Source organism: Streptomyces sp. NPDC048172, assembly GCF_043202595.1.
Taxonomy (GTDB): Bacteria; Actinomycetota; Actinomycetes; order Streptomycetales; family Streptomycetaceae; genus Streptomyces.
Genome location: NZ_JBIDAT010000001.1, coordinates 673,443 through 727,989, shown reverse-complemented (window position 1 = coordinate 727,989; position 54,547 = coordinate 673,443). Strand labels below are relative to the sequence as shown.

The window sequence follows — 54,547 nt, the reverse complement described above, 5'->3', positions numbered from 1 at the left end:
ACGACTTCCCTCTCCTGCGAGGCTGGCTCGCGCAGCCGCACGTGGCCCGCTGGTGGAACCACGAGGTCTCCCCCGAGGCCGTCGCCCGGGACTTCGGGCCCGCCGCGCGCGGCGAGGAGCCCTCGGAGGATCTGCTGGCCCACCTGGACGGCGAGCCGGTCGGCCTGCTTCAGCGCTGCCGACTGGCCGACTACCCCGACTACCTGGCGGAGCTGACCGCCGTCACGGACGTGCCGGACGGCACGATGACGATCGACTACCTGATCGGCACCCCCGAGCTGACCGGCCAGGGCCTGGGCCCCCGCCTCATCCGCTCGGCCCTCACCGCCCTCTGGACGGACCACCCCGCCGCCCCCAGCGCCCTGGTCCCCGTACCGACCCCCAACCGGCGCTCCTGGCGCGCCCTGGAGAAGGCGGGCCTGCGCCGGGTCGCCGAAGGCGACCTGGAACCGGACAACCCCCGCGACGGCCGAGCCCACTACATCTACCGAGCGGACCGCCCGTAGTCCACGTAGGCCCGTGCCCCCGCGCGCGGCAGTACGGCCCACATCCGCGTACCGCCACCGGGCGCGAGCGCGTCGCCGTACCCCCACTCGCCCCCGCACGCGTCCACGACGCAGCCGAGCACGCGCAGCGCGTCCTCCCGACGCCCGTCGCAGGCGGACGCGAGCCGCGGGTTGCGGTGCGGCTGATGTCCGTCGTGCAGGATCACCCACAGCTCCTCGTCCCGGTACCGGAGGAAGAGCCTGAGGTCACCGGGCCCGAACCTGCTTCCGCACGCGGCGAGTTCGCCGACGGCCTGCAGCGAGGGCTCAGCCATGTCGCCGAGCCGGTGCGCGTCGAGCACGACCCTGGCCGCGGCCCGCGCGACGGCGGGGCTCGCCAGCGCGCCGGGGAGTGTGAAGCCGTACGAGAGCGTCTCCGGCGCGGGAGCGGACGTATCAGCGCCGGACGAGCAGGCTTGCGCTCCCGCGCCGGAACAGAGGAGTGAGGTGACCAGGGACATGGCGGACTCCCGAATGATGCGATGCGCGTAGCAGTGGCGTTACCCACTGTAGCGACATGATTGGTTAATTTGCCACATCGATATGGCAAGTTGACCCCCGCTCACCGCACTCGTCTCCGGGCACGGCAGACTTCTGCAGACTGACTGCGGGGAGGAACGACCATGGCTCCGAGGACATCTCCGACCGAGCGCCAGCGGAGGCTCGGCAGCGAGGTGCGCAAGATGCGCGTATCAGCGGGCATGAGCGCCGAGACCGCCGCCGGACTGCTCGGGGTGGACCGGGCGAAGATCTCCAACATCGAGAACGGCATCCGCACCATCAGCCCCGAGCGGCTCCGCACCCTGGCCTGCAACTGCGCCCTCGGCGACGACGCGTACCTGGAAGCCCTTACGGCCATGGCCCGTCCCGCCAAGCGCGGCTGGTGGGAGCGTTATCGCGGCAGCCTCTCCGGGGCGCTGCTGGACATCGCGGAACTGGAATCGACCGCGCCCCGGATGCGCAGTGCACACGCCGTACACATCCCGGGGATACTGCAGACGAGCGACCAGGCCGCGGCCGTGTTCCGCGTCGTCGTCCCCAAGCTCTCCGAGCAGGAGACCGGACTTCGGCTCGCCTTCCGTATGGAACGCCAACAGATCCTGGAGGGCGATGACCCGCCCGCGTACGTCGGCCTCGTGCACGAAGCGGCGCTACGCATGCAGTTCGGCGGGCGCGGAACCGCCGCCCGGCAACTTCAGCACCTGCTCGCCCTGTCGGAGCGGCCCAACATCACCCTGCTGGCCATCCCGTTCAGCGCCGGGGCTTTCCCCGGCTCGGGACAGACCGTCAACTACATGGAGGGACCTGTGCGGCAACTCGACACCGTGGAGGTCGACTGCTCGCACGGGGCTGAGTTCCTCTCCGGAGAAGCACAGTTGAGCAAGTACCGCGCACACCTCGACTGGATGGAGGACATCGCACTCTCGCCCCAGGAGTCACGCGACTTCATCCGCCGTATCGCGAACGAACTGTGAGGAGATCACCATGCCCGACATCACCTGGGAATCCCCCTTCTGCGGCGAAGGCGCAAGCTGCTTCAGGCTGGGCACGGACGAGGACGGCAACGCGTACATCTCCGTGGCGGGCAGCGAGGACGTCTACGTGACGGACAGCCGGGACGCCCTGCGTGCCCTGATCCGCGACATCAAGGCAGGCAAGGCGGACCATCTGCTCTGACTCAGTCGCGGACGATGGACTGGATCTCCTTCACGGTCACCGCCGTCTCGCTCTGCGACTCCCCGTCCGGCATCGCCGGGTCCTGCGGCGCTCCGTCCGGGCTCTCGCCCTCGGACCAGGTGACCTTCCAGGTCAGATAGGCCTTGAGGGCATAGGTGCCGTCGCCCGACGAACGGCGGTACGTGATGTTGCAGTCCGCGCCCTTGCTGTCCACCGCGTAACCGGCGCCGCGCTTGCCCAGGTCGTATGTGCACGAGGCGGGCTTCGCGTCCTCGGTCCCCGCCTCCAAGCGCAGCTTGACCGGCGTCGCGACGGTGGTGGCCGCGATGTCGAGGCCCATCCCCTTCAGGCTCGCGGTGACCCAGACGCGGTCCAGCTTCTTCGCGAAGGCGGCATGCGTCTCCAGGTTCACGACCTGCTTGCCGGGTGAGGGGCTGAGCTTCAGGTCGGGCGGCGGCAGCTTCGTCTGGCGGTAGGCGAGCCCGGCCAGGATCTCCGGGTCGATCACGGGCAGATCGGCGGGGGCGGGGTCGTCGGGCCCGATGAACTGGAAGGCGTCGCCCTCGAAGCAGGAGTCGGGCGCCTCGCCCGTACGTTTGTCGTCGTAGACCCGCCAGTACCACTTGCCCTTGTCGCCCTTGTGGAAGTCCCCGTAGTGGTCCCGCATCCCGTTTCCGGTGCCCTCGTCCCCGGTGCCGTGGTCGATGCGGGCGGCGAAGCTCTCGAATTCCCCCGCCGTGAACTTCGGCTCGTACCAGCAGGCGGGCGGCTCCCACGCGGCGCCGGGCGGCGCGGCCATCGCCGCCCCGCCCGCCGGGACGTTGACCTTCTTGTACTGGACCATCGAAGAGACGGAGTCGTTTCCGGGTTCGTCGGGGGCAGGCGTGGCGGGCGGTACCTTCTTGCCCCGGTCCGCCTCGGCGGGCCCGGTACCGGCCGCCAGAAGACCGGCGATCAGTAACCCGCAGACGACCCCGTGGCGCGGTGCTATTCGGCGCATTGCTTGGCCCCCTCCTTCCCTGCTGTCCGAACGATCTGCCACGTACCTCCAGAGCCCCTCTTCATCCGGTCCTGGATGCTGACGAAATCGTCGGGACCTGGCTTGGTGCGCTTCACCTTGTCCGTCTTGATGTCCTTGTCGAACGCGTGACGGTCGCTCTCGCAGTACTGGACTGTTGCCGACTTGCCGCCGCTCAGCAGCGTCACCTTGCGGTTGTAGTAGTGCACGGTGCCGGTACTGGTGACGCCGCCCTCCCGGTAATCCGTGATGCTGCTGCGCCACTGCACATCGGCGTCTCCGATGACGTACTTCTTCATGATCGACAGGTCGGGCTTCTCATGGACGAAACCCATCTCGATCGCCTGCAGCGCGTACCCGTGATCGCGCAGCACCGTGTCCTTGGTCTTGTCGCCGGTCGTGTCGGCATCGATCTTCACGCGGAAATCCTTCGGGAAGTCGAACTCCGGCGCACCCGGCGCCTCCGCCCCCGCCGACTCACTCGCACTCGGCGAAGCATCGCTCTTCGAGCCCGCCTTCTTCCCCGCGCCCTCGATGTCGTCGGAGGACTTCCCGTCTCCCCCGTCGCTGCCGCACGCCCCGAGCAGCAGCGAGGCGCTGAGGACCACGGCCCCGACAATGAACTGACGGCTGGATCGCTTGCTCATGGTGCGGAACTCCCGGGAGTGGAATCGGTCACGAGCGACGGGCGCTTACGTGTACATGACCGCCGCGCAGCGTTCGTCAGCGTAGCGAACCCGTCACTCTCGCAACACCGGAATCCGTCCCTCTCCTCGCCCCAAGGCGCCACGCACAGTGATCCCGTACCGCGTCCGCAGCCGCCACAGCTCCCACACGGACAGCGCCGTCACCGAGAGCGGCGGTACGACGAGGAACACCCCGCGTACGACGGCGGGGGCGACCACCGGTGCGTCGTCGAAGAGCTGGAAGACGAACATCGCCCAGACCAGGACCGGGGAGACCAGCGGCGGCAGGACCTCGTGCACGTCCGCCGTACGGAAGACGTAGTGCACGGCGAGGAGCGCCCCCGCGATGCCGAACGGGATCGTGAAGAGGAACACGGGCACGACGAGGATCGACGCCGCACCGAAGCCGCTCACGCCACCGGAGATCATGAACACGAAGACGGCTCCGGTCCCGAAGAACGTCCCCATCGCGCGGAGCGGTTCGTGGACCCGCCCCCGGTAGACGCGCCGCAACGGCGGCCGCGCGCACAGCACGAACACCGTCATCGCGACCGGCCCCGCCACGATCAGCACCCCCGCGCTGAGGATGACCTCCCCCAGCTTGCCGATGAAGACGGCGGACGCCTCCTCCCGCAGCGGGTACGCGTAGAGCAGCCAGAGCGAGGCCAGAACCCCGATGGCCGTACGCGCGATCTGCGCCGTCTCGATGCCCGTATCCACCACGCGGTCCTCCCGCGCGGGCCGGAACATCCGGATCGCCAGGGTGAACGGGAGCGCGAGACAGCCGGTGCACCCGCGCGGGCGCGCCGTACGCGGGCGGGACGGGGTGCTCAAGTTCCCTCCAGGGCAGACGAGTCGGCAACATACCCCGCCGCACGACCCCGCCGCCCTGTGCAGTGGCTCTGTCAGTCTTCCTTCCGGGGGAAGGAGACCTCGACGCGCCTGTTCTTCTCGCGGCCCTCCTCCGTGCGGTTGTCCGCCACGGGGTAGTCCTCGCTGTAGCCGCGGACGTTGAAGCTCACGTCGGAGCCGAGGGCTGTCGCCAGCTCCGACTGGACCGCGGAGGCGCGCTTCTTCGAGAGCGTCTTGCCGTGCGCGTACGACCCGAGGTCGTCCGTGAAGCCGAAGACGTTGACCTGGTTCGCGTCCTGCTTCTTCGCCTCGTCCGCGATCGTCTTGATCCGCGCCTTCGCCCCCGCGTTCAGCTTCGGGCTGTCCTTGGGGAAGAGCACCTCCGCCTGGAGCGTGAACTTCGTCTTCTCCGTGCTGTCCTCGCGCCGCTCCTCACCGCCCAGGTCCTCGGTGACGAACTTGATGTCGAGCACCTTGGGCTCCGCGAGCTTCGCCCCGTCCGCGAGCTTCAGCCCGTCGGCGTCCGGATCCACCTTCGTGGCCGGCTTCGAGTCCCCGATGTTGTCCGGCGGCTCACTGAACCCCTTCTCCCCGGGCCCGGTCTCCCCCGGCAGGGACGGGGCTCCGCCGGTGGGGATGGTCGTCGGGTCGTCGGTGGGGAGGGGGGAGGGCGTGGGCAGCGTGGACGGCCGCGAGAGGGAAGGGCTCGGGGTGGGATCGTCCGCGTACGCGACGTCGGCGGTCACGCCGAGAACGAGCGCGGTCGACGCAGAGGTGTACGCGACGGTGCGCAGGAGACGCATCTCGTCACTCCCCCGAGATCGTGATGCTGGAGGCGGGGAGGTCCGCCATCTGGAAGTCGACCTTGTTGTTCCCCTCGGGGGGCGCCGGGAACTGCGCGTACCAGGTCTTTGTCTTTCCGGGGAAGAGCCCGCCCTTGAACGAGGTGCACAGGCACCGGCCCTCGGTGTCGCGCAGCACGTAGTAGCGCTTCTTCCCCTCCTTGTCGACCAGGCGGGCGGCCGCCATGGACGAGGGGTTGGCCTTGGCGACCTCCGTCTCGTCCGACTTCCACTCGACGCCGCTCCAGGCCCCGGTGCCGGTGTTCTTCACCTCTCCGGAGAGGGTGACGAACCCGCCCTCGTCCCGCTTGGCGGACGTGATCGTCAGCACGACCTTGTCGGCGCCCTTGAGCTCTGCCAGCGGCTCGCCACCGCTCCCGTCGTCGCCGGTCTGTTCGCCGCTGTCCTTGTCCTCGTTCTTCTGGCCGGAGGGTGCCGCGGACTTCTCACCGCCGTCGCCGCCGTCGTCACTGCTACAACCGACGACCGTGAGGACGAGGCCCGCTGTGATCGCCGCAGCGGCTGTTCCCCTGCGGCCCGTCATGGTGCGCCGAATGCTCATGTGTCGCTCGTCCTCTGTCGTCGTTGGCTCATCAGTCGACCAGCACCACGTCGAAGAGATCCGCGGGCTTGAGATCGAGGTCGTCGTCGTCCGGGTCGATCGTGAAGTCCTCGTCTTCACAGGTGATGTGGATCTCGTCCCCGCCGCCCTCGTCCTCATCGGGCTCGCAGAGGGGCTGGACCACGGCGTTGGCCTTCGCCTTGGCCTTCTTGTGGTCCGTGCCGGGAACGATCGTGTCGCCGGTGTCGAAGCGGGTCTCGATCTCCACGGTGTAGCCGTCGTCACCGTTGCGCTCGATCTGGTCGCAGCTCAGTACGTCCGCCCGGTTCTGGCCCGCGAAATGATCGGCCTCGCCGCAGCCGTCGCCCTCCAGGGGCGCGTCGCCCGCCAGCCATTCCTTCCACGCGTCGCCGTCGTCGAGGGCCTCCATGAAGCCGTCGAAGAGCTCGTCCCGGTCGTCCTGAGCGGCGCCGAGGGCTGCCGAATCGGCCGCGGACTGGCCGCCGTTGCGCACCGTGCTGGCCTGGGCAACTGCAAAGAAGGCGAATGCCAGAAAGAGCAGACCCGCCATCACCACGGCGTACATGATGAGGGTCTGCCCCTTGTCGTCGTACGGGGTCCGCCGACTGATCAGCCGCCCAGCACCTGGTTGACGGCGTTGAGGATCGCCGTCGAGATCAGCGCGTCCAGTCCCAGCGCACGGATCGCGATGATGATCCCCGCGACCAGGATCACGATGCCCGCGTACTCCGTCGCGCTCGCGCCCCGGTCGCCGTAACGGCCCCGCATGTGGGTCACCAGTCGGTCGCGCCAGCTCCGCATGCGCCTGGGATTCGGCATCGCGCTCTCCTCCGTACGTGGCTAAGACGGTGTCCCCCACGGGGTCCGCGGCGCGGGGTGCGGTACCGGTCGCCGGTGGGGGGCAGCCGGTACCGCTCTCGCTGCTGACGGGGGGAACGTACTTCTGGGTCGTACGGGCCCGCATGGGTCCACGGGCCCAACGGGAGGCCCAATTCCGGGGAATTCCGCGTCGGGGGTCACGTCGGGGGTCGCGTCGGGGGTCAGCCACGGCTGGTCGCGCCCCCTCCCGGTGCCGTGCCCAGCCAGCGGGCGATGGCCTCGCTCCGGCTGGACGCGTGCAGCTTGGTGAAGATGCGGTTGATGTGGTTCTTGACGGTCTTTTCGCTGATGAAACAGGTGGCGGCGATCTCGGAATTGGTCATGCCGGAGGCGATGAGATCCATGACTTCCACCTCCCTGTCGCTCAGACTGTCCGTCAGACCGTGCGCCACGCGGTGTTGCTGTCCGGATGCAGACTGTGCCACAACTCGTTGCGGCGGCGAAGAGGTACGGGAAATCCCGGACGGAATTACGGGGTTTGACGGCCGGAAATCGTCCGTCGCCGTGCCGAGGGATTCCGGTAGGGGGTACGAGGCCGTACGGGCGCGCGCCAGGTCGAGGACGGCGCGCGAGGCGGTCGCGGAGAAGGGGGCGCGGCCTGCCGCGACGTCGTGGACGGCGGTGGCCAGCTGGTCCGCGTCGAACTCGCCGTGGACGAGGTAGCCGCGGGCCCCCAGTCGTAAGGACTCGTGGACGATCGCGTCCTCGCGGCTGTACGTGAGCATCAGCACCGGTGCGAGTGCGACGAGGCGGGGTAGGGCCGAGATGCCGTCGACCCCCGGCATGCGGACGTCGAGGAGGACGACGTCGGGGCGGTGGGCCCACGTCACGTCGCACGCCCGCGCGCCGTCGGCCGCCTCCGCCACGACCGCGAGGTCGGCGCGCCCCTCCAGGAGGACGCCGAGCCCCGCCCGTACGACGGGGTTGTCGTCCACGACCACGATCCGGAGCGCGGTCGTGCCACGCGTGCTCTTCCGCATGGGCGCCGACTCCTCTCGACACGGCCGGGGTGGTGCGGGAGGGGAACGTGTGACCACGTGGTCACGTACCGTCCCTCACCATAGCGACGGGCGGGACGCCCAGGAACGGCCCGGGAACGGCGCCTTGCCGGGGCGGCGACTCCCGCCCCGTTCACGCACCGTTCCCTCTCGTATCCCGCTCCCACCACAGCCACCCTCTGAAACGCTCCAACCAGCCATTTTCCGTATCAGCTGGCGAGTTCGACGGCTAGACACGAACGTCTGTTCGAGGTTCACTCGATACATGGGGGAACGGCCGAGCAGCTCAGCGGAAGTGCTCGCGTCCGGGTCCGAGCGGCCCGGCATCGGGGAGCAGTGGCACGGATTATCGCGCCGGGTGCGCAGGGTGGTGGGCTGCGCGCTTGCCGTCGTCCTGCTGATGGCGCTCGGGAGTTACGCGTACGCGCAGCGGCCCGACCGGCCTCCGCCCTCGCCACCCGGCCCGCCCAGTCCCGCGAAGGCCGTGGAGATGTGGAGCACGGGCGTCGGGGACCTGACGGCGAAGGGCTCCGGCACCTTCACGCTCGGCTTCGTCGCCAACTCCTCGTCGAAGGTCACCGTCGAGCGCGTCCGGCAGACGTACGGCGGGATCGAGCTCGATCTCTACGGGGACCGCCCCGTCCGCGTCCCGCACGAACGGCGGGTGACCGTCGACGCGCGGATCGTCTCCTGCCAGGGGCTGCCCGCGGACGCGCGGATGCCGGTCGTGGAGTTCACCGTACGGAACGCGCGCGGGCGCCAGACCTTCCGCTTCTCGCCCGGCGAGCGGTACGCGCAGGCGCTCGCCGCCACCGTCCGCTCGGCCTGTGCACGCGAGGGACGGCCGGTTCCGGCGGGCCGCTGAGCGAGCCGTTGCGTTCGTCGTTGACTTCGAGTGCTCTCCAAGTGGTTCAGTCATGGCTCCGCACAAGGCCCGCAAGGCCCGCAAGGGCCGTGCACACTCGGGGAGTTACGCATGAGCACTGCATCGCCCGTCACCCTCATCACCGGAGGCAGCAGCGGGATCGGGGCCGCCGCGGCGCGGTCGCTGCTGGAGCGGGGGCACCGTGTCGCCGTGACCGGGCGGAGCGAGGAGCGGCTCGCGCGGTTCGCGGCGGAGGCGAAGGAGATCGCGGAGCCGGAACGGCTGCTGACGTTCGCGGGGGACGCCGCCGAGAACGGGGACGTGGAGGCGGCCGTCGACGGGACCGTCGAGGCGTTCGGCCGGCTCGACCACGCCGTGGCCAACGCCGGGTTCGCGACGCCCGGCACGCTCGCCGACGGCGACCCGGACAGGTGGCGCGAGATGGTCCTCACCAATGTGCTGGGCCCCGCGCTGCTCGTACGGGCGGCGCTGCCCGCCCTGCGGGAATCGCGGGGGCGGATCGTCCTCGTGGGCAGCGTCGCGGGCATGATCCACACGCCGGGCAACCTCTACGGCGCGACCAAGTGGGCCGTGACCGGGCTCGCCGAGAACATCCGGCTGCTGGTGACCGGCGAGGACATCGGCGTCACGCTCGTCGCGCCCGGGCGGGTGGAGACGCCGTTCTGGGAGCACTCGGGCCGCGTACCGGAGGGCAACCTCCTCACCGCCGACCAGCTCGCGGACGCCCTCGTCTGGTCCCTCACCCAGCCCCCGAACGTCGACGTCAACACCCTCACGATCCGCCCGATCGGCCAGCCGGTCTGAGAGAGCGAGAGCGTTCTAGCCCTCGCCGCCCTCGCCGCGCGTCGAGAGCTGTCGGGTGATGCGGTCGAAGAGGTCCGTCAGGGGGGCGCCGATGTCGCGGCCGAAGTCGGTGAGGCCGTAGGTGACCTGGGGCGGGGTCGTCGGTTCGACCTCGCGCCAGACCAGGCCGTCCTGGACGAGGGCGCGGAGGGTCTGGGCGAGCATCTTCTCGCTGATGCCCTGGATGCTCTCCCGGAGTTCGTAGAACCGGAGATCGTTGCTCCGCAGGGAGATCAGGACCCAGATGCCCCATCTGCTGGTGACGTGGTCGACCATGTCCCGCGCGGGGCAGTCCGTGTGAAACACGTCATACCGTCCGCCCGCCTCGGCCCGTGTGAACTGCGCGCCTCCCGCCATGGGATGAGCTTACCTTCAGGTATGTCCTTACGGAAAGTGAGCCCAGCTCCTAGCGTCGACGGCGCACAGAGAGACACCTGACGAGGAGCTGAATCTCATGATCGTGGTGACCGGAGCTACCGGGAACGTGGGCCGGCCGTTGACGCGGGCGCTGGCCGAGGCGGGCGAGCAGGTGACGGCGGTGTCGCGGCACGCCACGGCCGTACCGGAGGGGGTCCGGCACATCGCGGCCGACCTGACCGAACCGGCCGGGCTCGGAGCCGCGTTGGACGGGGCCAAGGCGATGTTCCTGCTCCTCTCCGGCGACCTGCACGCCCCCGGGGCGCGGCCGGCCGACGTCATCGGCGCGGCCGCGGCGAGCGGCGTCCGCCGGGTCGTCCTGCTCTCCTCGCAGGGCGTGGCGACCCGGCCGTCCGGCACGACCCGGATCGCGGTACGGGCGGTCGAGGACGCCCTGCGGGACTCCGGCCTGGAGTGGGCCGTGCTGCGGCCCGGCGGCTTCGCCTCCAACGCCCTGTGGTGGGCCGAGTCCGTCCGTACGCGGGGAGTCGTCGCCGCCCCCTTCGGCGATGTCGGACTGCCGGTCATCGACCCGGCGGACATCGCGGAGGTCGCGAAGGCCTGCCTGCTGGAGGACCGCCACACCGGGGGCGTCTACGAGCTGACCGGCCCGGAGACGATCTCTCCCCGGCAGCAGACGGCGGCCCTCGCCGCCGCGCTCGGCACGCCCGTACGGTTCGACGAGCTCACCCGCGAGGAGGCCAAGGCCGCCATGGTCCAGACCCTGCCGCCGGAACTCGCCGACGACACCCTGGACATCATCGGCGCCCCGAGCCCCGCGGAGGTCCGCGTCAGCCCGGACGTCGAGCGGGTCCTCGACCGCGCCCCGCGCCCGTTCGCCGACTGGGCGGCACGCAACGTCGCCGCGTTCCGCTAGAGCCGGAGCCGGAAGCTGGGAGCTGGGGCGCGTGCCGCTCAGTCCCTGACGATGGACTGGATCTCCTTGACCGTCACGTCCTGCTCGTACTCCGACTGTCCGTCCGGCAACGCGGGCTGCTGCGCCGGGCCGTCGGGGTCGGCGGAGTCGGTCCAGGTCACCTTCCAGACCAGGGACGCCTTGAAGGGGTGCGTGCCCTTGCCGGAGCTGCGCCGGTAGGTGATGTTGCAGCCCGCGTCCTCGCTGTCGACCTCGTACCCCTTCTCGCCCTTCTTCAGGTCGTACGTGCAGTTCGCGGGGTCGGCGTCGGCGGTGCCCGCCGAGACCTTGAGCGAGGCGGGCGTGGCGACGGTGGTGGCGGCGAGGTCCACGCCCATGTGGTCGATGCTCGCGGTGACCCAGACCCGGTCGAGCGGCGCCTTGAACCCGACGTGCGTCTCCAGGTTCACGACCTGCTTGCCGCTGGCGGGGCGCAGGGTGACGGGCGGCGCGGGCAGCTTGGTCTGCTTGTACGCGAGCTTCGCCAGCATCTCGGGGTCGAGCGCGGCGGGGTCCTCCGGGGGCTCGCCCTTCGGCACCCACAGGTCGGGATCCTTCGCGAGGCAGCCCGCGCCCTCGTAGTCACGGTCGCTGTCGTACTTCAGCGACCACCAGAGGCCGTCCTTGCCGACGTTGTACTTCTGCTTCTTCCGCTTGTCCTTGTAGGCGTAGAACTCCTCCTCGTAATCCCCCAGCACAGCGCCGGGCGGATTCGACTGCTCCATCGCCTTCTTGTATTCCTTCGGCTTCCACATGGGCTCGTACCAGCACGCCGGAGGCTTCCACTCCACTCCCGCGGGCGCCGCCATGGGCGTACCGCCCTTGGGCGCGTTCCCCTTGAAGGTGACCAGCGAGCCGATGGTGTTGGACGGATTTCCGGTGGCCGGGGCCTGTTCGGTCGTGTCCGTGGTGCCGTCCCCGTTCCCGGCCACCGCCGGGGTCTGCCCCAGCGCGAGCAGGCCCGTCGCCATCGAGACGGTCAGGACTGTGCCCACCCGGGCCTTTCCTACTGCGGAACGCATGACTTCTCCCCCTTTGTCGACTTCGCTTGCGTCACCTGCCACTCGCCCTTGCTGTTCTTCGCCAGGCCGGACTCGAACAGGGTGTAGTCCTGCTTGCTGGGCTTGGTCTTCAGCACCTTGCCCGACTTGATCTCCTTGGCGTACGCGCGGTGCTGATCCTCGCAGTACGTGACCCAGGCGCCGTTCTTCTCCACGCTCCGCACCTTGAAGTCGTAGTAGCGGAACTCACCGGTGTTCGTCACCCCGCGCTTACGGAAGCGGGTGATGTCCTTTCCCCATGCGGGGAGGGCCGGGTATTTGAAGTAGCGCACCATGTTGGCCGTCGCGGGCTTGCCCTTGGTGTACGCCTCCAGCCGCGCCTTCGCGGAATTGACGGCATCGCCGAGAACCTGGTCCTTGGTCTCGTCCCCCGTATCCGACTTCTCGACCTTCAGCTTGAGATCGTCCGGCAGGTCGAATTCCGGCGCACCGGCCTCCTTCGAGGGCGAAGCAGACTCGGACGCGGACTTGTCGTCCCCCTTCTTGCCCGCGCCCTCGATCGCGTCGGAGGACTTGCCGCCCCCGCCTCCGTCCTCGCCGCCGCAGGCGCCCAGCAGCAGCGCGGCGGAGACGGCCACCGCCGCGGCCGCCGGTGCGCGGCGGGTCGTGCGCGTGCTCAACGTGCTCATTACGGACAACTCCCGGTGCGTTCGGTCTGATCAACAACGCACCGGCACGTCGTGCCGCCCGTGCGCCACGTTGTGTGAGCGTACTGACGTGGCCACTTCAGTAACAGCCCCACCCTCCCGTCGCGCGGGTCGGGTCAGGAGGGGTCGAGGGGTCCGAGGAGCCAGGTTCCGGTGGAGCGGGGGTCCTCGGAGAAGTAGAACTCGCGGATGGCCTCCAGCATCTGGGAGGCGGTGATCAGGCCGTCCGCGTCCGTGTCGAGGCGGCCGAAGACCTCGCGGGCGTCGGCCTCCGGGAGGTTCATCAGCGCTCCGGTCCACAGGACCTGTTCGTCCCTGGTGAGCCTGCCGTCGCCGTCGCGGTCGGCGATGGCCATGAGGGCGTCGAGGAAGGGGACGTAGCCCTCGGCGAAGGAGTCGGGGGTCACCAGGAGTCCGGCGGCGAAGGCGGACTTGTACTCGGCCTCGGTGATGCGCCCGTCGCCGTCGCGGTCGGCGACGCGCGTGAGCCGCTCCCAGAGGCCGAGGCTCAGGTTCCGTAGCCGCTCCAGCTCCTTGGAGTCCGGTCCGTGCCCGAACGCGTCGCCCAGGCGTGAGACGGCCGTCTCGAAGTCCTCACGGTCGACGAAGCCGTCACCGTCGCTGTCGTACGTGGCGAACCGGCGGGCCAGTTTGCGGTCGAGGAATGCTGAGATCTCCACTGCGGACCTCCAGTAGTGGGTGGGGGCGGGGGCGGAACCGGAACGTGCAGGGGGAGTTCGAGGCGGACCTCCGTCCCGTGCGCGGCCGTGCCGCGCCCGACGCGGAGGCGGGCGCCGATCTCCGCGGCGCGCTCCACCATGCCGAGCAGCCCGAAGTGGCCCCGCTCGCGGAGCGCGGAGAGGGTGAGGGACGGCGGGAGGCCGCGCCCGTCGTCGTAGACGGTGAGGCGGTACGTACGGCCGACGCGGGCCGCCGTCACCTGGACGTGCGTGGGGTCGCCGTGCCGGTGGGCGTTCTCCAGCGCCTCCTCGGCGATGGTGAGGGCCTGGCGGACCACGGGGGCGGGCAGTACGGCCTCCGGCCCGGCCGCCTCGAAGTCGGCGCGGATGCCGGTGCGGCCCTCGAAGTCCTTGACGCGGCGCCTCAGCTCGTCCGCGAGGTCGGTCCCGTCCGTGTGCCGCCAGGTCTCGCCGCGCAGCCCGGAGAGGATGTCGCGGGACTCGCTCGCGGCGCGGCGCGCGGCGGAGGCGACCACGGCGGCCTGCCTGCCCAGCGTTCCGGGGTCCGTGCGGTCGGCGGAGCGGGCCAGGCCCTCGGCGGCCAGCGCGAGGCCGTGCAGGGTCTTGGCGACCGAGTCGTGCATCTCGCGGGCGAGCCGGGTCCGCTCGGCCTCCACGGCGTCCGTCACGGCGAGCCGCGAGCGCGCCTCGGAGAGGGCGTGCGTGGCCGAGCCGAAGCGGAACATCAGGTTGCGCAACGTGACGCCGACGACGCCCGCGACCACGCAGAACCCCGCCAGCAGCAGGGTGCTCGCGGCGAGGGAGAGGTCCTGGCCCCACGCGTGGTACGCCACGCACAGCAGCGCCATCTGGAGCCCCGTGAAGAGACCCGCACGGCGCCACCCGTACAGCAGGCCCGCCAGCAGCGAGGTGCTGACGGTGATGTAGCCGACCGGCGAGTTCGACGTCGCCGTCACCAGCATCGGGGCGAGGCAGGCGGCGTCGGCGGCGAGCAGCGCGGGGTGCCGCAGCAGCAGCGGCCCGAACCGGTCCCAGTCCCGCAGCACGGCGTACGACACGAGCACCGTCAGACAGATAGCCCCGCCCACCAGCCAGACGGGCAGCGAGGCGCCGGAGAGCGCGAAGGGCGTACTGACGGCCGTGATGACGATGCGGAACGTGAAGACCTGACGGCAGAGCGCCTGGAGGGCATTGAGCTGAATCCCGGGCGCAGGCGCCCCGCAGGGGCGCGGGGAACTGCGCGGCCAACCACCGCGCACCCGCAGCCTGCGGAGCACGGCCAGGGGCACCCCCCGCCCAGCCCTCGGAAAGAGGACACGGTCGACAGCCACGGTCAGCCACCGTTCAAGACAGACCCGAAGTCTGTGTCGGACCCGAGGATGAAGGTGGCGACGATCAAGATCAAAGTACCGGGCAGCAGGAAGGCGATCGTGGTCATCGTCGCCTTCGGCACCGTCTTGGCGGCCTTGCGGCGAGCGTTCTGCGCGTCCGTGCGGCGCATGTCCGTGGCGATCTGGATGAGGGTCTCGGCGATCGGGGCGCCCAGCTCCTCGCCCTGCTGGAGCGCGGTGACGAACTGGTCGACCTGGTCGCTGGAGTTCCGCTTGCGCAGTTCGTCGAAGGCCTGGCGGCGGCTGACGCCCATGTCCATCTGGCGCAGGGTGATGCGGAGTTCGTCGGCCCAGGGGCCGGTGTAGCGGTCGGCGACGCGCTCCAGGGCCTGGCGGAAGCCGAGACCGGCGGAGACGACGACCGCGAGGACGTCCAGGAAGTCCGGGAGCGTCCGTTCGATGACGCGCTTGCGGTCGCGGATCGCCTGCCAGATGCCCAGGTCGGCGGCGAACCAGCCGAAGGCGAGGACGAGGACCAGGAAGAAGACGCTCCCGGCGGCGAGCCCGAGCAGGCCCATGACGATGCCGAAGAGGCCGTACGCGGCCCGGCGCGCGGCGTACCGCTGGATGGTGAGGCCGCCGGGGTTGCCCGCCTGGTCGATCTTCTTCCGCTTCTTGTCGACCAGGGACGGGCCCATGAGCTGGAGGACGAGGGGCGCGAAGCGCATGCCTATCCGGTCGATGGCGCGCTGGCGCGGGGTCGCGCGGGTGGCGCCGACCTCCAGCGCGACCTCCAGGTCGGGCGGCAGCTTCGTCTCCGCGCGGTACATCCGTACGCCCGCGAAGGCGCCGTAGACCGCGAAGCCGAAGACCGTGGCGAGCAGCAGGGCGACCATCGGACTACACCTCGATCCTGCCGAGGCGGCGGATGACGAGGAACCCGGCGGCGAAGAGGCCGACCGCGATCAGCATCGCGACCTGCCCGATCGGGGAGCCGGTGACGCGGGCGAGGGCGCCCGGCATCATCGAGTTCATCATCAGCATCGCGCCCAGGCCGAGCAGGGGGATCGTGAACGCCGTGGCGTTGACCTCGGCGAGCATCGTGCGGACCTCGCGCCGGGTCTCCTTGCGCTCCTCCAGCGTGCTGGTGAGGTTGCGCAGCGAGCCGACGATGGTGCCGCCCGCGCGGTTGGAGAGGACGAGCGTGGTGACGAGGACGACGAGCTCGCGGGAGGGCAGCCGCTCGGCGAGCTCGTTGAGCGCGTCGTCGATGGAGCGGCCGACGGCGAGCTGGTTGGTGACGAGCCGCAGCTCGTCGCCCGCGGGGGCCTCCAGCTCCTCGGCGGCCATGCCCAGGGCCGTACGGAGAGCGAGCCCGGCCGAGGTCGCGTTGGCCAGGATCCGGGAGAGCTCGGGGAGCTGGTTGATGAACTGCTCCGTACGCCGCTGCCGCTGGTAGTTGAGGAACGCGTTCGCGGCGAGCGCCCCGAACAGCCCCGCGATCGGCCCGAAGAACGGCGCGAGGACCGAGGCGGCGCCCAGCCACAGCACGGCCACGAGACCGGTCATGTAGACGAAGAACTCGCCCGGCGTCAGGTCGAGCCCGGTCGCGGCCAGCTTGAGATGGAGCTTGCGGCCGACGCCCGTGGCGCGCAGGCGGCGGTCGAGCGCGGCGAAGTGGCGGCGCCTGCCGCCGCTGCCCGGCGGCAGCTCCAGCCCGTGGCCGCCGCTCGCGGTGAGCCGCTCGATCAGCGCGCGGCGCCGGGCACGGCCCGAGGCGTAGGTCAGGATGCCGACGGTGGCGAAGGCGCCCGCGACGAGCGTGGCGCCCAGCGCGAACTGGGCGGTGGCGTCCAGCGCGAGGGGAAGCACGGCGGAACCGGCGGAGGTCGGGGTCGTCAGGGCGGTCGTCATGGCGGGGTCCTCAGACTGCCTCTCTGGTGTCGAGCTGGTCGGCGGAGCGGGCCACGCCGAAGGCCGGGGGGACGGGTTCGCTGGCCATGTAGAGGCGGTCGGCCACGCGCGCCGGGACGGGCAGGTGCTCGAAGGTGCCGTGCACGCGTCCGTCGGCGGACATCGGGCGGGCCGCGAAGCGCGAGACGGTGGCTATCTGGAAGGTCTCGCGGCCGTGCGAGGCGAGGATCGAGATCTCCACGATCTTGCGGGAGCCGTCCGCGAGCCGCGCGAGCTGGATGATCACGTCGACGGCCGAGTTGATCTGGTCCTGGAGCGCCTCGAACGGCACCTCGACCTCCGACATCGAGGCGAGCGTCTGCAGCCGCATCAGCGCGTCCTCGGCGGTGTTCGCGTGCACGGTCGCGAGGGAGCCGTCGTGACCCGTGGACATGGCCTGCAGCATGTCCAGCGTCTCGCCGCCGCGCACCTCGCCGACGATGATCCGGTCGGGCCGCATGCGCAGCGAGTTCCGTACGAGGTCGCGCACGGTGACCTGGCCCTTGCCCTCCACGTTCGCCGGGCGCGTCTCCAGCCGGATGACGTGCTGCTGCTGGAGCTGGAGCTCGGCGGCGTCCTCGACGGTGATGATCCGCTCGTGGTCGGGGATCAGCGCGGACATCGCGTTCAGCAGCGTCGTCTTCCCGCTGCCCGTACCGCCCGAGACGATCAGGTTGAAACGGGCCCTGACGAAGCCGGAGAGCAGGGAGAGGAGGTGCTCGTCGAGGGTGCCGAGCGCGATCAGCTCGTTGAGCGTGTACGCGCGGGGGAAGCGGCGGATCGTGAGCGTGGCGCCCGTGAGGGAGAGCGGCGGAATGATCACGTTGACGCGCTCGCCGGAGGGGAGGCGCGCGTCCACCATCGGGTTCGACTCGTCCACACGCCTGTTGACGGTCGAGACGATGCGCTCGATCGTCTGCATCAGCTGCTCGTTGGAGGCGAAGCGGACGGGCACCTGCTCGACGCGGCCGCCGCGCTCCACGAAGATCTGGTCCGGGCCGTTGACCATGATCTCGGTGATCGAGCCGTCCTCCAGGAGCGGTTCGAGGACACCGAGCCCGAGGGCCTCGTCGACGACCCTCCGAATGAGGAGCGACCGGTCCTGCGTCGCGAGGACGGGGCCCTCGCGGCTGATGATGTGGCCCAGTACGCGTTCGAGGCGGGCGCGGCGCTCGGCGGGCGTGAGCGCCGACATCTCCGCGAGGTCGATCTCCTCCAGCAGCTTGGTGCGGTAGGCCGACACGAGGTGGCTCGTGCTGTCGGCGGCGGGCCGCCGCGCGTTCTGGGACAGCGCGCCTTCGGGAGTGGTGATGCGCGAGCGCAGGCTCACCGTCGGCCTCCTCTTTCTTCTCTGGCTCGGTCTCGGCCTCAGTCGCGGGGCATGGTCGCGGAGCGGCTGGCCTCGCCGAGGTTGCCGAGGCCGGGGATGAGGGAGGGGATGGTCACGGTCGTCGTCACCTTCACCTCCTCGCCACCACCGGCCAGCGCGAAACTCGCCCTGTTCGCCGTCCAGTTGGACATGGCGGCGCGACCGCTGGCCTCGTACGCGCCCTCGGTGTCCTCGTGGGTGGCGGTACGGGCCGCTGCGCGAGCGCCGGTCCCTGCTTGCTGGACGGCGTAGCCGACGAGCCCGAGCTGGATCGCCGCGACGGCGACGAGGAGCAGCAACGGGAGCATCCCGGCGAACTCGATAGAGCTGGACCCTCTGTCGCCGGAGCAGCGCCGCCGTACGTCCCGCCATCGCCGGGTGCCGCTTCGCCTGCGGCGAGCCTGCCCCAGTCCCGCCCCTTCCCGAATTCGCAAGGGGGTGCCCCTGCGCGACTCCCCGCGCGCGCGGGTGCGTAGTGGCTGGCCGCGCAGTTCCCCGCGCCCCTTACGGGGCACGTCTCGCGCTGCGCTTGGGCAGTCTGCGCCAGGGGCGCAGGGTGGGCAAGCGCAGGCCCGCACCCGCGAACGCACCGCACCACGACGTACCGAGGGCGCTAAGCGAAGGGCGCTCATTTCGGTTCGCCCTCCTCCGCCGCTCCGGCCTCGCCGTTCACGGTGAAGGGCATGCCCGCGCCACCCGGGAAGAGGATCGGGGTCTTCAGGTCGACCTTGGCCTTCCAGAGGTGGTCGCCCTTCGAGCAGGAGATGGCCGCGCCCTCAGCCCACTTGGTCGGCAAGTGCTCCTTCGCCGCGGACTCGCACGCGCCCTGCGAGTCCCCGTACGCCGCCGCCGAGGTCGCCGCGCGGGCCGCCTCGTCGGCGGCGTTGCCCGCGAGGGAGAAGGTGTAGCCGATCAGGACGCACTGCCACAGCAGGACGAGCGTGACGAGGACGATCGGGGCCATGCCCGCGAACTCGACGGAGAGCGAGCCCCGGTCGGAGCCGAGGTCGCGGCCGGGCGGCAGGGCGCGCTGCGCCGGGATGCCCTTGCCGCGCGGCAGCCCGGGGACCTGAGGGGTCTTGCGGTCGGAGGAGCGCCCCTTGGGCTTGCGGCGGGAACGGGACCGGGACCCCGGGTCGTCCTCGCGCACGAGGCCCAGCTCCCCCGCCAGGGCCCACAGCGCCTGCTTGACGCTGCTGCGGCTGTCGAGGTCCTGGACGCGGCCCGCGTCGACCGCCGACTGGAGCTCCTTGAAGTTCGAGGGGACCGTGGAGCGGGCCACCGGGGTGCCGGTGATGCGGGCGATCAGCGGGGGCTGGATCTCGGTGTGCCGGGAGGCCCGGTTGACGAGGGTGAGGGTCTCCTCGGCCTTGCGGATCTGGAGGCGTTCCCAGAGCCGGACCATGCGCTTGGCCGCCCGTACGGAGACGACGTCCGGGGTGGTGAGGAGGAGCGCGCTGTCGGCCATTTCGACGGCGGCGGCGTTGGCGGCGTTCATCTGGGTGCCGCAGTCGATGACGACGAGGTCGTAGCGGGAGCGCATCGCGGCGACGATCTGGCGGGCCGCGCGGTCGTCGACGTCCTCGCCGCGCTCGCCCTCGCCGGGGGCGAGGAGGAGGCCGAGCCCGGACTCGTGGGTGTAGACGGCGTCCTGGAGGACGCGGGGCGAGATGTCCTTGATGCCCGCGAGGTCGGCGACGGAGCGGCGGAACTGCACGTCGAGGTAGGAGCCGACGTCGCCCGCCTGGAGGTCCATGTCCACGAGCGCGGCGTTGCGCCCGGAGGCGCCCGCGGCGAGCGCGAGGTGCACGGCGGCGAGGGTGGTGCCGACGCCGCCCTTGGCGCCGGTCACGGTGACGACCGTACCGCCGGAGCCCGGGCCGCCGGGGCCCCCGGCCATCGCCATGCCCTCGGGTCCGGCGCCGAGCCCGAGGTGCCGGCGTACGCCCGTGGCCCAGGCGGAGGCCGCGCCGACGCGGGCCGCCAGCTCGTCGTAGACGAGGGGCAGGCCGAGGACGCCGCGCGCGCCCGCGTCCATGGCGGCCGAGTAGAGACCGGGGCTGGTGTCCTGGGTGATGAGGATGACGCCGACCGCCGGAAACCGGAGGGCCACCTCCCGGATCAGCTCCAGGGCGGGCAGCGGGCCGATCAGCTCGTGGACGAGGACCACTTCGGGCAGGTCGCCGAGCGAGGGCGGCTCGCCGGGACCGGCCTGCTGCGCCAGCGTGTCCAGCAGCTGCGTGGAGTCGATGGCGGGCGGGACGGGCTCGCTGTCCGGGAGCTGGCTGAGCAGGGTGACGACCGAGCGGGCCGCGTCAGGGTCGCTGACCGCGGGCTGGATACGAGTGACCATGGGCTGCCTCACGTCTCCTCACTCACCCTCACTTGTCGCCGGGGAGGGTGTAGGTGCGGTCGTCCTCGGGGACCTCGGCGTCATCGCCGGGAGCGACGAGGGCGAGACGGACGTTCTCGGCGAACGACTCGGCGTAGGCGACGCGCTGCGCGTCGACCGTGCTGAGGGCGAAGGTGATCGGGACGCCCTCGCGCTCGCGCTGCCGGGCGCGCTGGTCGTCGGCGTCGTCGCCGTGCTTCTTCAGCGGGGTCAGCTCGCCCACGTCGATGACCTTGGCCTGGCTGACGATGACCTTGGACTGGGACGGGGACTTGTTCGCCCCGCCCTTGGAGCTGTCGCGCTGCTCGCCCTCGAAGGTGGCGTAGATGTTGACGCGGCTGCCGGGGTTGATCTTCCCGGCGACGCCGGTCTCGGCGTCGATCATGATGGCGATCTCCTGCTCGCCCGCGGCGAGTTCGGGACGCTTGGCCATCATGTCGGACTGGAGCAGGGAGCCCTTCTTCAGCGGGTTGACCGCGATCCGGTGCCGGATGTCGGAGAGATTCGTGACGGCGGTCTCGGGCAGCCACCGCTTGGGCATGCTGACCTTCTTGACGTGCGACTCGTCCAGCGCCTTGTAGGCGGGCACGTCCTCCTTCAGCTCGTACGCCGTCGTCTCGTCCCCGACCTTGGACTCCACGTTCCTGATGACCGCGAGCACCCCGGCGAACGCCGCCAGGGCGCACACGAGCGAGACGGTCAGGAGTATGACGCCGCGGCGCTGGCGTGAGTTCATCGACGGATTCCTCGGGGGTCGGCGACGACGGCCTGGTCGGCCAGATCGGGGGACGTCGGAGCGGTCCCGGCCTCGGGTTGCGGGGCCGGAGCATGGGCCGGAGCGTGGGAGGGGGGCGGGGGCGGCGGGGCGGGGGCCGCGCAGAACGCGCAGCGGTCACCGATGAGTTCGAGCCCGCACCAGTGGCACTCGTCCCTGCGCACCGACGACACGAGCTGGTAGAGCACCGAGACGTCGGCGATGGCGGCCGTGAACTCGACGAGCTTGCCCGTGCCCCACCAGCGCGCCGAGTCCTCCGGCAGCCGCTCCTCGGCCACGTCGCCCACCCGCCACTCGCCCGCGAGCTCGGTGTGCGCCCACTCCGAGACGAGCTGCCCGCGCGCCACGGTGAGCTGCGTGGCGAACTGCGGCCCGGTGAGCGTGGTGCCGCGGCCGATGTCGCCGGTGTCCCCCACCCGTACGAGCTGCGGCTGGGGCGCCGCGAGCACCGCGAACTGGGCGCCGGGCATCCAGGACCTGGTGTGCGAGGTGAGCGTGACCGGCACCCGGTCGAGCTTGGCGACGGAGCCCAGCAGGGCGCCCGCGTAGAGGTAGTGGGTGAGCAGCCGCGCCGCCGCGCCCAGCACGCCGGGGGTGAAGTCGCAGAGGGAGAGCTGCCGCAACTGCCGTACGAGCACGCCCGTGGCGAGCGGCGGAAGGTCGACGGGGAGCAGGGCGACGCGATGACTGTCGAGGAGGGAGCGGAGGGTGTGCAGCCGGTGCACGTACGCGCGGGGCAGGGTGGCCGGGTAGACGGCGATCAGATACCCGTGCTGCTCCAGCAGCGCGTGCGTCTCGGCCAGCGCCTCTTCGAGCGGCTGCTCGCCGGGTGCCGTGAAGACATGGGCGCGGGGGGTGTGCCGATCGGGCGGGGACAGCATGTGGTCCTTGCTGGTGACCGCTAACGCCGTAGACACATCCGCCTCCGCACTCTGCGCCGCCCGGTCTGTCCCGCCTTGCTGATCTCGTTGTGTACCTGACGACATAACACACTATCGGCGGAGCCCCGCGCCGGAGAACACTTCACCTCACACGGTGCTCCGCCGCCAGCACTACCCGCGTAGGTGCCCCACCGAATCCCCAAACGGGAAGAACGGGGTGAGGGCCCGTACTGCTTTTCCGTACGGGCCCTCTCCGTCGCACCGTGCGTCAGCGCGGGGCCCGCAGGGAGCGGAGGACGTCCGCCGCCGCCGATCGTGCCGCGCGTTCCGTCTCCTCCGGGCTCGGGGAGTGGCGGTACTTGTCGCGGTGGAGGGTCTCCGTTCCCGCGACGACCTGGACGGTGATGTCGCGGTGGCGGGCCAGCACGATGGTCCGGTTCTGGCCGCGTGAGCCGCCGGACGAGGCGGACTTCGCCTCCGTGCCGACGCCGCGTACCGGGCGGGCGTCGGCCAGCATCCCGGAGGCCAGCGGCGACTCGGGGGCGCGGTACTCCTTCTTCGCCTCGGCGACGTCGTCGTGCTTCTCGGTCTCGACCTCCAGTTCGCGCTTCACGCCCCTCGGCTCGTACTGCTCCACCCAGTGGCAGCTCTCCGGCGGCGGGCGGTCGTCCGCCAGCTTCATCGTGCGCAGGGTGCGCGGCGTGACCGCGTCGCACGCGGCGCCCAGGGGGTTCTGGACCGGGGTCTGCGTGGCGGGCGGGGTGTAGCGCTTCGCGGTGCCGCGGGGCGGGAGTTCGTAGGCGATCAAGCGCTGGGCCCCGGCGCGTGTCTGGCCCAGGACGTAGAGGCGGCGGGCGTCCGTCGCGAAGGGGCGGGCCGCCGCCTTCAGGCCCGTGAGGCGGCCCAGGGTGCGGGGGGCGCCGGTCCGCAGGTCGTGGGTGACGAGCCACTTCTCCAGGCTGCTGTACTGCCGCGCCGAGAGGAGGGCGCCGTTGCGGATGCCGACGTCGAGCTCGGCCGCCGTGCGCTTCGCGGTCCAGGCGCGTTTGCCGGTGCGCATGTCGTAGGCGTACGTACGGGGGTCGTCGGCGAAGGTCGCCACCAGGATGCCGCGGCCCGTGAGCGGGGCCTCCCGGTTCGTGGTGATCAGCTCCTTGCCGAGCGGCTTTCCGGGCCCGTACGCGCGGTAGTTGCGGTGGCCCTTCTCCTGCGCGTCGAGCACCACGGGGTCGGCGGAGACGAGGCCTTCGAGTCGGGCGCCCTCGCGGGCGACGGGGCGGTGCCAGAGCCGGGTGCCCTTGTCCGCGTCGTACACCGCGAACTCGCTCCTGGTGTGCAGGGCGATGTGCTGGCCGTCGTGGTCGATGACGTCCACGCCGTCCCGGTCCTTGGGGACGTGCGGGAGGGCGGGGAGCTTGCGGCCGTCCTTCTCCAGGCTGAAGCGGGCCAGCCCGTGGAAGCCGACCGTCGCGGTCAGCGTCGTCTCGCCGACGCTCACGCCCGGGGTGTTGTTCGGGGGCTCGCTCGTCTCCCCCAACGGCTTCGACCACAGGACCTTGCCCCGCCGGATGTCGACCGCGGCGGCGACGGAGCAGCGCTCGTCGCCGTCGCCCGCGTCGAGGAGGATCCCGCCGATGCCCTTCGCGTTGACCCCCTTCGAGAGCGCGCACACCCGTTCCGTGCCCTTGGGGAGAGGGAGCTGCCAGCGCTGCTCACCGGAGGACGTGGCGTGGCCGACGAGGTTCTTGCCGTCCTGGCCGGTCCGGAACGCGAGGATGCCCTTGCCGAGCCAGCTGTTCTTCCAGGGCTCGTAGACCCCGTCGCCCGAGGAGGGGACGCTCCAGGCCTGCTTCAGCCGGGGCGGCTTCGCCGGGGCGGGCTTCTCCCCGCCGCCGTCGCCCGTACAGGCGGTGGCGGCCAGGAGCGCGAGGAGCAGCGGGAGCGCGGTACGTACGCGGGTCATGAGGTCCTGTCCTTGAGCGAGCGCAGTACGTCCTCCGCGGCGCCGCGCGCGGCCCGCTCCGTCTGCTCGGGGCTGGGCGAGTCCGCGCGCGCCACGTCGGGGTCGGGGGCCCTCGTGTCGGGGTCGCGGGCCTCCGTGGCCGCCTTGACGACGACGGTGAACCGGCCGTGCCGGGCCAGGGCCCAGGAGGTGTTGTCCTCGCGGCTCTTTCCGCGCGTGAGCACCTTCGCCCCGCCGCCGAGGCCGCGCGCGCCCCGTGCCTGGCTCAGGTCCACGCCCCGCGCGAGGCCCTCGGGGTAGGCGAGTTCCCGCTTCGCCCGGGAGCGGGAGCCGTGGTCCTTCACCTCGACGGCGAGTTCACGCGTCACGCCCTCGGGTTCGTACTCCTCCTTCCATGTGCAGCTCTCGGGCGGCGGGCGGTCGCCCGACAGCTTCATGGCGCGCAGCGAGTCCGGTTTCACCGCCGCGCACGCCGCCTCCGCCTCGGAGGCCACGGACGCGTCGACGGTGTGCGCGGGCGCCTTGTAGGAGCGGGCGCTGCCGCGTGCGGGAAGCTCGTAGGCGCGGAGCAGCTCGGCTCCGCTCCGGTCGGTGCCCCTGACGTAGAGGCGGTGCGCGTCCCAGGCCAGGGGGGTGATCCCGGAGGCCTGGCCCGTGACGCGGCCGAGGGTGCGCGGGGCGCCGCCGCGCAGGTCGCGGGAGAGCAGCCACTTCTCGGCGCTGAACTGGCGGAGGGTCAGGACGGTGCCGCCCCGGATGCCCACGAGGCTCTCCGACGGCGCGAGCTTCCGCGCCCAGGCCCGTTTGCCGGTGCGCATGTCGTAGGCGAAGACGCGGTTGTCCTTCTCGTACGTCGTCACGAGGGTGCCCCGAGCGGTCAGCGGCGCCTCCCTGTTCGTACGGTTCAGCTCCCTGCCCAGCAGGGACTCCTCGCCCTCCCCGCCCAACGGTCCGTACGCGCGGGGGAAGCGGTGGCCCTTCTCCAGCGCGTCCAGGACCACGGGGTCACCGGAGAGCAGGCCCTCCAGATGGGTCCCCCGGCCCTTGGCGGGGCGGTGCCAGAGGCGGGTGCCCTTGTCCGCGTCGTACACCGCGAACCCGCTCTTGTTCTGCACGGCGACGTACCGCCCGTCGTGGTGCACGGGCCCGGAGTTGCTCCCGCCCCCGGAGAAGTGCGGGAGGTCGGGCAGCTTCCGCTTCCCTCCGTCGCCGCCGCCCTCCAGGCGGAACCGGGCCACGTCGTTCCAGCGGGCGGAGGCGGTGAGGGTCTTCTCGCCGACGCTCACGGGGACCTCGTCGCCCGTGGGGACGTCGCCCCGGCCCAGCGGCTCCTTCCACAGCACCTTGCCGCGCCGGACGTCGACGGCGGCGGCGACGGAGCAGCGCTCGTCGCCGTCGCCCGCGTCGAGCAGGACCCCTCCGACGCCCTTGCCGTTGACCCGCTCCGAGAGCGCGCACACGCCCGTGGTGCCCTTGGGGAGGGGCAGCTGCCAGCGCTGCTCGCCGGATCCTGCCGCGTATCCCGTGAGCTGGTCGCCCTGGCTGCCGGTGCGCATCGCGAGGACGCCGTGGGCGAGCCAGATCTTCTCGTGCGCCGACGCCGCGGGCTTCTGCGGGGACGGAATGCTCCACGCCTCCTTGAGCCGCGGCGGCTTCGCGGGGGCCGCCTTCTCCGCTCCGCCCGTGCAGGCCGTCGCCGTCAGCAGGACGAGCAGCAGGGGAACGGCGGTACGCGATCGTGTCATGCGGGGTCGTCCTTGAGTGAGCGCAGCACGTCCTTCGCGGCGCCGAGCGCGGCGCGCTCCGTCCCGCGCGGGGTGGGGCAGCTCCGGCGGATCGAGGGGTCCACGCTGGTGGTCTGCGTGCCGGCCTGCACCGTGAACGTGAGGGGGCCGTGGCGGACGACGACCTGGGCCGCGTTCTCCGCCCGCTCCGTGCCCTGCGTGTAGACCTTCGCCTCGGTGCCGAGTCCGTGCAGCGTGCGGGCCTTCCCCCGCTCGTTCACGGTGATCTGTCCCGCGTCGTGGAAGTCCTCCTCGGCCGCCGCGCGGTCGGTGGACTCCTTGAACGTGATCTTCAACGAGCGCTGCGCTCCGTACGGTTCGTGGTCCTCCCTCCACTCGCACGTCTCGGGCGTCGGGCGGCCCGGCGCGAGTTTCAGGTGGCGCAGCGAGCGGTCGGTGACGGCCTCGCAGTGGCCGCCGAGTTCGGGCGGAGCGCCGGTCTGCTCCGGGGGCCTCTGGTACTCCTGGGTGCTGCCGCGCTCCGGGAGGGTGTAGGCCACCAGGCGCTCGGCGCCCTCGGCCGTGCCGACCCGCGCGTAGAGGCGGTCGGAGTCCCAGGCCATCGCGTCGGCCTCCGAGGCGGTCCCCGTCAGGCGCCCGAGCGTGCGCGGCGCGGCGGTGCGCAGGTCATGGCTCCGCAGCCAGGTCTCCTCGCCGCTGAAGGCGTGGGTGGAGAGCAGGGCGCCGCCGCGGACGCCCACGAACAGGTCGAACGGCGAGAACGTACGCGCCCAGACCTCCTTGCCCGTGCGCATGTCGTACGCCCGTACCCGGGGGTCGTTCACGAACCGCGCCACGAGGACGCCGCGTCCCGTGAAGGGGGCGTCGCGCCCCGAGCGGATCAGCTCCTTGCCGAGCAGCTTCCCCGCCCCGTACGCGCGGTAGTGGCGGTGCCCCTTCTCGGCCGCGTCCAGGACCACGGGGTCGGCGGAGAGGAGGCCGCCGGTGAGGTGCGAGCCCTCGCGGGGGACGCGGTGCTGCCACAGGCGGGTGCCCTTGTCCGCGTCGTACAGCATGAACGCGTGCGCGGTGCGCAGGACGATGTGCCTGCCGTCGTGGTCGGCGCCGATGGGGGCGTTGACGCTCTTGGAGAGAGGGGGAAGCGCGGGGAGTTTCCGGCCCGGCTCGTCGCCGTCGAGACGGAAGCGGACGACCTCCCGCCAGCTCACCGTCGCGGTCAGCGTCCGTTCGCTGACGCTGACGCCGGGGCTGTCGGACGAGGGCTGGCTGGGCTCGCTCAGGGGCTTCGTCCACAGCACCCTGCCCTTGCGTGCGTCCACGGCGGCGGCGAGGGAGCACTCCCCGTCCTCGCCCTTGAGCAGGACCCCGCCGATCCCCTTGTCGTTCACCCGCTCGGAGAGCGCGCAGAGGCCCTCCGAGCCCTTGGGCAGCGGGAGCTGCCAGCGCCGCTCGCCCGAGGAGGCGCTGAGGCCGACGAGGTTGCGGCCGTCCGCGTCGGTGGGCAGGGCGAGCACGCCCTTGGCCTGCCACACCGTGTCCGGGAGCTGCGCGGGAGGGCCGGGGAACGGCACGCTCCACGCCTTCTTCAGCCGCGGCGGCTTCGCCGGGGCACCCTTCTCCTCGCCGCCGGTGCACGCCGTCGCCGTGAGCAGGGCGAGCAGCAGCGGAAGAGCGGTACGGAGTCGGGACATGCGGGGAGTGTAGGGGCGGACGGGCCGGTCGCCGCCGTGTTTCGTCTCACGCCGAAACACCCCCTCACCAGGGCAGATCCCGAATTTCCTCGACGCACAGCACCACGAAGAGGATCGCGGAGGCGGCGAGCAGGGTGTTGCTGAGCCAGCCGTTGCGCCATTCCCTGGGCGTGCGGGAGGTGTTGAGGAGCCAGAGCAGGGTGACGGCGAGGAACGGCATGAAGAAGGCGCCGAGCACGCCGTACGCGATGACGAGACCGAACGGCTGGTCGAGCCAGAGCAGCGTCATCGGCGGGAACGTCAGCCAGAGCAGGTACGCGCGGAAGGGGAGCGACCGCTCGCGCTCGCCGCGCGCGATCTCGACGACCTCCGTCTCCGCGGGGTCCTGGCCCGCGCGGTGCGCCCGTACGTGCGCGACGAAGTCGGCGAACATCAGGCCCACGCCGTGCCAGACGCCGATCAGCGAGGAGAAGGACGCGGCGAGGAAGCCGACCAGGAAGAGGTTCGCGGTGAAGGCGCCGAAGCGCCTCTCCAGGATCTCGTCGAGGTCGAGCAGCCCCTTGTCGCCCTCGGCGAGCGCGATCTGCGTGGAGTGCAGCAGCTCGGCGCCGACGATGAGCATGGCGATGACGAAGATGCCCGTGGTGACGTACGCGACGCGGTTGTCGAGCCGCATCATCCGCAGCCAGCTCACGTCGGTCCAGCCCTTGGCGTTGATCCAGTAGCCGTAGGCGGCCATGGTGATCGTGCCGCCGACGCCGCCGACGAGGCCCAGGGTGTAGATCATCGAGCCGGACGGGAGGGTCGGGGCCAGCCCGGCGAAGGCGTCTCCGAGGTCCGGGGAGACGCGGATCGCGCAGTAGACGACGACCACGAACATCACGCCGACGAAGATCATCATGATCTTCTCGACGATCGCGTAGCGGTTGCCCCAGACGAAGGCGAGGCCGACGAGCCCGGTGAGGATCGCCCACGCCTTGAGCGGCATGACGTCGGGGAAGAGGGCCTGGAGCGGCAGCGCCGAGGACGACATCGCGGTCGCGCCGTAGACGAAGCCCCACACCACCACGTAGACGGCGAAGTAGACCGTGGTCCAGGGGCCGAGGCTGCGCCAGCCGTCGAAGATGGTGCGGCCCGTGGCCAGGTGCCATCTGCCGGTGGCCTCGGCGAGGGCGATCTTGACGACGCAGCCGAGGACCGCGGCCCACAGCAGGGTGTAGCCGAACTTGCTGCCCGCGATCAGCGTGGCGACGAGGTCGCCCGCGCCGACGCCGGTCGCGGCCACGACCATGCCGGGGCCGATCATCTTCCAGCTCGGTTTGCGGATGGCCTTGCGGGTCTCCCCGTGGATCTCCTCTGCTGGCATGCCGCGCATGAAACCGCCGGAAGTCGATCAGCACAAGGGGAACGGACGTACCGGGTGCCCCGTCAGAGGTCTTGACAAGGGCATTGGTCTGGACCACGTTGTACGGCAAGCGCCGGGCCCAGCGCAGCTCCACCCATCCCCCATGTCCCCCCACATCGGAGGAAGTTGTGGCACGCGCAAAAAGACGCAGCTATCGGGTTCGCGCCCTCGTCGGGCTCGCGGCAGGCGCACTCGCCGCCGGTGGGCTGTTCGCGTTCGGGACGGCGAACGCGAACGCCGATGAGACCGCCGCGAGTTCACCGCGGGTCGGCGCCTCGGCCGTACCCAAGCACGCGGTGACCGGCTACTGGCAGAACTTCGACAACGGCGCCAAGGTCCAGACGATCGCCGACGTCCAGGACGAGTACGACATCATCGCGGTCGCCTTCGCGGACGCGACGAGCACGGCGGGCCAGGTCGACTTCAAGCTCGACCCGGCGCTGAACTACGACGAGGCGAAGTTCAAGGAGGACGTCGCCGCCAAGCAGAAGGCCGGCAAGTCCGTGATCATCTCGGTCGGCGGCGAGAAGGGCGCCGTCCAGGTGAGCGACGACGCCTCCGCCGACGCCTTCGCGAAGTCGATCACCGGCCTGATGGACAAGTACGGCTTCGACGGCGTCGACATCGACCTGGAGAACGGGCTCAACGCGACCTACATGACCAAGGCGCTCAAGGCGATCCACTCCGCCAAGCCCGACGTCGTGGTCACGATGGCGCCGCAGACCGTGGACATGCAGTCCCCGGAAAACGAGTACTTCAAGACGGCGCTCAACATCAAGGACTTCCTGACCGTCGTCAACATGCAGTACTACAACAGCGGTTCGATGAACGGCTGCGACGGCAAGGTCTACGCCTCCGGCACCGTCGACTTCCTCACCGCCCTGGCCTGTACGCAGATCAAGGGCGGCCTCGACCCCTCGCAGGTCGGCATCGGCACCCCGGCCTCCTCGAAGGCCGCGGGCTCGGGCTACGTCGAGCCGGGCGTCGTCAACGACGCGCTGGACTGCCTGGCCAAGGGCGAGAAGTGCGGCAGCTTCAAGCCGGACGAGAAGTGGCCCGGGATCCGGGGCGCGATGACCTGGTCCACGGCCTGGGACGCCGCCGACGGCGACAAGTGGTCGTCCGCGGTCGGACCGCACGTCCACGCGCTGCCGTAACGGCCGCTCGTACGGACCCGCGTGCGGGGCCACACCCCACCGTCTCGCACGTGCGCGCGACGCCCCCGGGCAGTCTCCGGCCCGGGGGCGTCGTCATGCGCGGACGAACGGTCCTGACTCCTGACTACGGCTTGGGCAGCACGCAGCGCGGGTTGTCCAGGTCGAGCTTGTTCCCCTTGCCGAAGCACGGCGTGATCAGGTACGTCTGCTGGCCGTAGGCGTTGAGGTGGCGGACGGTGACGTTGCCCTTCTTGTCCACCTCACAGGGGTTGTTCAGGGTGCACTTCTCGTTGTCCTCGTTGTGGGTGTTGTTCACGCCCACGACCTTGCCGGTCTTGTTGTCGACGACCGGGGAGCCGGAGGTGCCGCCCTTGGTCTGGCAGTCCATCGTGTAGCGGATGGAGTCCTTCCAGGTCCACTCCCCCTCCTTCAGGCGGTAGGCGAAGCCGTCCACCGCGCAGCCGAAGGTCTCCTTCCAGTAGCCGGAGACGACCGTGATCGCCCGGCCCTGGCGGGGGTGCTGGGGGTCGAGCTTGAGGGCGTCGATCCCGAACTTCTTCTTGATGTCCTTGTACGTGGACGTGACCTCGTACAGCGAGATGTCGGTGTCCGTCATCGTCGCGTACGCGATCTTGTCCGAGTGGATCTTCCCGGCGTCACTGCCGTCCGCCTTGAGCAGCGTGAAGTCGCGGCTCGTCTTCTTGTTGACGACGACCTCACCCGCGCCGGGCATGCCCTCCTGCAGACAGTGCCCGTTCGAGAGCACGAGCGCCTTGTCGGTGTCCTTCGAGCCCTTGAGCTTGACGACCGAGCCCGAACAGTTGCTGAGCGCGACCGTGCCCTCGAACGTGGGCGTCTTGGCCTTGGCAGCGGCCTTCTCCTCGGCCTGCGGCGCCTCCTGGGCGACCGCGGGCGAGGTGGCTATGCCCGCCAGCGCCGCCGCGCCGAACAGCGCGGCGGCGAGCGTACTGACGAGAGATCTCTTCATCTGTGGCTACTCCCTGTAGAGATACAGCGGTACAGCGGAATGACGGAACTGCTACGCCGTGCGCTGCGCTGCATCTCTACAGCGCGCCCCAGCCGGGCAGGCTCAGGGCTTGGGCAGAACGCAACCCTCCCGACCGAGGTCGATCTTGTTGCCCTCCGCCACGCACGGCGCGATGAGGTAGGTCTGCTGGCCGTAGCCGATCCCCTCGCGGACGGTGGTCTTACCGTTCTCGTCCACCTCGCAAGGGTTGTTCTCCGTGCACTCCTCGCCGCTCTCGTTCATCGTGTTGTTGACGCCCACGACCTTGCCCGAGGCGTCATCGACGACCGGCGAGCCGGAGGTACCGCCCTTGATCTTGCAGTCGGCGGTGTAGCGGATCGAGTCCTTCCAGGTCCAGTCGCCCTCCTTGAGCTCATGGACGAAGTCCTCGGCCGCGCAGCTGTACGTCTCCTTCCAGTACCCGGAGACGACAGTGATCTTGTTGCCCTTGGTGGGGTGCTCGGCGTCGAGCTCCAGGGCCTTGAGGCCGTACTTGTCCTCGATCTCCTTGTACGTGGACGTGGCCTCGTACAGCGAGACGTCGGTGTCGGTCATCGTCGCGTACGCGATCTTGTCCGAGCTGATCTTCCCGGCGTCGCTGCCGTCCGCCTTCAGCAGCGTGAAGTCGCGGTTGGTGGGCTTGTCGACGATGACCTCGCCCGCGCCCGGCATGCCCTCCTCCAGGCAGTGCCCGTTGGACATGACCAGGGCCTTGTCCTCGGGCTTGGAGTTGGGCATCTTCACGACGGAGCCCGAGCAGTTGCTGAGCGCGACCGTGCCCTCGAAGGTCGGGGCCTTCGGCGCCTTGGCCTGTGCGTCGGCCCCGACCGCGCCCGCGGGCGAGGTGGCGAGACCCGTGAGCGCCACCGCGCCGAAGAAGGCGGCGGCGCAGGTGCCTATGAGCGGCTTCTTACGCATGGGAGCCTCCTACGGCTTGGGGAGTTCGCAGCCTTCGCGACCGAGGTCGATCTTGTTGCCCTCAGCCACGCAGGGCGCGATGAGGTAGGTCTGCTGGCCGTAGTTGATGCCCTTGCGGACGGTCACCTTGCCGTTCTCGTCCACCTCGCACGGGTTGTTCATCGTGCACTCTTCGCCGTCCTCGTTGCCCGTGTTGTTGATGCCGACGATCTTGCCGGTGGCGTCGTCGACGATCGGGGAGCCCGAGGTGCCGCCCTTGGTCTTGCAGTCGGCGGTGTAGCGGATCGAGTCCTTCTGCGTCCAGCCGCCCTCCTTGAGCTGGTGCACGAAGTCGTCGATCTGGCAGGAGTACGTCTCCTTCCAGTACCCGGAGACGACGGTGATGGCCTTCCCCTTCTCCGGGTGCTCGGCGTTGAGTTCGAGCGCCTTGACCCCGTACTCGGACTCGATGTCCTTGTACGTGGAGTCGGTCTCGTACAGCGATATGTCGGTGTCGGTCATCGTGGCGTACGCGAGCTTCGTCGCCTTGATCTGGCCCGCGTCGCTGCCGTCCGCCTTCAGCACGGTGAAGCCGCGGCTGGAGGGCTGGTCGGTGACGACCGTGCCCGGGTCGGGCATGCCCTCTTCCAGACAGTGCCCGTTGGAGAGCACGAGCGCCTTGTCGTCGGGCTTGGAGTTGGGCATCTTCACGACGGAGCCCGAACAGTTGCTGAGCGCCACGGTGCCCTCGAAGCTGGGCGCCTTTGCCTTGGCCTGCGGCGCCTCCTGGGCGGCGGCAGGCGAGGTGGCGAGGCCGGTGAGCGCGCCCGCTCCGAAGAGCGCGAGCGCGAACGTGCCGACGAGAGGTCTTTTCATGTGGGGGTTCCTCTCTTGGTACCGAAGGTCTATTCGGTGTGACGCCGTGCATTCTTGGGCCACGAGAGGTTCACCCACAAGAGTGCCCCCGGAAATGATCAAACCAATTCCGGGGGCAAAGCGGCGGGTTGGGCGCGTTTCGGCCAGAAGATCCCTAGACGACGACGCTCACGAGCGCCGCGACGGCGAAGCCCGCGACGGACAGCACGGACTCCAGCACCGTCCACGACTTGAGGGTGTCGCGCTCGGAGATCCCGAAGTACTTCGCGACCATCCAGAAGCCGCCGTCGTTGACGTGCGAGGCGAAGATCGAACCCGCCGAGATGGCCATGATGACCAGCGCGACATGCGCCTGCGAGGGGTCGCTCTCCGCGAGCAGCGGCGCCACGATGCCCGCCGTCGTCACGATCGCCACGGTGGCCGAACCCTGCGCCACGCGCAGCACGACCGAGATCAGGTACGCGAGCACGATGACCGGCAGCCCGGCGTCCCCGAAGACGTCCGCCAGCGCCTGCGCGACACCGGACCCCTGGAGCACGGCCCCGAAGATCCCACCGGCGCCGACGACCAGCAGGATGTTGCCCACGGGCTTGAGCGAGGCCGTGGACACCGTCTCCAGCGACTTGCGGCTCCAGCCGCGCCGCAGCCCCAGCAGGTAGTACGCCAGCAGCAGGGCCACCGTCAGCGCGACGAAGGGATGCCCGATGAACTCGATGACGGACCGCCCGGTGGACGGATCGAGGGCGATGGACGAGAACGTCGCGGCGAGGATCAGCACCAGCGGCGTCCCGATGATCGCCAGCACGGTCCCGACGGCGACGGGCTTCTCGGCCGCGTCGACCTTGTTCGCCCGCTGCTCCTCGGCGACGGCCTTCTTCGACTCCTCGGCCGCCTCCACCATGTCCTGCGGTACGGGCACGAAGACCCTCTGGCCGATCCACGCGGCGTACAGCCACGCGGCGAGCACGGCGGGGATCCCGCATACGACACCCATGAGGATGACCCACCCGAGGTCCACGTCGAGCAGCCCGGCGGCGGCGACGGGCCCGGGGTGCGGGGGCAGGAACGCGTGCGTCATCGACAGCCCGGCCAGCATCGGCATGCAGTACAGCAGCACGGACTTGCCGCTGCGCTTGGCCGCCGCGTAGACGATCGGCGCGAGCACGAAGATGCCGACGTCGAAGAAGACGGGGATGCCGAAGATGATCCCCGTCAGCCCCATCGCGAGCGGCGCCCGCCGCTCCCCGAACATCCCCAGCAGCCGCGCGGAGAGTGCCTCGGCGCCCCCGCTGACCTCCAGGATCGCCCCGAGCATGGTGCCCAGGCCGATGATGATCGCGACGTGCCCGAGGATGCCGCCCATCCCGGACTCGATCATCGAGACGGCGTCGGACTTCTGGACGGTGCCGAAGAGTTCGGTGACGGAGAGCCCGGCGCCGAGCCCCACCGCGATCGACACGGCGAGCAGCGCGACGAACGGCTGGATACGGACCTTGATGATCAGAAAGAGCAACAGCGCGATCCCGAGCGCCGCGACGGTCAACAGCCCGCCGGTCCCGGATATGAGCGCCAGCAACCCGCCGGTGTGCGGGACCTTCGGTGGATCTGCCGCAAGAAGCATGGTGAACCTCGTTGTTCAGCGCGGGGAGGAGAGGGGGCCCCTGGAGCGCGCCCGCTGGGTCGTGCGTACCCGGCATCGGGGGCTGCGCATGGGGTCTCCCCAGGCCGCTAGGCCGAGGGGAAGCAGCCCTGCGCCTCTGGCGCAGACCTCCCAAGCGCGGAAGGGCTCAGCGGGACGTGCCCCGTCAGGGGCGCGGGGAACTGCGCGAGCGACCACGACGCACCCGCAGTCTGCGGCTGACGGACAGGGGCAACCCGTCCGCAGCGGGGTCCGGGGGCGGAGCCCCCGAAGATCAGGGAAGGGGCGGGCTCGGGGAATCAGCCCGCCCCGGAGACCCGGAGCTCGGCGACTCAGCCGAGGACGGCGAGCGCGTCGATCTCGACGAGGAGACCGGCGGGGAGGCCGACGTACACGGTCGTACGGGCGGCCGGCACCTCCCCGAGACCGGCGAAGTACTCGTTGTAGATCTCGTTGAACTCGGCGAAGTGGGCCGTGTCCGTCAGGTAGACGCGGAGCATCATCGCGTCCTCCCAACTCGCGCCCCCCTCCTTGAGGATGGCCTCGACGTTCGCGAACGTCTGGAGCGTCTGCTCCCGCAGCCCCGGCCCCACCGGCGTCGGCGCCTGGCCCTCGACGGCCGGGCCGAAGCCGACCTGCCCGGCGACCTGGAGGATGTTGCCCTTCTTCACGCCGTGCGAGAACTTCGCGGGCGGCGTGGTGTGCGTGGACGGCGTGAGGGCGGTCTTGGTCAGCTTCTCGCTGTGCTCACTCATGGTGCTGCTCTCTCGGTTCGGGGAGGAGTGGACGGCCTCCCGGCGTACTCGGCGCTGATGGCCTCAGCGGTCCGGCGTACGCGCGGAAGGAGGGTGAGGAGTTCGTCGGCGGATACGACGACGTTCGGCGCGGAGACCGACATCGCCGCCGCCACCCGCCCCGAGGCGTCCCTGATGGGCGCCGCGACGCAGTTGATGGACTCCTCGTGGCCACCGAGGTCGGTGGCCCAGCCCTGCTCGCGCACCTTGGCCAGCTCCGTGAGGAACGCGGCGGCGTCGGGCGTCGAACGGGCGGTGTACCGGGGGTAGTCGAGCCGCTCGGCGATGGCGCGCCGCTCCGGCTCGGGCAGGTCGGCGAGGAGCAGCTTGGCCACGGCCGCGACGGTGATCGCGACGGGTTTGCCGATACGGGAGTACATCCGCACCGGATAGCGGCTCTCGACCTTGTCGATGTAGAGGACCTCGTCCTCCTCGTACACGGCGAGATGGACCGTGTGCCCGCAGGCCGCGTTCAGCTCGGCCAGGTGCGGGTGGGCGATGCCGCGGATGTCGAGGTTCTCCATGGCCTCCTGCGCGAGCGCGAAGAGCCGCGCGCCGAGCCGGTAGCGCTGGTCGGGCTGGCGGTAGACGATGCCGTGCTCGTGCAGCGTGCGCAGCAGCCGCAGCGCGGTGGACTTGTGCACGTCGAGGCGCTGCGCGACCTGTTCCAGGTTCGCCGGGCCCTCGGCGAGCAGGGGCAGGATGCTGAGCGCCCTGTCTACGGTCTGGCTCATGCGCTGCGTACCTCCGGCGTCCGTTCCTCCGGCCCGCTGGTCGTCCAGCCGGGCCCCAGCCGCAGTCTCTCCCACGCCTCCGCGCCGAGGGCGACGAGCCCGTCGGCGTACGCGCGGGAGGGCGGCGCGCCCAGATCGCCGGGCTCGACGAGCGCCGCGGCGGCCATCAGGTGGCCGTGCCGCAGCCGTTCGCGCACCGGAAGTCCGCGCAGGGCCCCGGAGAGATAGCCCGCGGCGAAGGCGTCGCCCGCGCCGACCGGGGAGACGACCTCGACGCGCGGCGCGGGCACGCGCACGGGCGCGCCGTCGCCGGTCACGAACGCGGTGGCCCCGGCGGCGCCCTGCTTGACGACCAGCGTGTGCGGCTCGGGCAGCGCCTCCCGTACGGCCTCGGGCCCGCCCCGTACGCCCCACGCGGCGGCGGCCTCGTCCTCGCCGACGAAGACCAGGTCGCTGCGGCGGGCGAGGTCGAGCAGCACCCGCGGCCCTTCCTCGGAGGCACGGTCGTGCCAGAGGCCGACGCGGTAGTTGACGTCGAAGGAGACCGGCGGCCGGTCGGCCGCCTCGACCAGAGCGCGGGTGAGTGCGAGGCAGCCGTCCGAGAGCGCGGCGGTGATGCCGGTCAGGTGCAGGAAGCGGCCCCCGGTGACGGCCGCGCGGTCGACGGTGGCGGGCGACATGGCGGAGGCGGCGGACCCGGCGCGGTAGTAGACGACCTCGGAGAGCGGCTCCCCGACGTCCCCGTCCGCGCCGTCCGCCCCGTCTGCACCGTCCGCCCCGGTGGCGCGCTCGCCGTCCGTACGGAAGTAGATCCCGGTGGGGCGCGCGGGGTCGCGCTGGACGGCGGAGACGTCGACGCCCTGCGCCGCGATCGTACGGACCAGGTGGTCGCCGAAGCCGTCGGCGCCGACGCGGCTCACCCAGCGGGCGCGGTGCCCGGCGCGGGCGAGGGCGCAGGCCACGTTGGACTCCGCGCCGCCGATCACGCGGTCGAAGGAGGGTACGTCGGCGAGGGGCCCTGGCCGGGAGGGCAGGAACGTGACCATCGACTCGCCCAGGCAGACGACGTCCATGTGCGGGGTGGTGGTCACGATGCGAACCGCTCCTCAGCTCTCGATGTCTGTTGCTTCCATTGACCGGCCGTTCGGCGGGATGCTAGACAGCATCGAGCGTTATACGCAATGGTCATTGCAAGATTTGCAACGATCATCGTCACCGTCACTGTCACGGAGCTATGGAGCCCGCATGGCCGTCGAAGCAGCCGAAGCCATCGAAGACGCCGTCGCCCGCCTCGCGGACGAGGTCGTGGACCACCGCTTCAAGGGCCTGCCCCCGGACGCGGCGGGCACCACGGTGGGCGCCCTGGCGGCCGAGCGCAGGAACCTCTTCACCGGCGGCTTCACCACCCCCGTCCTGGCCCTCTCCGCCGAGCGCCTGGAGCACAACCTGGCGGCCATGGAGACGTACACCACGCGGCACGGCCTGGCCTTCGCGCCGCACGGCAAGACGCCGATGGCGCCCCAGCTCTTCGCCCGCCAGCTCGCGCACGGCGCCTGGGGCACCACGCTCGCCGTCCCGCACCAGGTCCGGGTGGCCCGCGCCTTCGGCGTCCCCCGGATCTTCCTCGCGAACGAGCTCGTGGACGCGGCGGCCCTGCGCTGGCTCGCGGGCGAGCTCGACGCCGACCCGGACTTCCGCTTCGTCTGCTACGTCGACTCGGTGCCCGGCGTGACGCTCATGGACGAGGCCCTGCGCGCCGCGGGCGCGAGCCGCCCCGTCGACGTCGTGGTCGAGCTGGGCGCGGGCGACGGCGCCCGCACCGGCGTCCGTACGGAGGCGGAGTGCGCGGCGGTCGCGGACGCGGTCGCGGCGGCCGGAACGCTGCGCCTGGTGGGCGTCGCGGGGTACGAGGGCGAGGTCCCCGGCGCGACGCTGGAGGCCGTCACGTCCTGGCTGCGCCGCCTCACCGCGCTGGCTGTCGCCTTCGACGAGGCGGGCCGGTTCGCGGACGTCGACGAGATCGTGCTGAGCGCGGGCGGCAGCGCCTGGTTCGACGCGGTGGCGACGGTCTTCGCCGAGCTGCCGCCCCTCTCCTCCCCCGTGCTCAAGCTGCTCCGCTCCGGCGCGTACGTCTCGCACGACGACGGCCACTACCGGGAGATCACCCCCTTCAACCGCGTCCCCGGCGAGGGCGGCCTCCAGCCCGCCTTCACCCTCTGGGCCCAGGTCGTCTCCCGCCCGGAGCCGGACCAGGCGTTCCTCAACGCGGGCAAGCGCGACGCGGCCTACGACCTGCACCTGCCCATGCCGCACACGGTCCGCGACCGCGCCGGGGAGTTCCGCGACGCGAAGGGCATCACCGTGACCGGCCTGAGCGACCAGCACGCCTGGCTGCGCACGGAGTCCCCCGTGGAGGTCGGCGAGTGGGTGGGCCTGGGCCTCTCCCACCCCTGCACGATCTTCGACAAGTGGCAGCTGATCCCGGTCGCGGAGGCGGACGGCACGGTGACGGATTACGTCCGCACGTTCTTCTAGCCCGTGTCCGGCGATCTTGCTGCGAAGGGGCTGCCCCTTGCTGTGCTTCGCAGGCTGCGGCAGCTCGGTGGCTTGTCGCGCAGTTCCCCGCGCCCCTGACGGGGCGCACCTCTGCTGAACCCTGCTGCGCTTGGGAGGTCTGCGCGAAGGCGCAGGGCTGCTTCCCCTCGGCCTAGCGGCCTGGGGAGACCCCATGCGCAGCCCCCGATGCCGGGCACGCATGGTCCGGCCCCTTCCTCCACCCACCCCTGGCGCACAGGAAAGGCCCGCACCCATGGATCTGGTCATCAAGGACGCCCGCGTCATCGACGGTTCGGGCGAGAGAAGGGCCTACCGTGCCGACGTCGGCATCACAGGCAACCGCATCTCCCACATCGCCCGAGAGGGCGAACCGCGCCTCTCCGGCACCAGGACCATCGAGGCAGAAGGCCAAGCGCTAGCGCCCGGTTTCATCGACATGCACGCCCACAGCGACCTGGCCCTCCTCCGCGACCCCGATCACTCCGCGAAGGCCGCGCAGGGCGTGACGCTCGAAGTCGTGGGCCAGGACGGGCTGTCGTACGCGCCCGTGGACGACGAGACGCTCGCGGCCGTCCGCAGCGCGATCACCGGCTGGAACGGCGACGGCTCGGACATCGACTTCGACTGGCGCACCGTCGGCGGCTACCTGGACCGCATCGACCGCCAGGGCACCGCCGTCAACGCCGCGTACCTCATCCCGCAGGGCACCGTACGGATGCTCGCGATGGGCTGGGACGACCGCCCGGCGACCCCCGACGAGCTGGACCGGATGCGTACGCTCGTCGCCGAGGGCATGGAGCAGGGCGCCGTGGGCATGTCGTCCGGGCTCACCTACACCCCCGGCATGTACGCCTCGGACTCCGAACTGGCCGAGCTGTGCCGCGTCGTCGCCCGGTACGGCGGCTACTACTGCCCGCACCACCGCTCGTACGGCGCGGGCGCGCTCCAGGCGTACGCGGAGATGGTGGAGCTCACCCGCGACGCGGGCTGCGCGCTCCATCTCGCGCACGCCACCATGAACTTCGGGGTCAACAAGGGCAAGGCCCCCGAGCTGCTGGCACTGCTGGACAGGGCGCTCGCCGAGGGCGCCGACATCACCCTCGACACCTACCCGTACACCCCCGGCTGCACGACGCTCGCCGCGATGCTGCCGAGCTGGGCCAACGAGGGCGGCCCGCAGGCGACGCTGGCCCGCCTCGCCGATCCGGAGACCACGGCCCGCATCCGGCACGTGATGGAGGTCGAGGGCGCCGACGGCTGCCACGGGGTGCCGATCGAGTGGGACACGATCGAGATCTCGGGCGTCAGCGACCCGGAGCTGCACGCGTACGTGGGCCGTACGGTCGCGGAGTCGGCCGCCGCGCGCGGCGAGGAGCCGTTCACCACCGCGCACCGGCTGCTGACCGAGGACCGGCTCGGGTCCACGATCCTGCAGCACGTGGGCCACGAGGAGAACGTCCGGCAGATCATGCGGCACCCCGCGCACACCGGCGGCAGCGACGGCATCCTCCAGGGCGAGAAGCCGCACCCCCGTGCGTACGGCACGTTCCCCCAGTACCTGGGGCGTTACGTGCGCGAGCTGGGCGTCCTCTCGCTGGAGGAGTGCGTGGCCCACCTGACCTCGCGCCCCGCGGCGCGGCTGCGGCTGGCCGACCGCGGGCTGGTCCGCGAGGGGTACATGGCGGACCTCGTCGTCTTCGACCCGGACACGGTCGCGGCGGGCTCGACGTTCGAGAAGCCGCGCACGCTGCCCGTCGGCATCCCGCACGTACTGGTCGCGGGCACGCCGGTGATCGCGGACGGCCACCGCACGCAGGCCCTCCCGGGCAGGGCGGTGCGCCGCCGCTAGCGGACGACGTCGAAGATCTGCTTCTGGATGCCGTTGGCGTACGCCTCGTGCTCGACGAGCTTGAGGCGCTGGGTGTCCTTGTCGCTGTCGCTGAAGAGCCGCTTGCCCGCGCCGAGGAGGAGGGGGAAGACGAGCAGGTGGTAGCGGTCGATGAGGCCCGCGTCCGAGAGGGCGCGGTTGAGGGTGGCGCTGCCGTGCATGATGACCGGGCCCCCCTCGGTCTCCTTGAGCGCCGCCACCTCGTCGAGCGAGCGGAGGATGGTGGTGGGGCCCCAGCCCTCGACCAGGGCGTCCTCGCCGAGCGTGGTGGAGACGACGTACTTCGGCATGGGCTTGTACTCGGCGAACTCCGCCATGCCCGGCCAGACCGGGCTGAACGCCTCGTAGCTGGCCCGGCCGAAGAGCATCGCCGAGGCCTCCTGCTGCTCCCGGCCCTTGAGCTCGTAGGCCTCCTCCAGGAACTCGACGTCCTTGAAGGTCCAGCCCGAGTTGCGGTAGCCCGGCTCACCGCCCGGGGCCTCCACGACGCCGTCGAGCGAGACGAACGCGGTGCTGATCAGAGTGCGCATCTGAGGTCTCCTGGAAAGTGTCGTGCCTGTCTCGTTGTGCCAGAGGAGACTGCCACGCCGTCCGGAAGTCATCGCCCGTCCGGAAGGACTTTTCGAAAGCCCTCCCGTAGTACCCCGGTACGAGCGCCCGCGCGCCCCTCCCGCCCGTGGTCCGACGTACCGCCCCGGCGCCGTCCCTAGCGTCAAGGGCATGCTCATCGTCGAGTCACTCACGAAGCGTTACGGGGACAGGACCGCCGTGGACGACCTCTCGTTCACGGTCGCGCCCGGCACGGTCACCGGCTTCCTCGGGCCCAACGGCGCCGGGAAGTCCACCACGATGCGCGTCCTCGTCGGCCTGGACGCGCCCACTCGCGGCCGGGCCCTGGTCAACGGCCGCCGCTACGCCGACCTCCCCGCGCCGCTGCGCGAGGTCGGCGTGCTGCTGGAGGCGCGCTCGGTGCACCCGGGCCGCACCGCGTTCCGGCACCTCATGGCCCTCGCCCGCACCCACGGCATTCCGCGCGCCCGGGTCGAGGAGGTGATCGGCTTGGCCGGGCTCCAGGACGTCGCCGGGAAGCGGACCGGGTCCTTCTCCCTCGGCATGGGCCAGCGGCTCGGCATCGCCGCCGCGCTGCTCGCCGACCCCGCGGTGGTCCTCCTGGACGAGCCGGTCAACGGGCTCGACCCGGAGGGCGTGCGCTGGATCAGGAACCTGCTGAAGTCCCTGGCCGCCGAGGGCCGGACGGTCCTGCTCTCCTCGCACCTGATGAGCGAGATGGCACAGACCGCCGACCACCTCGTCATCGTCGGACGGGGCAGGCTGCTCGCCGACACGACCGTGGAGCGGTTCCTGCGGGACGCGGGCCTCGGCACGGTCCGCGTCGTGACGCCGGAGGCGGAGCGGCTCGCCGGGCTGCTCGGCGACGGGGCAGCGCGCGAGGCCCCGGACACCCTGCGGGTCACGGGCACGAACGCCGCGCACATCGGCCGTACCGCCGCCGCGCACGGCATCCCGCTCCACGAACTCACGCCGCACAGCGCCTCCTTGGAGGACGCGTTCATGGAACTCACCCGCGACACTGTCGAGTACGAGGGGAGGGCGGCGGCCGTATGACGACGTACGAGACCTACGGGGTCACGTTCCCGCGCGTGCTGCGCGCGGAGTGGGGCAAGCTGTGGTCGCTCCGCTCGACCTGGTACGCGCTGGGCGGCACCGTCGTGCTCGTCCTCGCGCTCGCCGTGGGCGCGGGCATCGCGACCGACGACACGGGCAACGGGCCCGCCGGTGACCCCATGGACGTCAGCCTGTTCGGGGTGAACTTCGCGCAGCTCATCCTGCCTGTCCTGGGCGCCCTGACGACAGCGGGCGAGTACGCGAACGGGTCGGTCCGCTCCACCATGACCGCCGTGCCGCGGCGGCTGCCCGTGCTGTGGGCGAAGAGCGCCGTGTTCGGCGCCGTGGTCCTCGTGCTCCTCCTCGCCGCCGCCTTCGCGGCCTTCCCGCTGGCGCAGCTCTTCCTGGCCGACACCCCGCTCGCCGCCTCGTTCGGCGACCCGGGCGTGGTGCGCGCGCTGTGCGGCGCCGCGGCGTCCACCGCGCTGCTCGGGGTGCTCGGCCTCGCGCTGGGGGCGCTGCTGCGCAGCGCGCCCGCGGCGATCGGCGTCTTCGTGATCGTCCTGACGGCACTGCCGCAGTTCGCGAGCGCGCTGCCGTACGCCTGGGTGGACACGGCGGTGCGCCACACCCCGCTGCCCGCCGGGCAGGGGCTGATGGCCGTGCTGCCGCAGCCGGACTTCCCCGGCCCGCTCGCCGGGCTGGTCACGCTGACGGTCTGGGCGGCGGTCACGCTGGGCGCCGCGGCGGTCCTGCTGAGGCAACGGGACGTATGAGCGGCATGTCCGGGAGCGGTGGCGGGAGCACGCGGGGCATCCAGCGCGCGCTGCAGCTCGTCAGGGCGTTCGACGCGCGGCGCCCCTGGCTGTGGGACGTCCTGCTGCCGCTGCTCGTCGCCCTCCCCGGCGTGGCCGTGCTCGTCGACGGCACCTGGCGGGACGGGCCCGAGGACGTACAGGTCGGGCCGCCACCGGACGGCATCCCGCCGTCCTGGCCGTGGCTGCTGTCGGCGGGGCTCGTGCTGCCGCTGCTGTGGCGCAGACGGTGGCCCTTCGCGATGTTCCTCGTGATCTCCGGCTTCCTCTTCGTCGCCGGCCGGCTGGGGGTCAGCCTCCCCGTCGCGCTCTCGGTGGTCGTCGCGCTGTACGGGGTCGCGCTGCGCTCGCCGATGTCGCGGCTCGGCTGGGCGGGCGCCTCGGTCCTGGCCACGGTGGCGGCCGAGACGGTCGCCGGACCGCCGCACGACTTCGCCCGCTCGTACGTCCCGGTCTTCGCGATCACGGCCGCCGCCGTCGCCGCCGGGATCGCGGTCCGTACGCGGCGCGAGTACCTGGCCTCGCTGCTGGAGCGCGCCGAACGGCTGGAGGTCGAGCGCGACCAGCGCGCCCGGCTCGCGGCGGCGGCGGAACGGGCCCGCATCGCCCGCGAGATGCACGACGTGCTCGCGCACAACCTCTCGGTGATCACGGGCCTCGCGGACGGCGGCTCGTACGCCGGGCGCCGCTCCCCCGAGCGCGCCCGGCAGGCGCTCGACGCCATCGCCGCGACCAGCCGCGAGGCCCTGGACGACCTGCGCGGCCTGCTCGGCGTCCTCAAGGACACCGGCACGCACGGCGAACTCGCCCCGCAGCCGGGCCTGCCGGACCTGGACCCGCTCCTGGAGCGCGTACGCGCCGCGGGCCTTCCCGTACGGGCGGACGTCGAGGGCACGGCGGCGGACGCCGGGGAGCACTCCCCCGGCCGCCAGCTCACCGTCTATCGGGTGGTGCAGGAGGCGCTGACCAACACCCTGAAGCACGGCGGCAGCGGGGCGACGGCCACGGTGACCGTGGCGTACGGCCGCGACGGACTCACCGTCACCGTCACCGACTCCGGTACGGGGTCCGCCCCCTCGGACCCCGGCGGCGGTCAGGGAATCGGCGGCATGCGCGACCGCGCCCGCGCGTACGGCGGCACCCTGGAGGCAGGCCCCGCACGGGGCGGCGGCTGGCGGGTCCACCTGTGGCTGCCCAGGACGACGACGGACGGGACCAGTGACCACAGTTCTGATCGCGGACGACCAGGCCATGCAGCGCTTCGGCTTCCGGATGCTGCTGGAGAGCCAGGACGACCTGACGCCGCTGGGTGAGGCGGCGAACGGCTCGGAGGCCGTACGGATGGCGGCGGAGCTCCAGCCGGACGTCGTACTGATGGACGTACGGATGCCGGGCCTGGACGGGATCGAGGCCACGCGGCGGATCGTCGCGAGCGGCGGGCGTACGCGCGTGCTGATCCTGACGACGTTCGACCTGGACGAGTACGCCTACGCGGGCCTGCGCGCCGGGGCCAGCGGCTTCCTGGTCAAGGACGCGCAGCCCGCCGAACTGCTGGCGGGGATACGGGCCGTGGCGGGCGGCGACGCGGTGGTGGCCCCGGCGCTGACCCGGCGCCTGCTGGACGCCTTCGCCGAGCGGCTCCCGGCGCCGGGCGCGGGCCCGTCCGGCGAGGACCCCCGGCTCGCGGCCCTCACCGAGCGTGAGCGCGAGGTGCTGACCGCGATCGGCCGGGGCTGGAACAACACGGAGATCGCCGCACGGCTGACGCTGGCGGAGTCAACGGTCAAGACGCACGTGGGACGCGTCCTGGCCAAGACCGGCACCCGCGACCGCGTCCAGGCGGTGATCCTCGCCTACAACACGGGCCTGGTGAGCCCGGAATGACTACGTGTGCTGATACGCCACGATCGAGATGCCGACGTAGTGGACCACGAAGGCGGCGAGCGTGAACGAGTGGAAGACCTCGTGGAAGCCGAACCACCGGGGGGACGGGTTCGGCCGCTTGATGCCGTAGACCACGCCGCCCGCGCTGTAGAGCAGCCCGCCGACGATCACGAGCACGAGGACGGCGATGCCGCCCGTGCGCAGGAAGTCGGGCAGGAAGAAGACGGCGGCCCACCCCATGGCGATGTAGCACGGGGTGTAGAGCCAGCGTGGGGCGCCGACCCAGAAGACGCGGAAGGCGATGCCGCAGGCCGCGGCGGCCCAGATCCCCCACAGCAGCCACTCACGGCGGCCGTCGGGGAGCAGCAGGATCGTCAGGGGTGTGTAGGTGCCCGCGATGATCAGGAAGATGTTGGCGTGGTCCAGGCGTCGTAGCACCGCGTTGACACGGGGACTCCAGTCACCGCGGTGGTAGAGCGCGCTGATCCCGAAGAGCAGGCACGCGCTGAGGGTGTAGATGGCGCAGGCGACGCGCCCGCGGGTGCTGCCCGCGAGCGCTGTGAGGAACATGCCGGACACCAGGACTGCGGGGAACATTCCCAGGTGGAGCCAGCCGCGGAGCTTGGGCTTGATCACCTGAGCTGCGGCGGAAGCGGCCTTGGAGGCGGCAGCGGAGGCGGGGGCTGTCATCGCGCCATCGTATCTACGGACCCGTAGGTTCCCGGTATACCGGGGCAGACGAACGCATGACGTGACGTGGTGACGGACACACCGTTCCCATCTGGACAGACAACCTCTAGGCTCGCATGATCAGATGAGCACAAGCGGCACCGGATGAGCGACCACGCAGGACAGCCACGAAAGCATCCGGGTCGCGGCCCCCAAGGGGTACAGAGAGTCACCACAGACACACATATAACCCTCAACCGTCTGGAGCGATCGTGGCGCGCAGTTCTGCGGCTCCCTCTCCCGTTTCGACCCCTTCCACCCCCTCCACCCCGCCCACCCGTCACCGTGAGCTGATCGCCTGGGTGGACGAGATCGCCGCCCTCACCGAGCCGGACCGGATCGTGTGGTGCGACGGCTCCGAGGCGGAGTACGAGCGCCTCGCCGAGGAGCTGGTGGCCAAGGGCACGTTCAAGAAGCTCGACCCGGTCAAGCGCCCGAACTCGTACTACGCCGCCTCGGACCCCACCGACGTCGCGCGCGTCGAGGACCGCACCTTCATCTGCTCCGAGAAGGAGGCGGACGCGGGCCCGACGAACCACTGGAAGGACCCGGCGGAGATGAAGGACCTCTTCGCCGGTGAGAAGGGGATCTTCCGCGGTTCGATGCGCGGCCGGACGATGTACGTCGTGCCGTTCTGCATGGGCCCGCTGGGCTCCCCGCTCTCCGCGCTCGGCGTCGAGATCACCGATTCGGCTTACGTGGCGGTCGCGATGCGCACGATGACCCGGATGGGGCAGCCCGTCCTGGAGGAGCTGGGCGAGGACGGCTTCTTCGTCAAGGCCGTGCACAGCGTGGGCGCCCCGCTGGCCGAGGGCGAGAAGGACGTGCCCTGGCCGTGCAGTTCGACCAAGTACATCTCGCACTTCCCGGAATCCCGCGAGATCTGGTCGTACGGCTCGGGCTACGGCGGCAACGCGCTGCTCGGCAAGAAGTGCTACGCGCTGCGCATCGCCTCCGTGATGGCCCGCGACGAGGGCTGGCTCGCCGAGCACATGCTCATCCTGAAGCTGACCCCGCCGCGCGGCGAGTCCAAGTACGTGGCGGCGGCGTTCCCTTCGGCCTGCGGCAAGACCAACCTGGCGATGCTCCAGCCGACGGTCCCGGGCTGGACGGTCGAGACGATCGGCGACGACATCGCCTGGATGCGCTTCGGTGAGGACGGGCGGCTCTACGCGATCAACCCGGAGGCCGGTTTCTTCGGCGTCGCGCCGGGCACCGGCGAGGACACCAACGCCAACGCGATGAAGACCCTGTGGGGCAACTCGGTCTTCACCAACGTCGCCCTCACCGAGGACGGCGACGTGTGGTGGGAGGGCATGACCGAGGAGAAGCCCGCGCGCCTGACGGACTGGAAGGGCAACGCCTGGACGCCGGAGTCGGAGACCCCGGCCGCCCACCCGAACGCCCGCTTCACGGTGCCCGCCGGGCAGTGCCCGATCATCGCGCCCGAGTGGGAGGACCCGCGCGGCGTGCCGATCTCCGCGATCCTCTTCGGCGGACGCCGCGCCACGGCCGTACCGCTGGTGACCGAGTCCTTCGACTGGCAGCACGGCGTCTTCCTGGGCGCGAACGTGGCCTCCGAGAAGACCGCGGCGGCCGAGGGCAAGGTCGGCGAGCTGCGCCGCGACCCGTTCGCGATGCTGCCCTTCTGCGGCTACAACATGGGTGACTACTTCGCCCACTGGCTGAAGGTCGGCGCGAACGCGGACGCCGCGAAGCTGCCGAAGATCTACTACGTCAACTGGTTCAAGAAGAACGACGAGGGCAAGTTCGTCTGGCCCGGCTTCGGCGAGAACAGCCGCGTGCTGAAGTGGATCGTCGAGCGCCTGAACGGCGAGACGGAGGCCGTCGAGACCCCCATCGGCCTGCTCCCGAAGAAGGAGGACCTCTACACGGAGGGCCTCGGTCTCTCGGACGAGGAGCTGGACTTCATCCTCGCCGTCGACAAGGACGTCTGGCGCGACGAGGCGGCCCTCGTCCCCGAGCACCTCAACACCTTCGGCGAGCACACGCCGAAGGAGCTCTGGGACGAGTACCGCGCGCTGGTGAAGCGCCTGGGCTGAGCCGTCCGTCCGGACTGAGCCGTCCGGTTCGGTTTACGCGGGCACCAGCTCGCCGTGGGCGGACATCCGCTCCGCGGCGAGCTGGGCCGCGGCCTCGTCGCCACGCGAGGTCGCGACGGACAGCGCGTTCCCGGCGAGCATGCGTGCCCGCTGATGCAGCGAGGCGACATGGCCCGCGCCCCCGCGGCGAGCGGACGGCTCGGCGCGCAGCGGCGCGTGCCCGCTGAGCCGGGCGACGACGGCGGCGAGCTCGGCGGCGGCCGTGTCCAGCGAGGTGTCGGGGGTCAGCACCCGCAGCTCGTCCGTCACGGTGAGCAGCGCCGTCAGATGCCCGGCGAGCCGGATGTCCAGCTCCTCCTCGCGCGTACGCCGCGGGAGATCCCGCAGAGCGTCGTCGGCCAGGGTGTGGACCGACTTGGTGCGGATCGGTTCGTACATGGGTGGCCTCCTGGCTGTGCGTTCAGGAAGCCATCCTAACTTAGACAGAGTCTAAAGTTGTCCCGGAACAAAGATCCGGCATCCGGCTCTTACGGCTGCCCGTAGCCGTCGAGGAAGCGGCCGATCCTCGTCACGGCGTCGGTCAGCTCGGTCACGGACGGCAGATTGACGATCCGGAAGTGGTCCGGCTCCGGCCAGTTGAACCCGGTGCCGTGCACGATCATGATCTTCTCCGCGCGGAGCAGGTCGATCACCATCTGCCGGTCGTCCTTGACCTTGTAGACCTTCGGGTCGAGCCTCGGGAAGGCGTAGATCGCCCCCTTCGGCTTCACGCAGGTCACGCCGGGGATCTGGGTCAGCAGGCCGTACGCCGTGTCGCGCTGCTCGCGCAGCCGGCCGCCCGGCAGCACCAGGTCCTCGATCGTCTGACGCCCGCCGAGCGCGGCGGCCACGGCGTGCTGCGCGGGCATGTTGGCGCACAGCCGCATGTTCGCCAGGATCGTGAGGCCCTCGATGTAGCTGTCCGCGTGACCCTTCGGGCCGCAGACCGCGAGCCAGCCGCTGCGGTAACCGGCGACGCGGTAGGACTTCGAGAGCCCGTTGAAGGTGAGGGTCAGCAGGTCGGGCGCGACGACCGTGGTGGGGGTGTGCGTCGCGCCGTCGTACAGGATCTTGTCGTAGATCTCGTCGGAGCAGACGACCAGGCCGTGGCGGCGCGCGATGTCGGTGAGGCCGCGCAGCATCTCCTCGTCGTAGACCGCGCCCGTCGGATTGTTCGGATTGATGATCACCAGCGCCTTGGTGCGGTCGGTGACCTTGCGCTCGATGTCCGCGAGATCGGGCATCCAGTCGGACTGCTCGTCGCAGCGGTAGTGCACGGCCGTGCCGCCCGCGAGGGAGACGGAGGCCGTCCACAGCGGGTAGTCGGGGGCGGGGACGAGCACCTCGTCGCCGTCGTCCAGCAGGGCCTGCATGGACATCTGGATCAGCTCCGAGACCCCGTTGCCCAGGTAGATGTCCTCGACGGAGAGCTCGACGCCCTGCGTCTGGTAGTGCTGCATCACCGCGCGGCGGGCGGAGAGCAGGCCCTTCGCGTCCCCGTAGCCGTGAGCCGAGCCCACGTTGCGGAGCATGTCCTCCAGGATCTCCGGCGGGCAGTCGAAGCCGAACGCCGCGGGATTGCCGGTGTTGAGCTTCAGGATCCGGTGCCCCGCCGCCTCCAGCCGCATCGCCTCCTCCAGGACCGGGCCCCGGATCTCGTAACAGACATTGGCGAGCTTCGTCGACTGGATCACCTGCATATCGCCACCTTACGGGCGGGTATCGCGCCACGCCCCGTGTTTTCCCTCACCCCGTCCACAGCTCACAGGGGGATATTGACAGTGACTCCCTTTTGAGAGTTACTGTCACTATGACGGTGACGGAGCAAGCGATGAAGCAGGGGCAGGACCCCCGGCGCTGGTGGGCGCTGGGCGCGCTCGGGGCGAGCATGCTCGTCCTCGGCTTCGACCTCACGATCCTGAACGTGGCGCTGCCGGAGATGGCCGACCAACTCCGCGCGGACACCCGCGACATGCAGTGGATCGTCGATGCGTACGTGGTGGTGTTCGCGGCGACGATGCTCCCGGCGGGCCTCCTCGGCGACCGCTTCGGGCGCCGCAGGATGCTCCTCGCCGGGCTCGGCGTCTTCTTCGTCGGCTCGCTGCTGGGGACCCTCACGCACAGCCCGGAGTGGGTCATCGTCGCCCGCGCGGGCATGGGGCTCGGGGCGGCGCTGATCTCCCCGCTGGTCCTCGCCGTGCTGCCGTCCCTCTTCCCCGACCCGAAGGAGCGCGCCAAGGCGATCGGCGTCGTCACCGCCTCCGTGGCCGGGGGCATGCCGCTCGGCCCGATCGTCGGCGGCTGGCTCCTGGACCACTACTGGTGGGGCTCGATCTTCCTGATCAACGTGCCGCTGGCCGCCCTCGGCATGGCCGCCTGCCTGCTGCTCCTCCCCGAGACCCGCGACCCGGCCTCGCCCCGCGTGGACCCGCTGAGCACCCTGCTGAGCGTGCTGGGGCTGAGCGTCCTGGTCTTCGCGATCATCGAGGGGCCGGAGCGCGGCTGGAGCGACCCGGTGGTCCTCGTCTGCTTCCCGCTCGCCGTCCTGCTGCTGACGGGGCTGGTGCTCAGGGAGCGGGCGCGGGGGCGGAAGCACACGCGCCCGATGCTCGACCTCGGCCTGCTGCGGCACCCGGGATTCCGCTGGAACTGCGCGGTGGTCACTCTCGTCACGCTGGTGCTGTCGGGGCTGCTGTTCATCGTTCCGCAGTACCTCCAGGCGGTGCTGGGGAACGACGCGTTCGGGACGGGGCTGCGGCTGCTCCCCCTGATGGCCGGGATCGTGGTGGCGGCCCGCGCCGCGGGCCCGCTGGTGGGCAGGCTCGGCACCCGGCTGGTGGTGAGCTCCGGGCTGGTGGTGCTGGCGTTCGCCGCGTTCCTCGGCGCCCGCACGGACCCGGGGAGCGGGTACGCACTGGCGGCCACCTGGCTGACGCTCACCGGGATCGGCACCGGCCTCGCGATGGTGCCCGCGATGGACGGGGCGGTGGACGCGCTGCCGCCCGCCCGGACCGGCAGCGGCTCGGGCCTGCTGATGACGGTGCGCCAGGTGGGCACGGCCCTCGGCATCGCACTGCTCGGCAGCCTGCTGTCGGGGACGTACACCTCGCGGCTCGGCCTGGAGGACAGCGGCCTCCCGGCGGCGGCGCGGGACGCGGCGGGCGACTCGGTCGTCGCCGCCCATCTGGTCGCCGAGCAGAGCGGCTCGCGGCGGCTGGCCGGAGCGGCGGACGCGGCGTTCATCGGCGGGATGAACCAGGTGCTGGCGATATGCGGAATCCTCGCCCTCGTCACCGCCTGCATAGCCGCCACGCTGCTGCCCGACAGGAGGCCGAAGGGAGGGGACGGGACGGAGCCGGAGGATGCGGGGACGGAACCGGAGGAAGCGGGGACGGAGCCGGAGGAAGACGGGACGGAGGAGGGGACGCGTGCCGGGAATTCGCAAGACAGCTCCGGCCGGGGCATGGCCCAGTCCGAGCCGGATGCCCGACAATAAGATCCATGGCCCCCGCACCTACAGAATCCGCTACGCCTGTCCCCCCGGCCCCCGCTGCGAAGCTCGGGCTGCGCGAGCGGAAGAAGCTCCAGACCCGTCAGGCCATCCGGCACACCGCCTACCGCCTCTTCGACGAGCAGGGGTACGACGCGACCCCTGTCGACCAGATCGCGGAGGAGGCCGAGGTCTCCCCCAGCACCGTCTTCCGCTATTTCCCCACCAAGGAAGACATCGTGCTCAACGACGAGTACGACCCGATGATCGAGGAGACCCTGCGCGCCCGGCCCACGAGCGAGTCCCCGGTCATCGCGCTCCGCGAGACGCTCAGCGAGTCGCTGGCCAGGGTCTTCGACGCGGACGCCGCCGAGACCTGGCAGCGGATCCGGCTGATCCGCGAGGTGCCCGCGCTGCGCGCCCGGATGAGCGAGCAGTCGGCCGAGACCACCCGCATGCTCGCCAGAGCACTCGCCGAGCGCGCGGACAGACCCGTCGACGACCTGGAGGTGCGCATCGTGACGGGCGCGATGCTCGGGGCCCTGACGGAGGCGATGTTCAGCTGGATCGACGACGGCGGCTCCAAGACCCTCACGGACCTGGAGAAGCTCGTCGCCCGCGCGCTGAACGTACTGGAGCGCGGCCTCACCCTCTGACTCCCCGCCGAACCATGGCTGCCCTCGTCTCAGGGCTGGGCAGGGGCCGCGGCACAGGGCAACCACGATCCGCCGGACACCCCCTGGAGGGAGCTCGGCGGAGGGGAGGGCGGCGTTACACGGCGCGGAGCAGACTCTCCAGGACCGCCGCGTCCACGGTGGGCGCGTCGCAGACGAAGCCCCGGCACACATAGGCGGCGGCCCGCCCGTCCACCAGGTCCCGCCCCCGCAGCAGCGGTACGTCCGACTCCCCCGACTGCCCCGGCGCGCCCAGCGCCACCACGGCGCCCGGCGCGGTCGAGAGCAGCGCCGTGCGATGCAGCTCGCCCGTCCCCGGCTTCGCCGGGTCCCCGACGATCGCGACCTCACGCGGCCCGTCGAGCAGCGCCTCGCCCACGGAGAGCCCCCAGCCGACGAACCGGGGCACCCGGCCCGCGAGTTCGCGCACGATGCCGAGGGCACGCTCGGCCGCCTCGCGGTGCCGGGCGCTGCCGGTGTAGGCGGCGTACGAGAGCAGGGCGCCGGTCGCGGCGCTCCAGCCGGAGGGCACCGCGTTGTCCGTCGGGTCCTGGGGGCGGCGGATGAGCGGCTCCGCGTCGTCCGCCGTGTCGAACAGCGTGCCGTCCTCACCCACGAACCGCGTCAGCACCGTCTCCAGCAACGCCCCCGCCCGGTCGAGCCATTCGCGCCCGCCGGTGACCGCGTAGAGGGTGAGATACCCCTCGGCCGCGTCGCCGTAGTCCTCCAGCACACCCGCGCTGGCACCCGCCACGCCGTCCCGCGAGGTCCGCACGAGCCGCGCGGACCCCTCCGAGGAGGCGTCCGTATGCACGGAGGCGAGGAGCCCGGCGGCGGCAGCGGCGGCGGCCACGAGGTCGGGGCGCTCGAAGTAGGCGCCGGTCTCGGCGAGCGCGGCGACCGCGAGACCGTTCCATGCCGTGACGGCCTTCTCGTCACGCTCGGGGCGGGGACGCGGCTCACGCGCGGCCAGCAGCCGTTCGCGTACGGACGCGAAGCGCGCGGCGTCCACGAGCTCGCCGTCCGGGTCGGGGCCGTCCAGGTCGGGAAGGCGCAGCACCGAGGCGCCGCGCTCGAAGGTCCCCTCCTCGGTGACACCGAAGCGGCGCGCGGCCCAGGCCCCGTCCTCCTCGCCGAGCACCTCGGTGAGCTGCCCGGGCGTCCACACGTAATAGACGCCCTCGTGCGCGGCCCCGCTCCCGTCATCGCTGTCCGCGTCGAGCGCGGAGGCGAACCCGCCCTGCTCCGTGCCCAGTTCGTGCACCATGAACTCGGCGGTCTCCAGCGCGACCCGCCGCGCGAGCTCCGAGCCGGTGGCCCGCCACAGGTGCGCGTAGACGCGGCAGAGCAGCGCGTTGTCGTAGAGCATCTTCTCGAAGTGCGGGACGGTCCACTCCGCGTCGACCGAGTAGCGCGCGAAGCCGCCGCCCAACTGGTCGTAGATCCCGCCGCGCGCCATCGCCTCGCACGTGGCCTCCACCATCTGCAGCGCTCCCTGCGAGCCGGTGCGCGCGTGGTGCCGCAGCAGGAACTCCAGCACCATCGACGGCGGGAACTTCGGCGCCCCGCCGAACCCGCCCCGCACCGCGTCGAAGTCCCGCGTCAGCCCCAGCAGCGCCGCGCCCATCTCCTCCGCGCCGGGCACCCGCGGCGCGTCGTACCGCAGCCCGCGCCCGGCCAGATCACGAGTGATCCGCGCCGCCACATCGGCGACCTCCTCCCGCCGGTCCTCCCAAGCGGCCCGCACCCCCTCCAGCACCTGCCGGAAGGACGGCATCCCGTGCCGGGGCGCGGGCGGGAAGTACGTACCGAAGTAGAAGGGCTCCGCGTCCGGCGTGAGAAACACGGTCATGGGCCACCCACCCTGCCCCGTCGCCGCCTGCACCGCCTCCATGTACACGGCATCGACATCGGGCCGCTCCTCGCGGTCCACCTTGACGCAGACGAAGTGCGCGTTGAGAAAGCCCGCCGTCTCCTCGTCCTCGAAGCTCTCGTGCGCCATCACATGACACCAGTGACACGCGGCGTACCCGACGCTGAGCAGCACGGGTACGTCCCGCCGCCGCGCCTCCTCGAAGGCGTCCAGCTCCCAGGGCCACCAGTCGACGGGGTTGTCAGCGTGCTGGAGCAGATAGGGCGACTGGGAGTCAGCCAGGCGATTCATAGCGGCATCGTCGCACGGCCCGGATCCCCCAGCACAAGCGCCAGGGAGGTCGCCGAGGACTCCGCGCCGAACGCCCTCGAAGCCGACACCGACCACGGTCACCAGTCCACCAGATTGTCCGCGTGCTGGAGCAGACAGGGCGGCTGGGAGTTGGCCAGGCGGTGCATGCCCGGGATCGGGGCGTTTCTTGTGCCGGGGCCCCAGCGCAGCCGTGGCGAGCTCGGCTGGGCTGGGACGGCGGGGCGGGTGGTGGTCAGGAGGCCGGGGTGAGGCGGTGGGTGAGGAACTGTTCCAGGGTCATCAGGCCCGGGTGCTGGCGGCGTAGGTGCGGGATGTCCGCCTGGTAGCCGTCCTCGGCGAACCACTCGAACATACGGTCTTCGATGGGCTGCGGTTCGAGGCGGCTCGGGGTGCCGGTGACGCGTTCGTAGACGGCGGC

53 protein-coding genes and 1 pseudogene (2 of these 54 only partly in view) are annotated in these 54,547 nt (G+C 71.3%); 16 read left to right on the top strand and 38 right to left on the bottom strand.

Going from position 1 to position 54,547, the window contains the following annotated elements; translation table 11 throughout:
- Positions 1–506, top strand: partial view of a GNAT family N-acetyltransferase gene (locus ACGF3A_RS03320; RefSeq protein ID WP_393725253.1) — the 3' portion only. Its footprint begins 28 nt before the window's first position; only the last 506 of its 534 coding nucleotides appear in the window; its start codon lies off the left edge, out of view; its stop codon occupies positions 504–506.
- Here the strand turns inward: ACGF3A_RS03320 and ACGF3A_RS03315 are convergent.
- Complete coding sequence (locus tag ACGF3A_RS03315; RefSeq protein WP_393725251.1) at positions 485–1,006, bottom strand: ATP-binding protein; 522 nt, start codon at positions 1,004–1,006, stop codon at positions 485–487. The two genes, ACGF3A_RS03320 and ACGF3A_RS03315, sit on opposite strands and share 22 nt — an antisense overlap.
- 162 nt (positions 1,007–1,168) lie before the next feature.
- Between ACGF3A_RS03315 and ACGF3A_RS03310 the strand changes: the two genes are divergently transcribed.
- Entirely contained in the window at positions 1,169–2,020 is an 852-nt protein-coding gene (locus tag ACGF3A_RS03310) for a helix-turn-helix domain-containing protein (protein WP_393725249.1), read from the top strand.
- Positions 2,021–2,030: 10 nt separating this feature from the next.
- The gene (locus ACGF3A_RS03305; protein WP_393725248.1) at positions 2,031–2,222 is read left to right on the top strand and encodes a hypothetical protein; all 192 of its coding nucleotides are present in this window, start codon (positions 2,031–2,033) and stop codon (positions 2,220–2,222) included.
- 1 nt (position 2,223) lies between these two features.
- Here ACGF3A_RS03305 and ACGF3A_RS03300 read toward each other — a convergent pair whose 3' ends face one another.
- The 8 genes from ACGF3A_RS03300 to ACGF3A_RS03265 all read right to left on the bottom strand — a co-directional run bounded on the left by ACGF3A_RS03300 (position 2,224) and on the right by ACGF3A_RS03265 (position 8,062).
- Positions 2,224–3,222 (bottom strand): hypothetical protein, encoded by a 999-nt coding sequence (locus tag ACGF3A_RS03300; RefSeq protein ID WP_393725247.1) that lies wholly within the window; start codon positions 3,220–3,222, stop codon positions 2,224–2,226.
- Positions 3,210–3,887: a hypothetical protein gene (locus ACGF3A_RS03295; protein WP_393725245.1), complete on the bottom strand. Its 678-nt coding sequence runs from the start codon at positions 3,885–3,887 to the stop codon at positions 3,210–3,212. The genes ACGF3A_RS03300 and ACGF3A_RS03295 overlap by 13 nt, the downstream gene beginning before the upstream one ends.
- A gap of 93 nt (positions 3,888–3,980) precedes the next feature.
- Positions 3,981–4,760 carry a hypothetical protein gene (locus ACGF3A_RS03290; protein WP_393725243.1) on the bottom strand — a complete coding sequence of 260 codons (780 nt, stop codon included), beginning with the start codon at positions 4,758–4,760 and terminating at the stop codon, positions 3,981–3,983.
- A gap of 71 nt (positions 4,761–4,831) precedes the next feature.
- Positions 4,832–5,581 (bottom strand): OmpA family protein, encoded by a 750-nt coding sequence (locus ACGF3A_RS03285; RefSeq protein WP_393725241.1) that lies wholly within the window; start codon positions 5,579–5,581, stop codon positions 4,832–4,834.
- Positions 5,582–5,585: 4 nt separating this feature from the next.
- Positions 5,586–6,182 carry a hypothetical protein gene (locus tag ACGF3A_RS03280; RefSeq protein ID WP_393725239.1) on the bottom strand — a complete coding sequence of 199 codons (597 nt, stop codon included), beginning with the start codon at positions 6,180–6,182 and terminating at the stop codon, positions 5,586–5,588.
- A 31-nt stretch (positions 6,183–6,213) separates the two neighbouring features.
- Positions 6,214–6,768 (bottom strand): hypothetical protein, encoded by a 555-nt coding sequence (locus ACGF3A_RS03275; protein ID WP_393725237.1) that lies wholly within the window; start codon positions 6,766–6,768, stop codon positions 6,214–6,216.
- 44 nt (positions 6,769–6,812) lie between these two features.
- Entirely contained in the window at positions 6,813–7,022 is a 210-nt protein-coding gene (locus ACGF3A_RS03270; protein ID WP_393725235.1) for a hypothetical protein, read from the bottom strand.
- Positions 7,023–7,243: 221 nt separating this feature from the next.
- A complete protein-coding gene (locus tag ACGF3A_RS03265) occupies positions 7,244–8,062 on the bottom strand; it encodes a response regulator (protein WP_393725233.1) in 819 nt (272 codons plus the stop codon).
- Between the two features lie 283 nt (positions 8,063–8,345).
- Between ACGF3A_RS03265 and ACGF3A_RS03260 the strand changes: the two genes are divergently transcribed.
- Together ACGF3A_RS03260 and ACGF3A_RS03255 are read left to right on the top strand one after the other, a co-directional pair.
- Positions 8,346–8,945, top strand: a complete 600-nt coding sequence (locus ACGF3A_RS03260; protein ID WP_393725231.1) for a hypothetical protein — start codon at positions 8,346–8,348, stop codon at positions 8,943–8,945.
- A 111-nt stretch (positions 8,946–9,056) separates the two neighbouring features.
- On the top strand, positions 9,057–9,770 hold the full coding sequence (locus tag ACGF3A_RS03255) for an SDR family oxidoreductase (RefSeq protein ID WP_393725229.1): 714 nt from the start codon (positions 9,057–9,059) through the stop codon (positions 9,768–9,770).
- A 15-nt stretch (positions 9,771–9,785) separates the two neighbouring features.
- Here the strand turns inward: ACGF3A_RS03255 and ACGF3A_RS03250 are convergent, their stop codons facing one another.
- On the bottom strand, positions 9,786–10,166 hold the full coding sequence (locus ACGF3A_RS03250) for a winged helix-turn-helix transcriptional regulator (protein ID WP_393725227.1): 381 nt from the start codon (positions 10,164–10,166) through the stop codon (positions 9,786–9,788).
- Between the two features lie 97 nt (positions 10,167–10,263).
- Between ACGF3A_RS03250 and ACGF3A_RS03245 the strand changes: the two genes are divergently transcribed.
- Positions 10,264–11,103, top strand: coding sequence for an SDR family oxidoreductase (locus ACGF3A_RS03245; protein WP_393725225.1), 840 nt, complete (start codon positions 10,264–10,266; stop codon positions 11,101–11,103).
- A gap of 38 nt (positions 11,104–11,141) precedes the next feature.
- On the opposite strand, the gene ACGF3A_RS03240 is transcribed toward ACGF3A_RS03245, so the two are convergent.
- From ACGF3A_RS03240 to ACGF3A_RS03170, 15 genes and pseudogenes are all read right to left on the bottom strand, one after another.
- The gene (locus tag ACGF3A_RS03240) at positions 11,142–12,164 is read right to left on the bottom strand and encodes a hypothetical protein (protein ID WP_393725223.1); all 1,023 of its coding nucleotides are present in this window, start codon (positions 12,162–12,164) and stop codon (positions 11,142–11,144) included.
- Positions 12,149–12,832, bottom strand: coding sequence for a hypothetical protein (locus ACGF3A_RS03235; protein ID WP_393725221.1), 684 nt, complete (start codon positions 12,830–12,832; stop codon positions 12,149–12,151). The genes ACGF3A_RS03240 and ACGF3A_RS03235 overlap by 16 nt, the downstream gene beginning before the upstream one ends.
- A gap of 134 nt (positions 12,833–12,966) precedes the next feature.
- Positions 12,967–13,464 (bottom strand): annotated as a pseudogene (locus ACGF3A_RS03230) (EF-hand domain-containing protein); the annotation flags it as partial.
- Positions 13,359–14,882: a sensor histidine kinase gene (locus ACGF3A_RS03225; RefSeq protein WP_393725219.1), complete on the bottom strand. Its 1,524-nt coding sequence runs from the start codon at positions 14,880–14,882 to the stop codon at positions 13,359–13,361. The pseudogene ACGF3A_RS03230 and the gene ACGF3A_RS03225, both read right to left, overlap by 106 nt.
- Before the next feature lie 2 nt (positions 14,883–14,884).
- Positions 14,885–15,778, bottom strand: coding sequence for a DUF5936 domain-containing protein (locus ACGF3A_RS03220; RefSeq protein WP_393725217.1), 894 nt, complete (start codon positions 15,776–15,778; stop codon positions 14,885–14,887).
- Positions 15,779–15,782: 4 nt separating this feature from the next.
- On the bottom strand, positions 15,783–16,796 hold the full coding sequence (locus tag ACGF3A_RS03215; RefSeq protein WP_393725215.1) for a type II secretion system F family protein: 1,014 nt from the start codon (positions 16,794–16,796) through the stop codon (positions 15,783–15,785).
- A 10-nt stretch (positions 16,797–16,806) separates the two neighbouring features.
- On the bottom strand, positions 16,807–18,165 hold the full coding sequence (locus tag ACGF3A_RS03210) for a CpaF family protein (protein ID WP_393725213.1): 1,359 nt from the start codon (positions 18,163–18,165) through the stop codon (positions 16,807–16,809).
- A 38-nt stretch (positions 18,166–18,203) separates the two neighbouring features.
- Positions 18,204–18,527: a TadE/TadG family type IV pilus assembly protein gene (locus ACGF3A_RS03205; protein ID WP_393727118.1), complete on the bottom strand. Its 324-nt coding sequence runs from the start codon at positions 18,525–18,527 to the stop codon at positions 18,204–18,206.
- 305 nt (positions 18,528–18,832) lie between these two features.
- Entirely contained in the window at positions 18,833–20,557 is a 1,725-nt protein-coding gene (locus ACGF3A_RS03200; protein WP_393725211.1) for a CpaE family protein, read from the bottom strand.
- Between the two features lie 28 nt (positions 20,558–20,585).
- On the bottom strand, positions 20,586–21,332 hold the full coding sequence (gene cpaB / locus ACGF3A_RS03195; RefSeq protein WP_393725209.1) for a Flp pilus assembly protein CpaB: 747 nt from the start codon (positions 21,330–21,332) through the stop codon (positions 20,586–20,588).
- Positions 21,329–22,288, bottom strand: a complete 960-nt coding sequence (locus ACGF3A_RS03190; RefSeq protein WP_393725207.1) for a hypothetical protein — start codon at positions 22,286–22,288, stop codon at positions 21,329–21,331. Before ACGF3A_RS03190 ends, cpaB begins: the two co-directional genes overlap by 4 nt.
- Positions 22,289–22,520: 232 nt before the next feature.
- Positions 22,521–24,215, bottom strand: a complete 1,695-nt coding sequence (locus ACGF3A_RS03185) for a hypothetical protein (RefSeq protein ID WP_393725205.1) — start codon at positions 24,213–24,215, stop codon at positions 22,521–22,523.
- The gene (locus tag ACGF3A_RS03180; protein ID WP_393725203.1) at positions 24,212–25,960 is read right to left on the bottom strand and encodes a PQQ-binding-like beta-propeller repeat protein; all 1,749 of its coding nucleotides are present in this window, start codon (positions 25,958–25,960) and stop codon (positions 24,212–24,214) included. Before ACGF3A_RS03180 ends, ACGF3A_RS03185 begins: the two co-directional genes overlap by 4 nt.
- Positions 25,957–27,651 carry a PQQ-binding-like beta-propeller repeat protein gene (locus tag ACGF3A_RS03175; RefSeq protein WP_393725201.1) on the bottom strand — a complete coding sequence of 565 codons (1,695 nt, stop codon included), beginning with the start codon at positions 27,649–27,651 and terminating at the stop codon, positions 25,957–25,959. The genes ACGF3A_RS03180 and ACGF3A_RS03175 overlap by 4 nt, the downstream gene beginning before the upstream one ends.
- A 64-nt stretch (positions 27,652–27,715) precedes the next feature.
- On the bottom strand, positions 27,716–29,017 hold the full coding sequence (locus ACGF3A_RS03170) for an Nramp family divalent metal transporter (RefSeq protein WP_393725199.1): 1,302 nt from the start codon (positions 29,015–29,017) through the stop codon (positions 27,716–27,718).
- A 167-nt stretch (positions 29,018–29,184) separates the two neighbouring features.
- Here ACGF3A_RS03170 and ACGF3A_RS03165 point away from each other — a divergent pair, with 167 nt between their 5' ends.
- On the top strand, positions 29,185–30,213 hold the full coding sequence (locus tag ACGF3A_RS03165) for a chitinase (protein ID WP_393725197.1): 1,029 nt from the start codon (positions 29,185–29,187) through the stop codon (positions 30,211–30,213).
- Between the two features lie 124 nt (positions 30,214–30,337).
- Here the strand turns inward: ACGF3A_RS03165 and ACGF3A_RS03160 are convergent, their stop codons facing one another.
- The 7 genes from ACGF3A_RS03160 to ACGF3A_RS03130 form a co-directional block, all read right to left on the bottom strand.
- On the bottom strand, positions 30,338–31,201 hold the full coding sequence (locus tag ACGF3A_RS03160) for a serine protease (protein WP_393725195.1): 864 nt from the start codon (positions 31,199–31,201) through the stop codon (positions 30,338–30,340).
- Positions 31,202–31,303: 102 nt separating this feature from the next.
- A complete protein-coding gene (locus ACGF3A_RS03155; protein WP_393725193.1) occupies positions 31,304–32,158 on the bottom strand; it encodes a serine protease in 855 nt (284 codons plus the stop codon).
- A gap of 9 nt (positions 32,159–32,167) precedes the next feature.
- On the bottom strand, positions 32,168–33,013 hold the full coding sequence (locus tag ACGF3A_RS03150; RefSeq protein ID WP_393725191.1) for a serine protease: 846 nt from the start codon (positions 33,011–33,013) through the stop codon (positions 32,168–32,170).
- Between the two features lie 154 nt (positions 33,014–33,167).
- Positions 33,168–34,634, bottom strand: coding sequence for a GntP family permease (locus ACGF3A_RS03145; protein WP_393725189.1), 1,467 nt, complete (start codon positions 34,632–34,634; stop codon positions 33,168–33,170).
- 350 nt (positions 34,635–34,984) lie between these two features.
- Entirely contained in the window at positions 34,985–35,407 is a 423-nt protein-coding gene (locus ACGF3A_RS03140) for a RidA family protein (protein WP_393725187.1), read from the bottom strand.
- Positions 35,404–36,180, bottom strand: coding sequence for an IclR family transcriptional regulator (locus ACGF3A_RS03135; RefSeq protein WP_393725185.1), 777 nt, complete (start codon positions 36,178–36,180; stop codon positions 35,404–35,406). Before ACGF3A_RS03135 ends, ACGF3A_RS03140 begins: the two co-directional genes overlap by 4 nt.
- Positions 36,177–37,253 carry a sugar kinase gene (locus ACGF3A_RS03130; RefSeq protein ID WP_393727116.1) on the bottom strand — a complete coding sequence of 359 codons (1,077 nt, stop codon included), beginning with the start codon at positions 37,251–37,253 and terminating at the stop codon, positions 36,177–36,179. Before ACGF3A_RS03130 ends, ACGF3A_RS03135 begins: the two co-directional genes overlap by 4 nt.
- 172 nt (positions 37,254–37,425) lie before the next feature.
- Here ACGF3A_RS03130 and ACGF3A_RS03125 point away from each other — a divergent pair, with 172 nt between their 5' ends.
- Both ACGF3A_RS03125 and ACGF3A_RS03120 read left to right on the top strand, forming a co-directional pair.
- Positions 37,426–38,715 (top strand): alanine racemase, encoded by a 1,290-nt coding sequence (locus ACGF3A_RS03125; protein WP_393725183.1) that lies wholly within the window; start codon positions 37,426–37,428, stop codon positions 38,713–38,715.
- Positions 38,716–38,989: 274 nt separating this feature from the next.
- Positions 38,990–40,585, top strand: coding sequence for an amidohydrolase family protein (locus ACGF3A_RS03120; protein ID WP_393725181.1), 1,596 nt, complete (start codon positions 38,990–38,992; stop codon positions 40,583–40,585).
- On the opposite strand, the gene ACGF3A_RS03115 is transcribed toward ACGF3A_RS03120, so the two are convergent.
- Positions 40,582–41,154, bottom strand: coding sequence for a dihydrofolate reductase family protein (locus tag ACGF3A_RS03115; protein ID WP_393725179.1), 573 nt, complete (start codon positions 41,152–41,154; stop codon positions 40,582–40,584). The two genes, ACGF3A_RS03120 and ACGF3A_RS03115, sit on opposite strands and share 4 nt — an antisense overlap.
- Before the next feature lie 190 nt (positions 41,155–41,344).
- Between ACGF3A_RS03115 and ACGF3A_RS03110 the strand changes: the two genes are divergently transcribed.
- The 4 genes from ACGF3A_RS03110 to ACGF3A_RS03095 are packed head-to-tail and all read left to right on the top strand — an operon-like array spanning position 41,345 to position 44,949.
- A complete protein-coding gene (locus ACGF3A_RS03110; protein ID WP_393725177.1) occupies positions 41,345–42,250 on the top strand; it encodes an ATP-binding cassette domain-containing protein in 906 nt (301 codons plus the stop codon).
- The gene (locus ACGF3A_RS03105; RefSeq protein ID WP_393725175.1) at positions 42,247–43,026 is read left to right on the top strand and encodes an ABC transporter permease; all 780 of its coding nucleotides are present in this window, start codon (positions 42,247–42,249) and stop codon (positions 43,024–43,026) included. Before ACGF3A_RS03110 ends, ACGF3A_RS03105 begins: the two co-directional genes overlap by 4 nt.
- Positions 43,023–44,378 (top strand): sensor histidine kinase, encoded by a 1,356-nt coding sequence (locus ACGF3A_RS03100; protein ID WP_393725173.1) that lies wholly within the window; start codon positions 43,023–43,025, stop codon positions 44,376–44,378. The genes ACGF3A_RS03105 and ACGF3A_RS03100 overlap by 4 nt, the downstream gene beginning before the upstream one ends.
- On the top strand, positions 44,284–44,949 hold the full coding sequence (locus tag ACGF3A_RS03095) for a response regulator (protein WP_393725171.1): 666 nt from the start codon (positions 44,284–44,286) through the stop codon (positions 44,947–44,949). The genes ACGF3A_RS03100 and ACGF3A_RS03095 overlap by 95 nt, the downstream gene beginning before the upstream one ends.
- On the opposite strand, the gene ACGF3A_RS03090 is transcribed toward ACGF3A_RS03095, so the two are convergent.
- Complete coding sequence (locus tag ACGF3A_RS03090) at positions 44,950–45,639, bottom strand: hemolysin III family protein (RefSeq protein ID WP_393725170.1); 690 nt, start codon at positions 45,637–45,639, stop codon at positions 44,950–44,952.
- A gap of 251 nt (positions 45,640–45,890) precedes the next feature.
- Between ACGF3A_RS03090 and ACGF3A_RS03085 the strand changes: the two genes are divergently transcribed.
- Positions 45,891–47,741, top strand: a complete 1,851-nt coding sequence (locus ACGF3A_RS03085) for a phosphoenolpyruvate carboxykinase (GTP) (RefSeq protein ID WP_393725168.1) — start codon at positions 45,891–45,893, stop codon at positions 47,739–47,741.
- 33 nt (positions 47,742–47,774) lie between these two features.
- On the opposite strand, the gene ACGF3A_RS03080 is transcribed toward ACGF3A_RS03085, so the two are convergent.
- Positions 47,775–48,179: a hypothetical protein gene (locus ACGF3A_RS03080; RefSeq protein WP_393725166.1), complete on the bottom strand. Its 405-nt coding sequence runs from the start codon at positions 48,177–48,179 to the stop codon at positions 47,775–47,777.
- Positions 48,180–48,268: 89 nt separating this feature from the next.
- Positions 48,269–49,480, bottom strand: a complete 1,212-nt coding sequence (locus ACGF3A_RS03075; RefSeq protein ID WP_393725164.1) for a pyridoxal phosphate-dependent aminotransferase — start codon at positions 49,478–49,480, stop codon at positions 48,269–48,271.
- Positions 49,481–49,611: 131 nt separating this feature from the next.
- Between ACGF3A_RS03075 and ACGF3A_RS03070 the strand changes: the two genes are divergently transcribed.
- On the top strand, positions 49,612–51,276 hold the full coding sequence (locus ACGF3A_RS03070; protein ID WP_393725162.1) for an MFS transporter: 1,665 nt from the start codon (positions 49,612–49,614) through the stop codon (positions 51,274–51,276).
- A gap of 5 nt (positions 51,277–51,281) precedes the next feature.
- Positions 51,282–51,926, top strand: coding sequence for a TetR/AcrR family transcriptional regulator (locus ACGF3A_RS03065; protein ID WP_393725160.1), 645 nt, complete (start codon positions 51,282–51,284; stop codon positions 51,924–51,926).
- A 115-nt stretch (positions 51,927–52,041) separates the two neighbouring features.
- On the opposite strand, the gene ACGF3A_RS03060 is transcribed toward ACGF3A_RS03065, so the two are convergent.
- Both ACGF3A_RS03060 and ACGF3A_RS03055 read right to left on the bottom strand, forming a co-directional pair.
- The gene (locus tag ACGF3A_RS03060; RefSeq protein WP_393725158.1) at positions 52,042–54,108 is read right to left on the bottom strand and encodes a thioredoxin domain-containing protein; all 2,067 of its coding nucleotides are present in this window, start codon (positions 54,106–54,108) and stop codon (positions 52,042–52,044) included.
- Positions 54,109–54,361: 253 nt separating this feature from the next.
- Positions 54,362–54,547, bottom strand: the end of a protein-coding gene (locus ACGF3A_RS03055; protein WP_393725156.1) for an NmrA/HSCARG family protein. Its footprint extends 648 nt past the window's final position; only the last 186 of its 834 coding nucleotides appear in the window; the start codon falls outside the window, past its right edge — the gene reads right to left on this strand; it ends in the stop codon at positions 54,362–54,364.

Excerpts from the sequence above, each read along its gene's own strand:
- ACGF3A_RS03150 (WP_393725191.1), bottom strand. The coding sequence starts at position 33,013 with ATGAAAAGACCTCTCGTCGGCACGTTCGCGCTCGCGCTCTTCGGAGCG.
- ACGF3A_RS03275 (WP_393725237.1), bottom strand. The coding sequence starts at position 6,768 with ATGTACGCCGTGGTGATGGCGGGTCTGCTCTTTCTGGCATTCGCCTTC.
- ACGF3A_RS03280 (WP_393725239.1), bottom strand. The coding sequence starts at position 6,182 with ATGAGCATTCGGCGCACCATGACGGGCCGCAGGGGAACAGCCGCTGCG.
- ACGF3A_RS03250 (WP_393725227.1), bottom strand. The coding sequence starts at position 10,166 with ATGGCGGGAGGCGCGCAGTTCACACGGGCCGAGGCGGGCGGACGGTAT.
- ACGF3A_RS03130 (WP_393727116.1), bottom strand. The coding sequence starts at position 37,253 with ATGGACGTCGTCTGCCTGGGCGAGTCGATGGTCACGTTCCTGCCCTCC.
- ACGF3A_RS03125 (WP_393725183.1), top strand. The coding sequence starts at position 37,426 with ATGGCCGTCGAAGCAGCCGAAGCCATCGAAGACGCCGTCGCCCGCCTC.
- ACGF3A_RS03215 (WP_393725215.1), bottom strand. The coding sequence starts at position 16,796 with ATGACGACCGCCCTGACGACCCCGACCTCCGCCGGTTCCGCCGTGCTT.
- ACGF3A_RS03090 (WP_393725170.1), bottom strand. The coding sequence starts at position 45,639 with ATGACAGCCCCCGCCTCCGCTGCCGCCTCCAAGGCCGCTTCCGCCGCA.
- ACGF3A_RS03185 (WP_393725205.1), bottom strand. The coding sequence starts at position 24,215 with ATGACCCGCGTACGTACCGCGCTCCCGCTGCTCCTCGCGCTCCTGGCC.
- ACGF3A_RS03120 (WP_393725181.1), top strand. The coding sequence starts at position 38,990 with ATGGATCTGGTCATCAAGGACGCCCGCGTCATCGACGGTTCGGGCGAG.
- ACGF3A_RS03285 (WP_393725241.1), bottom strand. The coding sequence starts at position 5,581 with ATGCGTCTCCTGCGCACCGTCGCGTACACCTCTGCGTCGACCGCGCTC.
- ACGF3A_RS03270 (WP_393725235.1), bottom strand. The coding sequence starts at position 7,022 with ATGCCGAATCCCAGGCGCATGCGGAGCTGGCGCGACCGACTGGTGACC.
- ACGF3A_RS03075 (WP_393725164.1), bottom strand. The coding sequence starts at position 49,480 with ATGCAGGTGATCCAGTCGACGAAGCTCGCCAATGTCTGTTACGAGATC.
- ACGF3A_RS03080 (WP_393725166.1), bottom strand. The coding sequence starts at position 48,179 with ATGTACGAACCGATCCGCACCAAGTCGGTCCACACCCTGGCCGACGAC.
- ACGF3A_RS03160 (WP_393725195.1), bottom strand. The coding sequence starts at position 31,201 with ATGAAGAGATCTCTCGTCAGTACGCTCGCCGCCGCGCTGTTCGGCGCG.
- ACGF3A_RS03295 (WP_393725245.1), bottom strand. The coding sequence starts at position 3,887 with ATGAGCAAGCGATCCAGCCGTCAGTTCATTGTCGGGGCCGTGGTCCTC.
- cpaB (WP_393725209.1), bottom strand. The coding sequence starts at position 21,332 with ATGAACTCACGCCAGCGCCGCGGCGTCATACTCCTGACCGTCTCGCTC.
- ACGF3A_RS03315 (WP_393725251.1), bottom strand. The coding sequence starts at position 1,006 with ATGTCCCTGGTCACCTCACTCCTCTGTTCCGGCGCGGGAGCGCAAGCC.
- ACGF3A_RS03140 (WP_393725187.1), bottom strand. The coding sequence starts at position 35,407 with ATGAGTGAGCACAGCGAGAAGCTGACCAAGACCGCCCTCACGCCGTCC.
- ACGF3A_RS03180 (WP_393725203.1), bottom strand. The coding sequence starts at position 25,960 with ATGACACGATCGCGTACCGCCGTTCCCCTGCTGCTCGTCCTGCTGACG.
- ACGF3A_RS03305 (WP_393725248.1), top strand. The coding sequence starts at position 2,031 with ATGCCCGACATCACCTGGGAATCCCCCTTCTGCGGCGAAGGCGCAAGC.
- ACGF3A_RS03235 (WP_393725221.1), bottom strand. The coding sequence starts at position 12,832 with ATGAGCACGTTGAGCACGCGCACGACCCGCCGCGCACCGGCGGCCGCG.
- ACGF3A_RS03265 (WP_393725233.1), bottom strand. The coding sequence starts at position 8,062 with ATGCGGAAGAGCACGCGTGGCACGACCGCGCTCCGGATCGTGGTCGTG.
- ACGF3A_RS03300 (WP_393725247.1), bottom strand. The coding sequence starts at position 3,222 with ATGCGCCGAATAGCACCGCGCCACGGGGTCGTCTGCGGGTTACTGATC.
- ACGF3A_RS03255 (WP_393725229.1), top strand. The coding sequence starts at position 9,057 with ATGAGCACTGCATCGCCCGTCACCCTCATCACCGGAGGCAGCAGCGGG.
- ACGF3A_RS03105 (WP_393725175.1), top strand. The coding sequence starts at position 42,247 with ATGACGACGTACGAGACCTACGGGGTCACGTTCCCGCGCGTGCTGCGC.
- ACGF3A_RS03060 (WP_393725158.1), bottom strand. The coding sequence starts at position 54,108 with ATGAATCGCCTGGCTGACTCCCAGTCGCCCTATCTGCTCCAGCACGCT.
- ACGF3A_RS03175 (WP_393725201.1), bottom strand. The coding sequence starts at position 27,651 with ATGTCCCGACTCCGTACCGCTCTTCCGCTGCTGCTCGCCCTGCTCACG.
- ACGF3A_RS03310 (WP_393725249.1), top strand. The coding sequence starts at position 1,169 with ATGGCTCCGAGGACATCTCCGACCGAGCGCCAGCGGAGGCTCGGCAGC.
- ACGF3A_RS03220 (WP_393725217.1), bottom strand. The coding sequence starts at position 15,778 with ATGGTCGCCCTGCTGCTCGCCACGGTCTTCGGCTTCGCGGTCTACGGC.
- ACGF3A_RS03145 (WP_393725189.1), bottom strand. The coding sequence starts at position 34,634 with ATGCTTCTTGCGGCAGATCCACCGAAGGTCCCGCACACCGGCGGGTTG.
- ACGF3A_RS03115 (WP_393725179.1), bottom strand. The coding sequence starts at position 41,154 with ATGCGCACTCTGATCAGCACCGCGTTCGTCTCGCTCGACGGCGTCGTG.
- ACGF3A_RS03100 (WP_393725173.1), top strand. The coding sequence starts at position 43,023 with ATGAGCGGCATGTCCGGGAGCGGTGGCGGGAGCACGCGGGGCATCCAG.
- ACGF3A_RS03135 (WP_393725185.1), bottom strand. The coding sequence starts at position 36,180 with ATGAGCCAGACCGTAGACAGGGCGCTCAGCATCCTGCCCCTGCTCGCC.
- ACGF3A_RS03155 (WP_393725193.1), bottom strand. The coding sequence starts at position 32,158 with ATGCGTAAGAAGCCGCTCATAGGCACCTGCGCCGCCGCCTTCTTCGGC.
- ACGF3A_RS03170 (WP_393725199.1), bottom strand. The coding sequence starts at position 29,017 with ATGCCAGCAGAGGAGATCCACGGGGAGACCCGCAAGGCCATCCGCAAA.
- ACGF3A_RS03245 (WP_393725225.1), top strand. The coding sequence starts at position 10,264 with ATGATCGTGGTGACCGGAGCTACCGGGAACGTGGGCCGGCCGTTGACG.
- ACGF3A_RS03110 (WP_393725177.1), top strand. The coding sequence starts at position 41,345 with ATGCTCATCGTCGAGTCACTCACGAAGCGTTACGGGGACAGGACCGCC.
- ACGF3A_RS03070 (WP_393725162.1), top strand. The coding sequence starts at position 49,612 with ATGAAGCAGGGGCAGGACCCCCGGCGCTGGTGGGCGCTGGGCGCGCTC.
- ACGF3A_RS03200 (WP_393725211.1), bottom strand. The coding sequence starts at position 20,557 with ATGGTCACTCGTATCCAGCCCGCGGTCAGCGACCCTGACGCGGCCCGC.
- ACGF3A_RS03240 (WP_393725223.1), bottom strand. The coding sequence starts at position 12,164 with ATGCGTTCCGCAGTAGGAAAGGCCCGGGTGGGCACAGTCCTGACCGTC.
- ACGF3A_RS03260 (WP_393725231.1), top strand. The coding sequence starts at position 8,346 with ATGGGGGAACGGCCGAGCAGCTCAGCGGAAGTGCTCGCGTCCGGGTCC.
- ACGF3A_RS03065 (WP_393725160.1), top strand. The coding sequence starts at position 51,282 with ATGGCCCCCGCACCTACAGAATCCGCTACGCCTGTCCCCCCGGCCCCC.